Here is a 47,121-nt window from a genome sequence, read left to right as displayed (position 1 = left end):
TTTGCTTGGCGACCATAGCGTTGTGGACCCACCTGATTCCATGCCGAACTCAGAAGTGAAACACAATAGCGCCGATGGTAGTGTGGGGCTTCCCCATGTGAGAGTAGGACATCGCCAGGCTTTAAATTATGAACGACTTGTCCATAGTGACAAGTAGTCCACTGCGGAGTGGTAGTTCAGTTGGTTAGAATACCGGCCTGTCACGCCGGGGGTCGCGGGTTCGAGTCCCGTCCACTCCGCCACTTATTAAAAAAGCCCGATACGTGAGTATCGGGCTTTTTTACGTTTCTAGCTTATTACTTTAACCGCTTAGTTGTTGCGAGCCTTTCAGCTACCTTTGAGAGAGCTCCTCTCCTATTCAATCGCTTTTCATTATTATTTTTCCTGACTTCTTCTCGAAAATATACTCTGAGCTATCAATCATACAAAGCCAAACTTACTATTAGCTTTCTTTATCTTTTAGTGATTTGTACTCCAAAAGGCGTGGGCAGATTGAGAAGACTTTCATGCCGCTAGACGAGCTTACCCCCCTATACATAATTAAAGTGTGATGACGACGCAGGTGAGTGGTGGCGTTATGACAACAGTTATGTATCTAATAAGATAATTTTGTATCTGACTTTAATGCATTTACGAGAGAACTTCGTTGGATTACTGTTGTGACTTTCTGGTTATCGTCAATAGATCTACTCTATAAGATACCGATGAATGTAGTTCAATATTACAAATAAGGTTTTTGATGAAGTGAGTAGGGCTCGGGAAGAAGTCTACTGTAAGTATTTTTTATGGGGTTGATTAACTTTGATGTATGAAAGCAAACAGTTCCACATTGTAAGAGAAATTAAGTCTAGTTAATTAGGTCGGTAGGCCTCTATCTTTTGGAGTTGTGCGCACGCTTTTAATCGCTCGACTAATTGTTTGTCATAATAGGATATAGGTTGGGCTATCAGTTTGGTTAGAGGCAGTTTCGGATAGACTATTAAAGTGATCCTCCTAATACGTTAAGAACTCTTTGTGTTAGCTAGTAAGAGGGGCGTGTTTTACCCTAAGGGTGCTCTCCTGTGACTTTATTACAAATACTAAGTATCAGTTGCTAAAGCCTAGTGAGCTTATCAGAATCAAAAAATCATTCGGTATTGATAACGTTTGAGTATTGCTTGATCTCTGGTGTTGCAGACGGATGAATGGCAGTAACAAACAAGGCATTTGTTACTGCGTTAGTAGAGTACTTTATTCAGCTATTTAACCTCTGCTTCGTTCGTGCTTTCTAACTCTTTTTCGGCTAGCTTTGCTTTTTCAATCATTGGTGTAATTGTTGAGCCTTGCACCAAAATAGAGAACACGACAACAGCGTAGGTCATGACCAAGATGATCTCTTTTACGTCGATTAGCTTTTCTGGAATAACAAGTATGCCTGATGGTATTGACAGTGCCATTGCCAGTGCTAACCCCCCACGTAAACCACCCCAAGTTAGGATCTTAATTGCCCAAGGGTTGTAGGTACGGTAGCGTTTGAATCCAATATAAGAAATGAAAACACTTAAGTAACGAGCCGCAAGTACTAAAGGAATAGCAAACGCCATTAGTATCCAGTCTTCCTGATGGAATTTGAAGAGTAGCATCGACATACCAATTAACAGAAATAGCACGCCATTTAAAAACTCATCCACTAACTCCCAGAAGTGGTCTAAGTGCTCTTCACTCTCTTTTGAGAATCCGATAAAGCGTGTCCAATTACCTATCATTATCCCTGACACAACCATAGCTAGTGGTCCAGATACGTGAATAACGTCAGCGAATACATAGCCAGCGGTTGGCACACCAATAGTAAGCAGAAGCTCCATTGAATGATCATTGGTTGAGCTGATTAGGTAGTGAAACAGTAGCCCTAAAGCGAACCCGTAAGCGATTCCACCAATTGCTTCTTGGAAAAATAGAAAGCCGACACTTGATACCGTTGGTGTCTCTGTACCAAATGCAATTGTGAACAGAGTGACAAAAATAACCAAGCCAAACCCATCATTAAATAGGGATTCTCCTTCGATTTGAGTGGAGATTCTTCTTGGTGCATCGAGCTTCTTCACTATTGCCAGTACCGCGATTGGATCCGTTGGAGATATTAAAGAGCCAAACAGTAAGCAGTAAACAAAGTCGAATTGAATTCCAATGAGCTGACAGAACCAGTAAAGCACGCCACCGATAAAGAAAGTTGAAAACAGGGTGGCACCTAATGCCAGTATGGTAATTTCCCACTTCTGATCTTTTAGGTTAGGCAGTTTAATACCTAAGCCGCCTGCAAACAGTAGAAAACCGAGGATCCCCTTGAGAAGGAAGTCTTCAAAGTTAATGCTGGTCATGGTCTCAGTGGCAATTTCAGTTAATTGAAACCAATCATTTTGACCTGCGATTAATATCAATAGAGAAAGCATCATAGCGCCAGCAGTAATGGCGATAGTCGTTTGCATTTTCCCTATTTTGCTGTTGACGAAGGCGATAAGCATTGCTGCCGCGGATAGAAAGCAAAGCGTATAGTAGACGGACATAGTTGACTCATGAATGTAACTAAATATTTCACTGGATTTTCATGGCTCAGCGCTTAAATAGCAACCATTTTCTGTCATGCTTATGTAAGTCTTTATTCTTGGTGTTTTGTCTAGATTAGCCATTTTAGACGTCTAGATTTCTACAATTTATATGGTAGGATGTTTAGATAATTAAAGGAATGAGGCTGTACTGTGGGAAGTAATGTAAAGCAACAGATTGAAGCTCAATTAAAAGAACGTATCTTGCTGATTGATGGTGGCATGGGCACCATGATCCAAGATTATAAGCTTGAAGAAAATGATTACCGCGGTGAGCGTTTCTCTGATTGGCATTGTGACCTTAAGGGTAATAACGACTTACTTGTTTTATCTCAGCCTCAACTGATCAAAGAGATCCATAACCAGTACCTAGAAGCTGGCGCGGATATTCTAGAGACTAATACTTTTAACGCCACGACCATTGCGATGGCGGATTACGATATGGAGAGTCTCAGTGAAGAAATTAACTTCGCTGCGGCGAAACTTGCACGTGAAGCGGCTGACGAATGGACAGCGAAAACGCCAGATCGCCCTCGTTATGTAGCTGGTGTATTAGGCCCTACCAACAGAACTTGCTCGATTTCTCCTGATGTAAATGATCCAGGCTACCGTAACGTGAGTTTTGATGAGCTAGTTGAAGCTTATTCTGAATCGACTAAAGCGCTTATCAAAGGCGGATCTGACCTAATTCTTATCGAAACTATTTTTGATACGCTGAATGCCAAAGCGTGTGCTTTTGCTGTGGACACGGTATTTGAAGAGCTGGGTATCACGTTACCAGTCATGATCTCCGGTACCATTACCGATGCTTCAGGTCGTACGTTGTCAGGCCAAACTACGGAAGCATTCTACAATGCATTGCGCCATGTAAAACCGATTTCTTTTGGTCTGAACTGTGCTCTTGGCCCAGATGAGTTGCGTCCTTATGTCGAAGAGCTCTCTCGAATTTCAGAAAGCAACGTATCTGCGCACCCGAATGCGGGCTTGCCTAATGCTTTTGGTGAGTATGACCTATCCCCTGAAGATATGGCTGAACATGTCCAAGAGTGGGCTCAAAGTGGTTTCCTCAATCTCATTGGTGGTTGTTGTGGTACAACACCAGAGCATATTCGTCAGATGGCTCAAGTAGTAGAAGGTGTTAAACCTCGTCCATTACCTGAGATTAAAGTTGCTTGTCGCTTATCTGGACTAGAGCCGCTTACAATTGAGAAAGATACTCTATTTGTTAATGTCGGTGAACGGACTAACGTTACCGGTTCAGCTCGCTTTAAACGATTGATCAAAGAAGAGTTGTATGACGAAGCGCTAGAAGTGGCTCGTCAGCAGGTCGAAAGTGGCGCGCAAATCATCGATATTAATATGGATGAAGGGATGCTAGATGCTGAAGCTTGTATGACTCGCTTCTTGAACTTATGTGCGTCTGAGCCTGAAATCTCCAAAGTGCCGATCATGGTCGATTCTTCTAAATGGGAGGTTATCGAAGCCGGTCTTAAGTGTGTTCAAGGCAAAGGTATCGTTAACTCTATTTCTTTGAAAGAAGGCAAAGAGAAGTTCGTCGAACAAGCGAAGCTGATCCGTCGTTATGGTGCCGCGGTTATCGTGATGGCATTCGATGAAGTGGGGCAAGCGGAAACGCGTGAGCGTAAATTGGAAATCTGTACTAATGCTTACCGAATTTTGGTTGATGAAGTCGGCTTCCCACCAGAAGATATTATCTTCGACCCGAACATCTTTGCTGTTGCGACGGGTATCGATGAGCACAATAACTATGCGGTTGATTTCATTGACGCCGTTGCCGATATCAAACGTGATTTACCACATGCGATGATTTCGGGTGGGGTATCTAACGTATCTTTCTCTTTCCGCGGTAATAACTACGTACGTGAAGCAATTCATGCGGTATTCCTATATCACTGTTTTAGAAATGGTATGGATATGGGGATTGTGAATGCTGGCCAACTAGAAATTTACGATAACGTCCCAGAAAAGCTTCGTGAAGCTGTTGAAGATGTGGTTCTAAACCGCCGCGATGATGGTACGGAAAGGCTACTCGACATCGCTCAGGAATATCTAGATAAAGCAGTGGGCAAAGAAGATGATGCCTCTGCCTTAGAGTGGCGTACTTGGCCAGTAGAAAAGCGTTTAGAGCACTCTTTGGTAAAAGGTATTACAGAGTTTATCGTTGAAGACACCGAGGAAGCCCGTGTTAATGCGGATAAGCCTATCGAGGTGATTGAAGGGCCATTGATGGATGGCATGAACGTCGTTGGCGACTTATTTGGTGAGGGCAAAATGTTCCTCCCACAAGTTGTGAAATCGGCTCGCGTAATGAAGCAGGCGGTGGCTCATTTGGAACCGTTCATCAACGCCTCAAAAGCGGCTGGGACGTCTAATGGTAAGATCTTGCTTGCAACCGTAAAAGGTGACGTACACGATATCGGTAAAAATATCGTTGGGGTTGTACTTCAATGTAATAACTACGAGATCATTGATTTAGGTGTCATGGTTCCGTGTGAAAAGATCCTACAGGTAGCCAAAGAAGAGAACGTTGATATTATCGGTTTATCCGGTTTGATCACTCCATCATTAGATGAAATGGTACACGTTGCCAAAGAAATGGAACGTCAAGGGTTCACTCTTCCTTTATTAATTGGCGGTGCGACCACTTCTAAAGCACATACCGCGGTAAAAATTGAGCAAAACTATTCAGAGCCGGTTGTGTATGTAAACAATGCTTCTCGAGCTGTAGGTGTGTGTACTTCACTGCTCTCTGAAGAATTGAAACCGACATTTGTCGAGAAGTTAGATTTAGATTATGACCGCGTTCGCGATCAACATAATCGCAAAACACCTCGAACTAAGCCAATCTCATTACAGAAAGCGCGTGATAACAAAGTCGCTATTGATTGGAAAAACTATACCCCTCCAGCGCCAGCGAAACCTGGAGTGCATATCTTTGATGACTTCGATGTCTCGACTTTACGTCAATACATTGATTGGACCCCATTCTTTATGACTTGGTCTTTAGTGGGTAAGTACCCAGCAATTTTAGACCATGAAGAGGTAGGTGAAGAAGCGCAGCGCCTGTTTAAAGATGCGAACGATTTGTTGGATCGTGTTGAGCAAGAGAAGCTGCTAGAAGCTCGTGGTATGTGTGCAATGTTCCCTGCTAATAGTGTGGGTGATGATATCGAAGTGTACACTGACGAATCTCGCACAGAGGTTCTAAAGGTCTTACATAATCTTCGTCAGCAAACTGAGAAACCGAAAGGGTATAACTACTGTTTATCAGACTATATTGCTCCGAAATCGAGTGGCAAAGCTGATTGGATTGGTGGTTTTGCGGTGACTGGCGGTATTGGTGAGCGTGAGTTAGCGGATGAATATAAAGCGCAAGGTGATGACTATAATGCGATCATGATTCAAGCAGTAGCCGACCGTTTAGCGGAAGCATTTGCTGAATATCTGCACCAAGTCGTACGTAAAGATATTTGGGGTTATGCTCCAGATGAAGACCTAACAAATGATGATTTGATTCGAGAGAAGTATCAAGGTATTCGCCCTGCTCCTGGTTACCCAGCATGTCCAGAACACACCGAAAAAGGTACTCTGTGGGAGTTAATGAAAGTAGAAGAATCGATAGATATGTCGTTAACCACAAGCTATGCAATGTGGCCGGGTGCATCTGTATCCGGGATGTATTTCTCACACCCTGATTCTCGCTATTTTGCGATTGCCCAAATTCAGAAAGATCAAGTGGAAAGCTACGCTCAGCGTAAAGGCTGGGATATGCTAGAAGCGGAGAAATGGTTAGGACCAAATATTAATTAGTGCTTCTAAGCTGTGCATTGAACACAAAAAAGGGTTGCTGTTGAGCAACCCTTTTTTAATGTTGTTTAATTTTCAAAAAGTTCTTTATGAAGTTTTTGAATAGCCGCTCTGGATTCCGATTCATGAAGCAAGAAACACAGGTTATGTGGGCTAGCACCGTAGCAGATCATTCTTAGGTTAAAATCTTCAAGGGTGCCAAAGACATGCTTAGCATAGCCTTTGCTTTCACTCATGTTGTTACCAATCAACGCAACTAAGCATAGATTGTGTTCTACCTCTACGGTACATAACTCTTCAAGTTCGACTCTTACTGCTTCAGGTAATTCAGGAGCACCGCCAGCGGTATCGGTTTGATCAAGAGTCAATGACACACTGATCTCGGATGTCGTGATGAGATCGACTGAGATCTTGTGCTTAGCAAGGATCTCAAACACTTTCGCTAAGAAGCCATAAGCATGGAACATGTTAGCGCTACGAAGGGTAACCATGGTTTGATTGCAACGTAGGGCAAGGGCTCTGAATAGAGGAGAGCTTTCCACTTGCTGGCGAATCCAAGTCCCGCCTTTTTCTGGCTCTTTTGATGAACCAACGAACACTGGGATTTGGTGACGAAGAGCGGGCACTAGCGTCGAAGGGTGTAAAATTTTCGCGCCAAAGTTAGCCATTTCAGAAGCTTCACTAAAACTGATCTCTGGAATAGGAGAGGCTTTAGGCGCAATGCGTGGGTCTGTGGTGTATATACCTGGAACGTCAGTCCAGATCTCTAATCCCGCCGCTTGTACTGATTCTGCAATCAGTGCCGCCGAATAATCACTGCCACCACGGCCTAAGGTAGTGGTGTTGCCTTCGTTGTCTGAGCCGATGAAACCTTGTGTTATCACCACATACTCTTGGCATAGAGGGATAAGCTTCTCTTGGGCTAGGCGCGCAATTTCTTCAAGCTGCGGTTCTGCCTTACCGAATACACTGTTGGTACGAAGTACTTCTCGGATATCAAAACGAACCGCCGCAATGCCTCGCTCACGCATAAGTTGGGTGAGGAGGTGCGTTGACATTAGTTCTCCACAAGCAACTAGGTGGTCGGTGAGCTTTTTGCTTGATTGGAATGAAGCGGCTTCTGCAGCGCTCCCAATATTGTCCAAGATTAGGTGAACTTCTTTTTCTGCTTGTGTTGGATCGGCTAATTGATCCAATACCGCGTGATGAATTTCTGCGATTTGATTCAGTAGAGCTTGGCGGCGCTCTTTTTCTTGTACGCCATTGGCTAGTTCAACCAATAAATTGGTTACGCCAGAGCAGGCACTGCTGACTACGAGTTTAGTGCTAGGATTATTTTCAATAATGGCAGCACAACGGCTCATCGCCTCAAAATTGGCAACACTTGTTCCGCCAAATTTAGCGACATTAAAAGAACCAGCTACATTAAATGTGCTCACGACATTTCTCCCACGACTTCCTAAGATAAATTACAGTTGGTAATCCAACATCCAATGTTTGAAGAGAGTTTTAGAGCAAAAAGAGAGGAATTATTTGAATAGTCACCTCAGAAGCTCTTCACCATATAGAAATGGCGACAGTTGATAGGATTCAGCCTAAACAACCGATAGTTAGAACCCACATGTTCTAATTACCTCGGCATTGCTCCCCCTGAATGTTTTGTATTGGAAATGAGGTTCCACAAAACATCTACCTGGGCAATGCTCCTCTTCTGCTAGATAGCTATTTCATTGAACGTTTTTGTGACCTGAATGTCAATTGGTAAAGTGACAGAAAAGTAAAATTATTTTAGCAACAATGTGATGGTGGTTTGACCTGTATACCTTGGGCTAATTGCTGCAAGTGGAAAATTGCTTTAATGTATTTGTTCACATCATTGTATGCAGGGAGCTCCCATGTCGATTACCAGTTTTATTCCACCTCATCGTACGCTTATGGGGCCAGGACCATCAGATATTTCACCACAGGTGCTTCAAGCATTAAGTCGCCCAACTATCGGTCACTTAGATCCACTGTTTATAGGCATGATGGATGAGTTAAAGCAGCTACTCAAATACGCTTTTCAAACTGAAAATGAGTTCACGATAGCGGTATCAGCTCCTGGCAGCGCAGGTATGGAAACATGTTTTGTTAACCTGATTGAACCTGGAGAAAAAGTATTAGTTTGTCGTAACGGTGTTTTTGGTGAACGAATGCGCGAAAATGTCATTCGTTGCGGTGGAGAAGCCATTGTTATCGATGATGAATGGGGTGCTCCGGTTTCGATTGAGAAAGTAGAGCAAGCTCTTAAAGACAACCCTGACGTAGCCGTTGTGGCCTTTGTTCACGCCGAAACATCTACAGGTGCCCTATCTGATGCCAAAGCGATTTCAGAGTTAGCGAGACAATATGACGCGTTGACGATTGTCGATGCGGTAACTTCACTAGGAGGTGTGCCACTACTGGTCGATGAATGGCAATTGGATGCCGTGTATTCGGGGAGCCAAAAGTGCCTATCTTGTGTACCTGGGCTCTCACCTGTCACTTTTTCACCAAAGGCTGTGGAAAAGATTCAGGCACGTAAAGCACCAATCCAAAGCTGGTTCTTGGATCAAAGTTTAGTGCTTGGTTATTGGAGTGGGGAAGGTAAACGTAGTTATCACCACACGGCGCCAGTGAATAGTTTGTATGCTTTACATGAGTCATTGGTTCTTCTAAAAAATGAAGGCTTAGAAAACTCATGGGCACGACATAAGGCGATGCACAATAAACTGAAAGTTGGCTTAGAAAAGCTTGGCTTCAGTTTTGTCGTAGAGGAAGCGAGTCGCTTACCTCAGTTGAACGCTATTTACATCCCAGATGGGATAGATGAAGTAAAAGTTCGTAGTCATTTATTGGAAGAATATAATCTTGAAATTGGTGCCGGCTTAGGGGCTCTGGCAGGAAAAGCTTGGCGTATCGGTTTAATGGGCTATGGAGCTCGTAGTGAAAATGTCTCTCTATGTTTGAGAGCTTTAGAAGAAGCGCTGCAATAACAGAAAGGAGGCTAAAGCCTCCTTTTTATTATTCACTTTTTGTCGCTGACTGAGCCACAGAAGGCTTTTTATATTGAACTTTTGAGAAGTCTTTGTTTGGAAATAAAAACATTGCTTCAGTTCGAATTTGCTCTGCTCGACTAGTGTCTCCTAACCCCTGATAAGCAAGAATTAAGTTACTGTAAAAGGCTGGCCGGGGTTTACTTTTGATTATCTCTAGTGACCAATCAACATATGGCTGAATTAATGTTGGGTCTGCAGTATACAAACCGATATTGAGATAGGTGCTGTATACATCCCAGTCGAAACGGTCTTTCCAAACGACGGGATTGGTGACTTCATTAAGTAAATCAGGGTTCTTAGGTTTAGATTGTTCGAACTTAGTGAGAACGTAGTTGGTATGCAAAGCGCTGACCATATAAAAGGTCACGACAATTGGTAGCACTAAACTAAGCACTCTGAAAAGCGTTTTACTGATAATGCTGAAGCTTTGTTCTGAATAGCTAGAAACTCTTTGATCCACCCAATACAGTAAAATAATAAAAGTGATCCAATGAATTGCCGAGTGATAAAACGGGTATTCCAATTGAGAATGTAAGGTAATTGGGATAAACAACGCGAACATTGCTAATCGCGTGCCCTTATTCGCACTTATTATCCGAGTTAGTACCATCAATGCTGCAAGAAGAATACCTATGATAGGGACTATGCCTCCCTCAACACCCCAATACAGTAATTCATTATGCGGGTGATCCATTGATGGTAACCCTGGCGTGTAGCTGCTGTTGAGTTGATGCTGTCGTGCGGTGTAAAGAATATATTCTGATTCGAACTTTCCATAGCCATACCCAGTGAAAGGCTTCTCGATCATCATATCCAGAGATTGTGCATACATATAATCTCTTGGGCTATCTAAATCTGCTTTCTTAGCTGCTAAGCTGCCACCTTCTCCTGCATTGTAGCTTGAAAGTATGATACCAGTGATAACTCCGAGCACGACGGAGACACACCATCCAATAAATCGTTTTGGAGTGGAATACTTATAAAGATAAGGGAGCACAAAAGCTCCAGCTAAAGTGGCCGATAGCCAACCTGTTCGTGATGCCAGTGTCACCAATAATGGAATCGTTAGTAATGGTAAAACATACAACAGACTAACTTTACTGAGTCGTTGGTTGTATTTGTGAGGTTGCCGTGCAAGCAAGTAGGCAGAAATGACGAGCCCTGTAGCTAGAAAACTCGCCATAACATTGGGTTGTTGGAAAATGCCATATGGGCGATTGGCTATGGTGTTATAACCAAAAAAATTACCAGGCTCTAGAGCGAGAAATTGTATGTAACCAAACGCAGCTTGAATGGTGACAGCTAAAGCGATAAACCACAGTAACCGTTGCTTTTGACTATTGGTAAAATGAAATTGCTGTAATAGTAAAAACAGAGAAAAGCCAGCCCATAAGCCAATCAGTCTTGATGATGCGTTTGATAAGTCTGAGTCGGGGTACAAAACGGGAAGTGTTAAGATGATGCAGCTGATCAGCAAACCGATTGTCAGTTTTGAGTAGCGGAAGAACCGGTTACTCGCCAACTGATAAAACCCGATGGCTAGAGTAAAGCTTAATACTAACCATGTTGTTGTATTAAATGAGAGAGCTAAGCCTGCTCCTCCTGGGTTCGGCATAAAGAAATGCATGGCGAGTAAGAAGACTATGCCAAGAGTGACTAAAAATGGTTTGTTTAACGGTAAGCGCTTGAGCTGAGGCTCTAGCTGTGTACCGCTAGTATGTATCGTTGCCATAAAAAGTGGTTCCTGAAAGAAGAAGAGCTTGCCTTTATGTTGGGCAAGCTCTATTACTTTAGCGTTTTTTATTACTTTAACATAGGCTTAAGGAACCTGGCGGTATGAGAACCTTCGACTAATGCCACATCTTCAGGTGTACCAGCAGCGATAATTTCGCCTCCTCCTTGGCCGCCTTCTGGACCCAAATCAATAATCCAGTCAGCGGTTTTAATCACATCCAAATTGTGTTCAATCACGACAACAGTATTGCCATGATCCCTCAATCGGTGAAGTACCGTTAAGAGCTGTTGAATATCATGGAAGTGCAGGCCGGTAGTTGGCTCGTCTAAGATATAGAGCGTTTTTCCTGTATCACGTTTGGAAAGTTCACGTGCAAGTTTGACGCGTTGAGCTTCACCTCCAGACAGGGTCGTGGCGGCTTGGCCTAAACGAATGTAAGACAAACCCACGTCCATCAAGGTTTGTAATTTACGGGCAATAACCGGAACAGGATCGAAAAATACGCGAGCATCTTCTACTGTCATTTCGAGTACTTCATCTATGGTTTTGCCTTTGTAATGAACTTCGAGTGTTTCTCGGTTATATCTTTTTCCTTTACACACATCACAAGGTACGTACACATCGGGTAAGAAATGCATCTCGACTTTTATAACGCCGTCACCCTGACAAGCTTCACAGCGCCCACCGCGAACGTTAAAGCTGAAGCGTCCCGGTTTATAACCGCGAGAGCGTGCCTCTTGTGTACCAGAGAACAACTCTCGAATTGGCGTGAAAATACCAGTGTAAGTCGCAGGGTTGGAACGAGGTGTGCGTCCGATTGGGCTTTGGTCAATGTCGATAACTTTATCGAAATGTTCTAATCCTTTGATTTTCTGGTACGGAGCTGGCAGTGCTGTTGTAGCACCGTTAAGTTGGGTATGAGCAATTTTAAAGAAAGTGTCATTGATGAGAGTTGATTTACCTGAACCTGACACCCCTGTAATACAACTGAACAGGCCAACGGGAATGGTTGCAGTGACTTCCTTTAAGTTGTTACCAGTTGCCCCAATGAGTTCGACCACTTTCTTTTTATCGATAGGTGTTCTTTGCTCAGGAATTGCGATTTCCTTTTTTCCACTCAGGTACTGGCCCGTAAGTGAATTAGGATTAGCTAGAATGTCATCTATTGTACCTTCAGCTACAACTTGTCCACCGTGAACTCCCGCACCTGGGCCGATATCAATCACATGATCGGCGCAGCGAATCGCATCTTCGTCATGCTCAACTACGAGTACTGTATTACCTAAATCTCTTAGATGAACCAGAGTTTTTAGTAGACGTTCATTATCGCGCTGGTGTAAACCTATTGAAGGTTCATCCAATACATACATTACGCCAACAAGACCGGCTCCGATTTGACTTGCGAGGCGGATACGCTGCGCTTCTCCACCTGATAAGGTTTCAGCACTGCGTGATAAATTGAGGTAATTTAGGCCTACGTTAACTAAGAAGTGCAGACGATCATTGATCTCTTTCATGACCTTTTCTGCAATTTGCGCGCGCTGACCTTCTAATTGTAGCGATTGGAAAAATTGCAGCGCATCCGCGATGCTGAGTTCAACTATTTTTGGGAGAGCCGTATCGCCGATAAAGACATTTCTCGCTTCAACTCTTAATCGAGTGCCATCACAGCTAGAGCAAGACTTAGTAGAGATGTACTTGGCTAGATCTTCTCGAACAGCATTGGATTCAGTGTCGCGGTAGCGGCGCTCTAATGTATTGAGTATCCCTTCAAAAGGGTGGCGTTTTACGCGTATGTCGCCACGGTCGTTGATGTATTTGAACTCAACTTCAGTGCGGCCAGAACCCTTTAAAATAATGTCTTTGGTTTTCTTTGGCAGACCTTTGAATGGTGCGTATAAATCAAATCCATAATGCTCCGATAAAGAGGTCAGCATTTGGAAATAATAATAGTTCTTTTGGTCCCAGCCTTTGATTGCGCCTTCGGCAATACTTAAATTTTCGTCCAAAATGACTCGACTAGGGTCGAAGTATTGCTGAACGCCTAATCCATCACAGGTACCACAAGCGCCTGCTGGATTATTAAAAGAGAATAGGCGGGGCTCTAATTCTTGCATGCTGTAGCCACAGTGGCTGCAGGCAAAATTAGCTGAGAAGATGATTTCTTCTTTGTCAGAATCATCCATCCAGCTAACCACGGCAATACCACCTGAGAGCTCTAATGTTGTTTCAAAGGATTCAGCAAGACGTTGTTGAAGATCGGGGCGTACTTTGAAACGATCGACGACCACTTCGATAGTGTGCTTCTTATGTAGTTCCAGTGCTGGTGGATCGGAGAGATCGCAAGTTTCACCATCGATGCGTGCACGAATAAAACCTTGGGCAGCTAAGTTTTCTAGCGTCTTAACATGTTCACCTTTACGTTCTTTAATGATTGGTGCGAGTAGCATCATTTTAGAGCCTTCTGGTAGCTCAAGAACTTTATCAACCATCTGACTAATGGTTTGGGCGGCCAAAGGTGTGTGGTGATCTGGACATCGAGGCTCACCAACTCGCGCATACAATAAGCGCAAGTAATCATACACTTCAGTAATGGTTCCAACGGTAGAGCGAGGGTTATGCGAAGTGGACTTTTGCTCGATAGATATTGCTGGCGACAGACCCTCAATATGGTCGACGTCAGGCTTCTCCATTAGAGACAAAAATTGACGAGCATAAGCAGAAAGAGACTCAACGTAGCGGCGTTGACCTTCGGCGTATAAGGTGTCAAAGGCGAGTGAAGATTTCCCTGAACCAGAAAGTCCCGTAATAACGATAAGCTTATCGCGGGGAATGGTGAGGTTAATATCTTTTAGGTTGTGAGTTCTAGCGCCTCTGACTTCTATTTTATCCATCTCTGCTGACCATGTAATTTTCAGTCCAACAAGTATTACATAGTGTGAGATTTGTGCAAAGAATTACTGGATAAAAAAACAGTAATAAAAAAGGCGCTCTGTATGAGCGCCTTTAAACAAGAGTAAAGCGAGCTTATGCTTCTTTCTTCGTCGAATGCTTATCTAGCTCAACTTTCTGCTCGTCTTTTTTATATAGGTTTTCAAAGCAGTAGTTTGTCGCTTCAATATAGCCTTCAACACTACCGCAATCGAAGCGTTGCCCTTTGAATTTATAAGCCAGCACACAACCTGCTTTAGCCTGTTTCAATAGCGCGTCGGTAATTTGGATTTCTCCACCTTTACCTGGCTCCGTTTGTTCGATCAGTTCAAAAATGTCTGGCGTTAAGATGTATCGGCCAATGATTGCTAGATTACTCGGAGCGGTTCCTGCTTCTGGTTTTTCGACCATATCATCGACACGGTAAAGATCATCTTTGATCATTTCACCCGAGATTACGCCATATTTATGGGTTTCATCTTCTGGTACTTCTTGAACTGCTACTATTGAACAACGGAACTGTTTATATAAAGCCACCATTTGTGCGAGTACACCTTGTTGCTCGTTCACACAAAGATCATCTGCCAGTACCACAGCAAAAGGTTCGTCGCCGACGAGCTCACGACCGGTAAGGATAGCATGACCTAACCCTTTCATTTCGCGTTGACGAATATAGGTAAAGTTCGCCGAATCAATGATTTCACGAATATCGTCCAGTAGCTCTTCTTTGTTAGTGCCGTTAATTTGGTGCTCGAGTTCATAGTTCTTATCAAAGTGATCCATGATGGAGTGTTTGCCACGTCCAGTCACAATGCACATACCATCCATACCAGCTTGTATTGCTTCTTCGACACCGTATTCGATTAGCGGTTTATTAACCACCGGCATCATTTCCTTTGGCATTGATTTAGTGGCAGGTAAAAAACGTGTACCGTAACCAGCTGCCGGGAAAAGGCATTTTTTGATCATGATAAGACCTATTTATTTTTTAAGTTATGTATATGGGCGTAACTTTATCATGCTCAATGTGAAAAAATCATTATCGAATGAGAGGAAACCCCAATTGATTCTCAAATTGTGGATGAAGTTTAAGAAAGCAAATTTTGATTGGCCCACGCAATTGCTTGAACTCTGTTTTTCACAGCCAGCTTTTTGAAAATTTGATAGAGATGGGATTTGATGGTGAATTCACTGATGAACAAATCGTCAGCCATTTGTGTGTTTGAAGAACCCGACTGTAAGCATCTTAGAACTTCTAGCTCTCTAATCGTGAGGTCTACATTGGTTGGCGTAGTGTTGGTATCCACGATGTTTCGATAATAATAGAGTAGTTGGGCCGATACAGTTCTCGGTAGCCAATTCTGTCCGTCAATCACCGCCTCAATACCGGCAATCACTTTGTCGTGTTTTTCATCACGATAAAATAGTCCTTTTAATATTCCAAAGTTGATCAGTTCATCAGTGGTGAGGCGCTGTGTGACATTGAATAAAATAACTTCATAATTTTTCCAAGCAACGGGTAGATTCGGGTGGTGCTCAATTAGAGTTGGGTATTGGCGGTGGTCGATAAGCAAAATTCGGTTACGATGCTTTTTATTGATACACAGTAATTCTTCGGGCGTGATGTAGTGGATATTGATAGCCGTATGTTGTTGTAATTTATCCACGTGTAAATACTTTAGGCTTGGATCTAAGCAAAGAAAGTGAAGCGTTCTTTTATAGCTGGATGTTTTCATAAGCTCACCGATTAGTTGAAATGAAACCTCACTCTGTCATTGAATACACACCATCACTATATGCAACCTGATGGGTTGCGTTGGATATCAATTCTTAACGTAAATATGTGGTTTGTAAGTTGCGAAAAAAGTATTACTGCTCTGAAAGTCATGAATTGTTACGCTTTTATTCTTTAGCCATAATGAAGAGTAGGATTGCAATTTGTCACAGCAGCAAAGCGTGCTATTCTTATGCGCTAAATTTTTAAGACACCTATGTATTTAGACGGAGCAAATCATGGCGAGCCGTGGAATAAACAAAGTTATATTAGTGGGTAACCTAGGTAACGACCCTGAAATTCGTTACATGCCTAACGGTGGTGCGGTAGCGAACATTACGATTGCAACGTCAGAATCATGGCGTGACAAAGCGACTGGCGAACAGCGTGAAAAAACGGAATGGCACCGTGTTGCACTATTTGGCAAACTAGCGGAAGTGGCTGGAGAATACCTGCGTAAAGGTTCTCAAGTATACATTGAAGGTCAATTGCAAACTCGTAAGTGGCAAGACCAAAGCGGTCAAGACCGTTACACAACAGAAGTGGTTGTTCAGGGCTTCAATGGCGTAATGCAGATGCTAGGTGGCCGTGCTCAGGGCGGCGCTCCTGCTCAAGGCGGTATGAACCAGCAACAAGGCGGTTGGGGCCAACCTCAACAGCCAGCAGTGCAACAGGCACCGCAACAGCAAGCGCAGCAGTACAACGCTCCCGCTCAGCAGCAGGCTCCGCAACAAGCTCAGCCTCAATACAATGAGCCACCAATGGATTTCGATGACGATATTCCATTCTAAAGTGATTCAAGAAGGCCGCGTTTAACGCGGCTTTTTTATTAAAACAGAAACAGTTAACGCTTTGTTTACAATTGCATTATATAGTATAAGTAGTGATACGGTATAAAGTGAGTTGAAAAGGATTTCGTTATTCATGAGATATACCCCTACTTTAAAACTTAGCACTCGTTTGGTTGCGTTTGTCACAGTGATCGTTATTAGTGCGATGTTCATTCTCTTTATAGGTGGCACCTTGTCCTTTAAACGCATTGGGCAAGAATACTTAAACCATTATTTGGTCGGTATTGTGGAGGTGGTCGATAAAGAAATGGAAGATCCTGACGCCGCTTATTCGATGCAGCGTTGGATGCCGAAAATGTTGCAAGCCTCCAATATTGTTGAAATGCAGTTATCTAATTCTGCAGGTGTGGTTTACCGCTTTAAAGATACTTCTCCTCAGATTGATCCCAGTCGTCTATATGAACAAACTTTTGTTTTAGAACGAAATGACGGCTATAAAATCGAGTTTAAAGCACTCCCTCCATACATAGGTTATAACTATTCCCTTGAAGCATTATGGTCAATTACATTGGCTGTTGCTTTGGTCATATTTTGTTTAGTTCGGGGCGTTCGCTGGCTGAAAGAACAACTTATGGGCTCTGAGCTGTTAGAAGAGCGCGGCAGGATGATCTTAGCTGGGCAAGTTGAGCAATATGCCAAGGGCGATCACAGTGAATGGCCATACACCGCTAGTGAAGCTTTGGATGTTTTGATTGAGGAGCTTCAAGACGCTCGCCAAGAAAGAAGCCGTTTTGATACATTTATTCGAACCCAGACCTTTTTAGATAAGCTAACCGGAACAGCTAACCGTGTTCTATTTGATAATAAGCTTGAGTCGGCGCTTCATGAAAGCGGGGCTCGTGGCGGTATCTTGCTTGTGCGTATTGAAGAATGGGAACAGGTTGTTGAAAGTAATGATAAACAGGTATGCGACAACTTTATAATTGAAGTGGGTGGCGTGCTGTCGAATATAGTGCAGCGTTACCCTGATGTAATCTTCTCTCGTTACTACGATGCTGACTTCGCTGTATTTATTCCTCATCAAGGAGTGAAAGATATATCGACGGTTGCTTCGCAATGTATTAGACAAATCGAAAAGATCACGCCTCCCGAACCACTCAATATTGATAACTGGTGCCACATAGGTGTCACTATGTATGGGGAAGGCGATCGACACAGTCAAATTATGGATGAAGTCGAAACGGCTCTGAAAAGCGCTCAGTTACAGCACGCAAATAACTGGAGTCGTTTTCCTAAACAAACTCGTAATGAAATGGAACGAGGCAGCGTTCGGTGGAGAACACTTTTAGATAAAGCCCTTCTTCCAGAAAACCTCTTAATTTTTGCTCAGCCTTGCTACTTTCTCAAAAATGAGACAGATAAAGCACTTCTACATCAAGAGGTTTTCGTTAGAATTACTGACCCTGAAAAAGGGGTTATTAAAGCTTCTCGTTTTATGTCGGCGATAGAGCAAGTGGGTTATGAATCGCAAATGGATAAATCCATGCTGACGGTTTTAATGCAATCTATCAAAGAACAGCGACAGCCAATATGCTACTCTATTAACTTGAATGTTGTACCATTTTCCAATAAACAGTATTTTAAATGGTTTAGGGATGAGTTATTACAGATCCCAATAAAAGCGCGTCAAAATTTGAGCTTTGAGTTTTCAGAGGGACGCTTGGTGACTCACCTAGATTATATGAGACCTGTTATCCGCATGATCTCTGGCCTTGGATGTAAGGTCATTGTTGGTCAAGCGGGTAGAACAATAGTCAGCACTCATTATATTAAAGATCTGAAAGTTGATTTCATTAAGTTACATCGAAGCTTGATAAAACGTATCGATCGCCGACATGAAAATCAGCTGTTTGTGAGCAGTATCATTGGAGCATGTGGCGACTCTAATGCTCAAGTTATTGCCGTAGGTGTGGAGACGAAGCAAGAAAAAAACACTTTACTTGAACTTGGTGTTCAAGGCTATCAAGGCCGATACTTTGCTTCAGAGACTCAAATTATTCCGGCGCCTAAAACTGAATCTGTCGTCAAACTTGGCCGCAGAAATCGATGGCGAAAAAGTAGTAATTAGCGAATGAATTTAAAAGCGATATTAGACAAATTAAAACCTGCGAAAGCGCAAAGCGATTCGCAAACGGTCATGCTTCAGCAAAATGCCCTGTATTTGTCTTTAACTGAAACGTCTTCCTTGCCGAGTGTTACTGCTATAAATGGTGGTGATTGGGAAGGCGCGCTTAAAACAATATTAAAAAACGATGAGTTGAGCGGTCAAAATCTGACTCTTGTACTCGACTCAAGCTTTTATCAAACCTATCAAATTGAAAAACCAGACATTCCTGAAAACGAATGGCCTGTCGCGCTCCCATTTTTGCTCAAAGACCTCATTACTGAGCGAGTAACAGAAATCGTAGCTGACGCGGTGATTCTGCCTACAGGTAATAAACTACAAGTTTATGTTTTTCCTAAGAAGACATTGGATAAGCTGCTTTTAATCGCAGCATCTTGCCAAGTGTCAATTGGGCAAATTGTACCTGAAGATGAAGTATGGGGGCATGCCGCTGGGGAACTAAGTAACTTTATGTTGCTGCAGCGCAGTAGCCATGGCAGCTTCAAAGTTGGTGCTTTTGTCGAGAATACTGTTTGCTTTCAAAGAACAATCCGTAGTGTTGTTCCCCCTTTAACTGGTGTCGCCTCGAGCGCACTTCAGCTCGATGGGTTAGCGTTAGAACTCCAACGCTCAGTTGACTACCTTTCTTCTCAATTAAAAGGTACACAGCTTCATCAACTAAAAGTGTGCTGTGACGATGAAGATGAAAATGAATTGGCAGAGGCGCTTAATGAACGGTTAAGTTCTAAGGTCTCTCGATTAGTTGAAGGCGACAGAGCAGAATCGGGTCGATTGTTGGCAGATGTTGCAGCTTCAGTTTCGACGTTTAGTGTCAATCTTTATCCTGAACACTTAAGGCCAAAGAAAGAATACTTTACGCTCACAAACATCGTTGCGAGCTGGCTCGTCTTATCCGCTGTTTTACTTGGCTTGTATGGATACACCTCATATCAGCAAGGTGTCGTGAATGCTGAATTATCTGTGGTCCAAATTGAAGCTCGTCAGCTTAACCAGCAAGTTGGTCAATTGAAAAATAAGCTAGCGAAACATAAACCTTCACCGGAAAAGGTTGCAGCGGTGGCTCGTTTACAGAGAGAAATTAAAGCGAAACGTGATGCATTACAGGCGGTAGGCCAGTACGACCAATCACAGCAAGTGGGCTACTCTGGAGTGATGACGGCATTAGCGAAATTAGGACGCAATGATATTTCATTGTCTAATATTTATATGAATCACGATACTTTGGACTTGAACGGTTATGCACGTAGTGCTGGAGTAGTGCCGAATTGGGTCAATCAATTTAAGAATGAGCTCAACTTGGTTGGTCGCGCGTTTGAAAAGCTAAAAATTGGTCGTAATGAACAAGACATCATTACTTTCGAACTACGTACTCGTCGGGAGAAAAAGTAATGAACCAACAATGGGCGTTGTTAAACGATAAGTTTGCGGCATTATCACAACGAGAAAAATGGCTGGTGGCGTTATGTGGCACTGTTGGCTTGTTCATGTTGTTATTCACTTTGCTACTAGAGCCTAGCTATAAGTCGTTGGCCGCGAGTGAATCCAAGCTAAGAGCCACTAAGCAGAGTAATCAAGTGGCTCAAGGTGAGCTGTTGGTTCTACAAGCTAAACTGAATAAAGATCCCGATAAAGACATTGATGTTCAATACAAAAAGCTACTGATTCAAAGCCAAGACTTGTCGATGGAATTGTCAGAAGTGGTTGATAGTCTTATATCTCCAACTCAAATGACAGAGTTGTTAGAAGGTGTGCTGACCTCTGCAAAAGGTTTGAAACTCGTCTCTTTAGAGTCAATGAAGCCAGAGCCTATTTCTAAAAAACAGACCACGAGCGAATACTCAGGTTATTTTGTCCATCCAGTACGGATGGAGCTGACAGGCAGCTACTTTGATATCGCTAGCTATTTGAAGACGTTAGAGGAACTTCCCGTGAGATATTACTGGCGCAGTTTTCAGTACAAAGTGGAAGAGTACCCTCAAGCTCGACTGATTTTTGAAGTATATACCTTAGGTACAAGACAGGAGTTCATTGGTGGTTAGAGCATTTTTATTTGCAACGCTAATGATTGCGTCTAATGCTTATGCGGAGCAAGACCCAACTGCGCCACTAGGCTGGATGGTGCCGAAAGAGCAAGCCGCACAGCCCGCTGAGAAAAAAGCGGTGCATTATCGATTACCTACATTGCAAAGTATTGTGTGTAAAAGCGACTTACCTTGCTATGCAATTTTGAATGATCAGATTCTCGCACAAGGAGAGTCGATTCGAGGCTATCGAATTAAAACCATAGATCCAGAATATGTCTCTCTGCAGAGAGGTGGTAAGCAGTGGAAACTAGAACTGTTCTCTCTAGATATAAAGAATAATTAAGGTTTGAGTGAAGACATGCGTAAACTCGTAGTGGCAATTATCGTTTCATCATTAGTCGGCTGTTCAATGGGGCATCGTGATCCCGTTGAGATTAAAGAGACTTTGAATGAGTCTATTAATGAGGCTAATAGCCGTAGCCTGCATGAACTGCCGTCTTCTGTGCAGGATGACTTGATGCCTGAGCTTGAAAATTCTCAATTAGCTCCCGTAGAAGCCGTTAAGCGCTTTAGAATTCAGGCGAATGGTGTCGATGCGCGTGCCTTCTTTGCAAGCTTGGTAAAAGGAACCGAGTACAGTGCAGCAATTCACCCTAGCGTGTCGGGCAAGGTGACCGTTAACCTAACGGATGTTACTTTGGACGAAGTGCTCAATGTTGTACAAGATATGTATGGCTACGATATTGAGAAGCGAGGCAAGGTCATTCAAATCTATCCTGCCGGCCTGCGCACTGTAACAATTCCTGTAGACTATTTGCAGGTGAAGCGTATCGGTCGCTCTTTGACAACAATTACGACGAGCACCATCAGTAATAGCGACACAGGATCATCTTCATCTTCGTCGAGCTCTTCTAGTTCTTCTTCATCTAACTCTTCCTCGAATTCCAGTACGAGCACTAATGGTGGTACTGAAATTGAAACGACATCTGAAAGTGATTTTTGGCCTCAGTTAGAAAAAGCGGTCGCCCAATTAATTGGCTCAGGTGATGGCCAAAGTGTGGTAGTGACTCCTCAAGCGAGCGTGATCACAGTACGAGCTTTCCCTGATGAAATTAGAGAGGTGCGTCAGTTCTTGGGAATATCTCAGCAGCGCCTCCAGCGCCAAGTGATTTTAGAAGCCAAGATTTTGGAAGTGACGCTAAGTGATGGTTACCAACAAGGGATCAGTTGGAGTAACTTATCAAAGTCAATAGGTAGTGGTGGCGTCGTTATCGATCGTCCTGCGAATACACTTCCGCCACTTGATGCTATTAGTTCATTACTTGGCGGTCAGACAAACGTCACGATTTCAGACGGTAGCTTTGAAGCTGTTTTAAGCTTTATGGATACGCAAGGAGATTTGAATGTCCTTTCTAGCCCAAGAGTAACAGCATCGAACAATCAGAAAGCTGTGATTAAAGTGGGCACTGATGAATACTATGTGACTGATTTATCGAGTGTCGTTGGCAGTGGTGATAATGCGAATGTTTCTCCTGAAGTTGAATTAACGCCATTCTTTTCCGGTATTTCATTAGATGTCACGCCGCAAATTGATGACAAAGGCAATGTGTTCTTGCACGTTCACCCTGCTGTTATTGAAGTGGAAGAAGAAACGAAAGAACTTAATTTAGGTGACTCTACTGGCTTGGTGTCATTACCTTTGGCAAAAAGCTCTATTCGTGAATCTGACTCTGTGATCCGAGCTAGAGATGGAGATGTGGTCGTGATTGGTGGCTTAATGAAGTCTAATACGTCGGAGCTTGTGTCTAAAGTTCCGTTTTTTGGAGATATCCCTGCATTAGGTCATTTATTCCGAAATACATCAGAGTTAACGCAAAAAACTGAGTTGGTTATCTTGCTGAAGCCGACAATTGTTGGGGTTAACACTTGGCAAAAAGAGCTTGAGCGCTCACGTGACCTTCTTCAACAATGGTTCCCTAATGAAGAATAAACTGGCTGGAGAATAGATGTATCAAGCTCATTTTGGATTTGAACAGCAGCCTTTTTCACTGACGCCGAACACTGAGCTTTTTTACGGATTAGCCCCTCATTTTGAAGCGATTCAAACGGTTTTATCAGCATTGTCGATGGGTGAAGGTGTCATCAAAGTCACTGGTGAAGTTGGCACTGGCAAGACCATGGTTTGCCGAATGTTAGTCAATCAGCTGCAATCTGAGTGTGCTCTGATTTATTTACCTAACCCAGTCTTAAGTGGGATGGATCTACGTTATGCCGTAGCAAAAGAGCTAGGCATACAAGTTGAAAATGAAGCGTCAATCGTTGATGAGATACAGCATAAGCTGATAGAGCTTCATACTCAGAATCAAACTGTGGTTGCGGTGTTAGATGAAGCTCAAGCTTTGAGCGATGAAGCTTTAGAAGCCTTACGACTATTTGGCAACCTGGAAACAGAAGATAAAAAGTTACTGCAGTTAGTGCTATTTGGTCAGCCTGAATTAGACACACGACTAGAAGCGTACCATTTACGCCAATTTAGGCAGAGGATCAGCTTTAGCTCTCGATTGCGTCCTTTGAAACTGGATGAAACGGTTGCTTATATTGATAGTCGATTGACTAAAGTGGGCGGTGATACTCAGCTGTTTTCCCTCGCTCATAAGAAAGCGATTTGGCATTCATCGTTGGGTATTCCTCGTTTAATTAATCAGATATGCCATAAAGCGCTGTTACTTTGTTTTACTCAACAAACAGGCAAAATAGAAAATCATCACGTTTTTTCTGCGATGCATGATACTTACGATGTACGTAAACCGATATTTAAAACCCCTTACATCTGGGGATGGAGTCAACCATGAGTGCCATCAATAGCGCACTATCCGAACTTGCTAAAAAGCAGTCCAACACAACAATTGAAGCGGCAGTGGTTCCAACTGTTAAAACGCGCTCCCCTTGGGTTTGGTTAATTGCTGGCTTTGCCTTGAGCTTAACAGTGGGCGGTTGGGCAATCACTCAGTCGGCTCCTGAAGTTGCAGAGGCAAGTTCGAACGTTGTGTCTAATTCTCAACATAGTGTGGTGCCATCGCCAACTAACAAAGTTGCACCTCAAGTCTCGGTAACTGTGGAAGACGCTCTACCATCAAATACAACAGTTGAGAAAGCTGTGCCTAACTCTATTTCTGAGGTAGCGACAGAACCGCCACGTCCAACTTTAGGGCAAAGCCAAGTAGAGCCGGAGACTAAACCAGTTCTTGTTGCGAAAAATACCAATGGACCTGAAGTGAGCACTACTTCAGCAGCACTAAAGAAGACAAGTGCAGAGCCTGCAGTGCCTGCGAATCAAATGGTGATCAAACAGGTAGAACTTAGCGCAGAACAGTTAGCGGCGAATGCCCGAGGTCGAGCTCAGAAAGCGTTAGATAGTAATGATTTATTAGGTGCGTTAACAGGGTTCACAGAGGCGTTGCGTTACACACCCCGTGACGAAGATATTCGAAAAAAACTTGCTGTTTTATATTTTGGCAAAGGCGATACGCGTAAAGCGTATGAGTTGTTACAAACGGGCATTCAATTGAATGATGACAGTGAAGCGCTTCGGCTCAGCTTATCTAAGCTGTTAATAAAGGCAAACCAATCTGAAGCGGCTTTGAGCCCCTTAGTACACCTTCCGCCTTCGCCGAGTAAAGATTATTTGGCAATGCGAGCGGTACTAAGTCAGAAATCTCAGCATGAAGAGATCGCTTTAGAGAGCTACCAAAAACTCGTGGAACTTGATGGTAGTAATGCACGCTGGTGGCTAGGCCTTGGAATTCAGCAAGAGCGTCAGTTGGACTTTTCGTCAGCGAAGCATTCTTATCAACAGGCGTTAACGCGTGTCGGGATTTCTTCCCAGTCTCAGACCTTCGTACGTGACCGATTAAAAATACTTAAAGATTTAGAGGAAGCCGAGAGTGCAAATTAAGTTAAGAAAGCGACTTGGTGATTTACTTGTAGAAGAAGGGATCATTACTGAAACTCAGGTTGAGCAAGCTCTGGCAGCTCAAAAAAGTACTGGGCGAAAGTTAGGCGATACCTTAATTGAACTTGGCTTTCTATCTGAACAACAAATGCTCACCTTCTTATCTCAGCAGCTGGATTTACCACTGATTGACTTAAGTCGCGCGAATGTGGATGTGGATGCAGTTCAGGTTTTACCTGAGGTCCATGCTCGCCGATTACGTGCGTTAGTGATAGGACGTCAAGGTGACACCTTACGTGTCGCAATGAGTGATCCTGCTGACCTTTTCGCTCAAGAGTCACTATTGGGGCAGCTAGGGCAATATGGGCTTGAGTTCGTAATTGCACCAGAAAGGCAGCTAGTCGAAGGCTTTGACCGTTACTATCGTCGAACCAAAGAAATCGCCTCTTTTGCTGAGCAATTGCAGGCAGAGCACCAAGTAACCGAAGCGTTTGATTTTGATATCGCGGATGAAGATAGTGATGAGGTTACGGTTGTAAAACTTATCAATTCTTTGTTTGAAGATGCGATTCAGGTTGGAGCGTCGGATATCCACATTGAACCGGATGCAAATCTACTGCGTTTGCGACAACGTATTGATGGCGTATTGCACGAAACAATTTTAAACGAGGTTAATATCGCTTCCGCTTTAGTACTACGTTTAAAACTGATGGCCAACTTGGATATTTCTGAAAAACGCTTGCCTCAGGATGGTCGCTTTAATATTCGTGCAAAAGGGCAATCTGTCGATATTCGTATGTCGACAATGCCAGTGCAGCATGGTGAGTCGGTTGTAATGCGTTTGCTTAACCAGTCCGCTGGTTTACGTAAATTAGAAGAATCGGGGTTACCCGCTGATCTACTGGTCCGTTTACGAAAGCAACTACGACGCCCACATGGAATGATCTTAGTTACCGGCCCAACCGGTTCTGGTAAAACAACGACCTTGTACGGTGCATTGACTGAACTAAATGAACCGGGGAAGAAAATCATTACTGCGGAAGATCCTGTGGAATACCGCCTTCCTCGTGTTAACCAAGTGCAAGTTAATCCAAAGATCAATTTGGACTTTTCGACAATTTTAAGAACCTTCTTACGTCAGGATCCCGATATTATCCTTGTCGGTGAGATGCGTGATCATGAAACGGTAGAGATTGGCTTGCGAGCGGCATTAACCGGTCACTTAGTATTAAGTACTTTGCATACCAATGATGCTGTTGATAGTGCATTACGGATGATGGACATGGGCGCCCCTGGCTATTTAGTTGCAAGTGCTGTTCGAGCGGTCGTCGCTCAGCGATTAGTTCGGAAAGTGTGTACCGACTGTAAAGTGGACGATGAATTAGATGATGCTAGAAAACAGTGGTTGAGCGTACGTTTTCCTAACCAAGTTGCGTCTTCGTTTATTAAAGGGCGAGGCTGCCAGAACTGTAATTTAACTGGTTATCGAGGCCGTATTGGCGTGTTCGAAATGCTCGAGTTAGAACAAAATATGATGGATGCATTGCGCTCTAATGATGCTGTTGGCTTTTCGCAGGCAGCAAGACAGTCTGAAAATTATAAGCCTTTACTTGCTTCAGCTATGGAGCTTGCTCTTAAAGGTGTAGTGAGCCTAGATGAAGTGATGAACCTTGGCGAAGGGGATGCGTCAGGTAGTACTGATGCAATTTTGCTCTAGAGGGCTATAGAAGATGCCAACTTTTCGATATCAAGGGCGAAATGCAGATGGAAGCAAAGCCAGCGGACAACTAGAAGCTGCGAGCGAGGATGTCGCAGCGGAAAGCTTAATGGGGAAAGGGATCATTCCGACTTCTATTACTGCTGGAAAAAGTACATCTGCGTTGAATATGGATGTTTCGAGCCTGTTTACGCCTGCAGTCCCTTTAGAGGTCTTGGTTTTATTCTGTCGTCAGTTATACAGCTTAACGAAAGCGGGTGTACCTTTGCTGCGTTCAATGAAGGGGTTAACCCAAAATTGCGAAAATAAGCAGTTAAAGGAAGCGTTAGAAGAAGTGGTCGCTGAATTGACGAATGGCCGAGGGTTATCGGCGTCTATGCAGCTACACCCAAAAGTATTTAGTCCATTATTCGTTTCAATGATCAGTGTCGGTGAAAATACAGGTCGATTAGACCAGGCACTTTTGCAGTTGGCAGGCTATTACGAACAAGAGGTAGAAACGCGTAAACGCATTAAAACCGCGATGCGTTATCCGACGTTTGTGATCAGCTTTATCATGATTGCGATGTTTATATTAAATGTAAAAGTGATCCCACAGTTTTCGAGTATGTTTAGCCGCTTTGGGGTCGATTTACCGTTACCAACCAGAATTTTGATTGGTATGTCTGAGTTCTTTGTCAATTATTGGGGGCTCATGCTTGGCGTTATTGTTGGTGCGTTGTTTGCTTTTAAAGCTTGGATAGGCACAGCTGATGGGCGGGAAAAATGGGATAAATTCCGATTAAAAATGCCTGTAGTGGGTGGAGTGATCAACAGAGCTCAGTTATCCCGTTTTTCCAGAACGTTTGCCCTGATGCTAAAAGCCGGTGTTCCCTTGAATCAATCGTTAGCATTATCGGCTGAGGCATTAGGAAATCGCTATTTAGAACTAAGAATTCAAGAGATGAAAGCGGCTATCGAAGCTGGTAGTACGGTTTCTTCAACGGCGATTAACTCAGGGATTTTTACTCCTTTGGTTATACAGATGATTTCGGTAGGTGAAGAAACGGGCCGAATAGATGAGCTATTATTGGAAGTAGCAGACTTCTATGATCGCGAAGTGGACTATGATTTAAAAACACTTACTGCTCGTATAGAACCGATTTTATTGGTGATAGTAGCTGGCATGGTATTGATTCTTGCATTAGGTATTTTCTTACCGATGTGGGGAATGTTAGACGCAATTAAAGGATAACTTGTGGCTGATAATATCCGCCGTTCTAGAACAGCAATTTGGGCTGTGGTTATCTTAGTGCTTATCTTCGCGTTTATGGGAGCATGGCGCTCCGTTGAAGAAGAAGCGACAAATACGGCAGTTGTAGTAGCAAGCAAACGTATTCTCGAACGTGCTAACTATTATAAGCAGCAAAGGTTGTTAAATGGCTCTGCTGGTATTGATGAATTTGGTCAGCCACTTAGTTACAGCAAATCGGGCTGGTTGTTACCTTTGAGTCATGCCAAGAGAGATTGTTCATTTTGGTTGTCTTACTTGTATCCAGAGCGTCGAGTGTTAGGTATTGGGCAACCAGAAGTGATTGATATGAGCGATAAAGATGGGATTTACTGTCGATATCAATATACTGAGAAGTATCAAATAGATGTATTGCTTTCTCAGGGACGGTTTAGTGTAAAAGCCAATATATTGGCTTTGTGATTATTTTGACACTTCTCTAATGTTCTTGTCGATTGAACCATGTATAATACGTCATACTAATTGTGGAAGTAGGTAGAAAATGCTTAAAAATCAAAAAGGTTTCTCCTTGGTGGAATTAGTCGTGGTCATTGTTGTGGTTGGTTTATTAGCCGTAGCAGCACTGCCTCGTTTCTTGGATGTAACTGATGAAGCGAAAAAAGCGAGTATTGAAGGAGTAGCTGGTGGCTTTGCAACTGGGGTCTTATCTGCAAGAGCACAATGGGAAGCTGAAGCTAGGCCGTCAGAAAACATTGGCGGTGAAACATACAATACTGTAAATTATGATGGTGTTGATTTTTGGTTAACTCGATCTAAAGACAGTACTGGCACTGATACTGACTTTCGTGATGGTTACCCTTGGGCTCTTAATGAAGATTCAACTTCAATACCTACTGATGTCACAGATTCAGCTTGTGTGGATATGATGGAAAATCTTCTACAAAACCCACCGAAAGTTGGAACATTAGATGATGTCGCAAATGGCTCTAATTACAAATATTCAGCGCAAGCGGATAACACCAATGCTTTTTGTACCTATATTCAATTAGAAGGAGGTACAGAGCATCAATTCGTTTACGAGATTAAGACTGGTCGTGTGACCGTAACACTGCAGTAATCCTGCTTTAAATTTACACATAGAGAGAAAGACTATGAAAAAACAAGGCGGTTTCACCCTTATCGAACTAGTGGTGGTAATTGTTATTCTAGGTATTCTTGCAGTAACTGCAGCACCTCGTTTCCTTAACTTGCAAGATGATGCAAGAGAATCTGCTGCGCAAGGCTTGAAAGGCGCGATGGCAGGTGCTGCTGGCATAGTATATGGTAAATCTGCTATTTCTGGAGTTGAATCTCAGTCTTCAGCAACAGTAACTATCGGTAGTGAATCTATTGCAGTTGTTTTTGGTTATCCTGATGAAACATCTGCTGCTTTACATTCTGCAGTTTCTGGACTAGAAGCAGACTGGACTATTGTAAGCGGAGCTACTGCGAACAGTGCAATTGGCTTTGGTTTCACAGATAGTAACACAGACTGTTATGTTGAGTATCAAGCTGCAGCGTCTAGTGCGGCTGAGCCGATTATAACGCTTCAAAACTGTAACTAATGTTTAAAGGCCAGCATTTGCTGGCCTTTTTTCTAGCTACAGTTTGGTAAGAGAGCTAAATTAGAACATTTTACATTCTCACGTCGAGGTTCTGAAAAATTTCATATAATATGAAATACTTATTGATGATTTAGTTGGTGTAATAGTGAAACTTATTCGCGAAACAGGTTTTACCTTAGTAGAACTTATCATTGTAATAATTTTGTTAGGTATCGTTTCTGTTTATGCCTCTAGTCGCTATATCGGTATTTCTAGCTTTTCTTCTTTTGCTGCTCAAGAACAAGTCATTTCTATTATTCGCCAAATTCAAGTGAACCGGATGCAATCCAATCTTGATCCTTTGGAAACAAATTTAAATTTTCAACTTACCATTTCTAATAGCTGTCTAGGTTCGACTTCGGCTTGTGATGAGGCAGAAAGTAATGATGAAATTCGTAGCGATATTATACGTAGTGATAACTTAACCTTTTCGACAGAACCTTCAGTGACAAGTATTGATTTTGATCTGCTGGGAAACCCGTTGGGTAATGCTAGTGGTGGTGTAGATATCACTCTTACTTCTGAAGGTCAGCAAGCATCAATTTGCATCAATTCTCAAGGCTATGTGGGAGGGTGCTAATGAAATTGCGCTATGGCTTTACATTAATTGAGAGTGTGGTCGTTATGGTGATTATTGGCGTTGCTATGATCACCATAACGAGTTTTATTGCACCTCAAATAGCCCGCTCGGGCGACCCTCATTATCAAACAAGAGCAATTGCGCTTGGCCAAAGTTTAATGAGTCAGATCTTATCTCGAGGCTTTGATCATAATGGAGATTTTACCGGAACTGGAATACGTTGTGGTGAAGGAGAAACCGGGACGACAGAAGAATTTTGTTCAGGTATATCGGGGGCGGCAAACACTTTAGGCGCGGATGAAGCCATAAGCTTGTTTAACGATGTTGATGATTATATAGGCTGTTGGGAACCAAATGGTGCCAATGGTTGCAATGATTTAAGCGAGCTTATTGGTGATGACGCTGATACATATCAAAACTTTCGTATTGAGATAGCGGTGGACTACGATGCAAGTTATCACGCGGTAGCGCCTATCAATGAGTACTCTTTTAAGCGTATTGATATGACAATATCGGCCAGTAACCAAAGTTCTTATACTTTAACTGCCTTTCGAGGAAATTACTGATGAAATTAAACGGTTTCACTTTAATTGAAATGGTGGTCACTATGATAATCAGTGGGATTATTGTATTGGGTATTGCTGGCTTTGTTGAATTTGGCACTAAAGGTTATGCGGACTCTATCGATAGGCAGCGATTGCAAACTCAAGCGAAGTTCATATTAGAAAAAATGTCTCGAGAAATCCGTCATGCCGTGCCGAACAGTTTTGATGATGGCGTAATTTCTGGAGCCAATAGTTGTATTTCTTTTTATCCGATTAGCTATTCTGGGTTCTATGCTGTATCTGGTGCGAATATCGATTTCATCGTTGGTAATAATGATGTCGATTCTAACGATGTCATCAACGGTGGCCATCAACTGATTATCAACCCGACTAGGTTTGAAGAGTTTGCATCTGCTCTTTCGGTAACAAACCTGAATACCTCGGTGTCGGGCGGTGTATATACAGTAAGCGGTGGAGCTGCGAGTATTTCGAGCGATTCAGTTGGTAATCGTCAGTATATTTTCTCAGATTTAGTTGCGTATTGTTTGATCCCAACTGGAGATTCGCTCTCATTGTTCCGAAACTCAGTAACGGTTGCGGATAGCATTAATACAGGAAGTTTTGACTACGCTTCCGCGAATGCTCAGCGTGGTGGCACGGTACTGCTAAACTTAGAGTTTGAACAGTCTGAGGAAACGACGAATTTTCAGCAAGAAGTGCAGGTGTTGAATGTCCCATAATTCTTTGTATCAGAGTCGGCGCTTTCAAAAAGGCAGCCTATACATTGTGGCTATTTTTGTCTTAGTTGTTATGGGAATGCTGAGTATGAGTCTCACTCGAGTTGAGTGGTCGAATAATGATGCAAACACTCGTGATGTCTTAGGAACTCAAGCGTGGCTAGCGGCTCATTCTGCTAATGAATGGGCATTAACGCAAATATATCCACTAGATGATGATAGTGATGTAGCTGCGTGTACCGGAACTGTAAACGGTACTTCATTAGATTTTGGTTTGGCTCAATGCCAAGATGCAGTGCTGACATGTGAAGAGTTACCAGAATTGGATGGCGTGCGTTCATTTAGAGTCGAAGCGACAGTTGAATGTGGAAGTGGTATCAATCAAGTTCAACGAGTTCAAGAAGTGTGGGTAAGGGAGTGATTTTGTGAAAGACCTTCTAGTTAAATATGCTTTGTTAATTTCTATTGTAATGCCAACGAGGGTATTTGCGGATGCATACTGGCCTCTTCCGGATCCAATAAGACCGGTTACTGCTGCACAAACATGGCAAGAGGGTAAGAACAAAGTTGATTTGAACAATAGTGCCAGCTTTATTAATGTTCCGAGTGATTCTTTAGGTGGTTATAAGGAAATTGACAATAATCACAATGGGTCTTGTGGCAGCGCTCGTTGTGGAATTGAAGATGATTTTACTTTATCAGATGAGCCTGACTTTGATGTTCCATCGGATCAAACTGTGATCTCATTTGGATCTGGGGATATTAGTAGCGGTATTGGGCCTGGGATTTATGAATACACTGGCTCTGAGCTTAAGCTCGATGGTACAACGCTAGAAGTTACCGGTCCTGTTACACTGTACGTGGAAAAAATTACCGTTACTTCGGGTGGTTCAATTGATGTTAAAAGTAAGAACCCTGATGACTTTATACTTGTATCTGGATCGGGAAAATCTGAAGTTGCCACTTTTGAAGATGCTGGGACAATCTACGGACACATCTTTAATAATAAAGAACTAAAGATTATTAATACGACTATTGTAGGAACCTTAGTTTCTAAAGATCTTACCATGGATAGTAGTGCTACTGTCGAAACTGAGCTACCTGAAGCTGTTGAGCCCCCCGATGCTCCTATTTTACCTGATGTTTGTGAAGTTTTTTCTGGGCCGGCTCAGCGCTGGAGTGGAGATTTTGATGACAAAGATATTAAGTTCCATACCAAAGACGATGCACTAATTCAGAACTTAACTTTACCCGGCCAAGTTGGCTTCTCTGAATCTGATAACTTAAATGCAAAAGATGGTAGTTGTGATGGGCTGAACTGTAGCGGCAATTCTACGTTATTGGTCTCACCTCCAACATTTACTGATTTTGATAATGAATTCTACCCTGATGTACCAGCTGGATCCGTCACTGAATTAAGTGCGGGTTATTATGGAAAGGTAACAATTGAAGACGGTAGCGTCACCTTTACTGGTGGTGATTACGTTATAGATGAACTAGAGGTTAAGGGAAAAGATAAAGACGGTGAAGAAGGTACACTTATCATAGCCGCACCTACTAACCTGCATGTTAATAGTATTAAGGTTAAGGAGTCAGGCAGTATTTCTCATACAGGTAATCCAGAAGATTTTTGGATTATCGTACATGATGATGAAGATGCAAAGTTTGAATCTGATATCGCTTTTGAATTCAATGGACTTATCCTAGCTAATACCGAAGTGAAATTACATGATGATGTGACACTTAACGGTGGCGTAACGTCGTTAAAAATTGATTTACATGACGATGCGAAAATTGTTGGTAGTGTGCCTGAAAGTTGTTTACCGCCACCAACATATGTTGAAGATGCTCAATATGAATTTGGTATCGCTCAATGTTCTGGTGGTGAGTGTACGATCCCATTAACTAAAGATTACACGAATACCCCTCTTGTTTTTGTTATGCCAACTATTGATCCAAGTAGTCCAGATGCGGATGCTCCGGCTACGATGGCTGTAACAAATGTGACGAAAACCGAAGCGACGCTAGAGCAAATCAAAGCCCCTAAGAATGGGGGCGGCCCAGATCTCACTAGTCAAACAATGACAGAAATAAGCTACCTCGCTATTGAACCTGGGATCGCTGACTTTAATGGGCATCAAGTTCTTGCGGGTTATTTAGAAACGGATGCGGCGAGCGCTAAGTCTGGTTCTAACAATAATGAGCGCGTGCTTTATAACGATTTCGGCATTACTTCATTTTCATCAAATCCCGTTGTTTTACACCAGATACAAACAAGAAATAACGCTGATAAATGGATGACTTCAGGAAAAGTCAGGAGAACGGATGAGCGCTCATATGTTGATTTATTTTTAGAGTTGAGCGCATCTCACAACAGCAATTTAGATTACGAAGATGAGAAAATTGCATTTTTAGCAGCTCTGTCGACCAGCTCGGTGCTAGAAGTTGATGGCTATAAGGTGCAGTTTGCGAGAGGGTACGATACTCCTAGCCAAAATGGCAGTGACCCAATGCTTGATGGCTGTGAAGACAAATACGCCACAACCGCGTTGAGTAGTGTTGATGGGATCATTGCGAATAAACAAGAACGAGCTGGTGGGCATGGTGGTTGGCTGCGTAGGTGTAACATCAACAATAGCCAAGTTAGCTTTGTCGTTGATGAAGACTTCCGTGTGAGAACGCATATCCCAGAAGAAGTGGGCTATTTTGCCTTTGAAGAGGTATCGTTTGATCTTTGTGAAATATTCCCTGCTCCAGCAAGTTCTTGGAAATCTGGTTCACAAATAACATTTAATAATGCGCCTAGCTTCCCTGATGGCGAATCTTTGAAATATTTCATTGGCGGTTGGAGTGCGGAACACTGCTCACCTAGTGAGGCGGATTGTCAGAACATTGAAATGGGGTTTGATAACCTAACTGACTACTCTAGCTATCAGTATACTTGCCAATCAGGAACTTGTACGACTGGAGGAACAAAAGTAGATGCCGATAAACTTCCTCCTATAAACTTCCCCGCATTAACTGGTGATGTGGCTTTTTATAGCTCAAGACCTGACGAAGATAACGGTAGTGGCACTTGTGATGCTGCGCTTGTCGGTGACGTATGTCATCCTGCAGGTCAAGGTGATGGCATCATCAACATTAATGTAGATCTGAACTCGTTAACCTTGAGCTATGGCGGTAGTGATTACCCTGTCGAATATCGTTTCCCGGATAATAAAAAGGTCTATATCGGCACTTTTACATCGAACAGTGAAAATGTCACTTTAGCTGTGGGGGCTAACACCTACCATTATTTCAAATCCTTAACCTTTAGCAGTACGAATAATAATATTAAGGTGAGTTCTAAGTCCGCAATTTTGATCAAAGATCAGTTGACGTTTAATAACCCTGCAGATGTAAATAATGATCATGTGAGCGATGATTTGATCTTTTATGGCCCAGAAGCTAATGCGGTATTTAATATTGCATCAGGAGCCGTGGTCAATGCTCACCTCTTGTTTGATTCCATTCAGTTTAATAATGGAGGGACAATTGGCGGCTCTGTTGTTACCAATGATCTCACCATACATGACGCTAATACTGTGATTCTTGGGCAGAATAGTTGTTATAGTCCTCCGACAGATTACCAATTGGTGCTTACCCCAAGTAAAGACTTCTCGTTACTATGTGAAACTCCTGAAGTTACCGTGACAGTGACCGATACTTCGGGGAATGCGATAACCCAGTCAGTTGACGTGTATGTGACTTTACCGAGTGGTTTATCCGTCTCCAGTGTCATTGAAGGCTCAAGTAATGGTGGAAATTCTTATGCCACAAATTCATCTGGTGTTTTGACGCTTGCACTTAATGCATCATCCATTGGAACATATACTATTGACGCTGAATTGGCTTCGGATTCTAGCCAAAATGATTCAGGTGATTTCCTAGTCTCTTTATACAAATTTGAAGCTAGCAACGTTTACGCGATCGCCGCACAAGATGCGAGCTTTGATCTAGAAGTTTTAGCCTGTAAAAATGACTCAGTCACGCCGGTCTCTGGTTATAGCGGCGATAAAGTGCTGACTATTTCTGATTTCACGTTAGTTCAACCAACATCAGCGCAAGGTGCTATTGATGGTAACTTGCAAGTATCGGGAGATGGCGGAACTTCGTGGAGTAACAGCTCAGCTACTTTTACTTTTGACAATTCTGCGCAGTCTAGCGGTAGCGTAAATTATGTCGAATCTGGAGAGGTAAGCTTCGTTCTATCTGATCCTGATTTCGAGTGCCCGGCTGGTTATGACTGTGAAGATGACAGTGGTGGTGACTGGGATGCGTTAGAGGGTGTCGTGAATGTATTTGTTAGACCATGGACATTTGCCATTTGTGAAGAAAGCGGTGCGGATATTTCAGGGACTTCAACAAACGGTAATGGTTACGTGGCTGCCGGGGATACCTTTGAGCTGCGCCTAAGGCCTGTGGTGTGGCAGTCAAATTGGGATGGGTCTTCACCGGTAAATACGCTTAATGGTGGTCTAAGCCTTTGCGATGCTGATATTACTCAAAACTTTTTCTTAACAGGGGCCACTTCCGCGTCAATGACATTGTCTGATGGCACTTTTACACCTGACGGTGGCGTGCAATTACAGTTGTCTGGAACCTTAACAAGAACCAATACTGATGGCGAAGGAACGGGTACTGAGCAGCATATTCCTTATCCAGGATTGGCCGTGAATGAGGTGGGAAGCTTAGCTGTGATTGCAACCTCGAATAATACCTATCTCTCTCAAACGATTGATAGTGGTACTCGCTCTGTTGGCCGATTTTTTCCTGGTTTTTTTAGACTTTCGGATCAAACTTGGACTGAACCAGACAATCAAAGCTACATCTACATGGGACAGAATTTTCAAATGGTAGAATTTGAAGTAGAAGCATTAGACGCTAATGAAGATCCTATTTTAAATTATGCCCATGATAACTATGCGAATGCTTTGCGTGCTAGTTTCAATTTATCAGAGTTAGGTGATTTTACAGATCGGTTCATCTCACCTGAATTTGGTGACGGTGATTGGAATATCGCGGCAGGCAGTATAGGTGAATTCAGCTTTACTCCAAGTGGTGATTGCGGGGATGTCACAAGTATTTGTTGGGAAAAGCTAGACGCGGCAATTGACTATGAAGATGGTCCATACAATTTAAATGGCAGTACGGCAGATACTGCTTTAACTACGCCGTCAGACATTTCTCTTGTCGTTGCTGCAGGGAATGTAGACCCAGTTGTATTCACCGCTGATGGGCAAAGGTTGACGGAGCAACCAGATGTTCGCTTTGGGAGAATTGATCTTGACGATGTAGGAGGGAATGCCGGGTCAACTTTGAATATTCCACTAAGAGCGGAATATTGGAGTGGGAATGGTTTTGTCACTAATACTGATGATACAGCAACTGAGGTCACTGGCGCTCATAGTCAACGTGATATTTTGTGGTCACCAGATAGTACGACAACAACCGTGACATTTGGTGGAACTGCTACGGTTAATGATGGTGAGTCTACCGCACTGACGGCTGCGCAAGCTGCTGGCGTTGAAATCAGAGAGCAGATTCAGTTATGGCAAGACATGAGTAGCACTCCTTGGCTGCGTTACTTTTGGGATACTGATGTTGCTAACGAGCAAGATCCTTCTTCAGTCGTCACTTTTGGCATTTATCGCGGAAATGATCGTGTGATTTATCGAGGGGAAAGTCGCCTTACGGGTCAGTGATAATTTAAATAACGAGTCTTAAGTTAGGAATCTGTAAGAAAATGCGGGTTTCAGTCCATGTTTATACTTCAATGCCTTGCCGTTACAGCAAGGCATTGGTACATTTAGTGCAATTTTTGTCTTCTAATTCTTGCAGGATGAGCGAAGAATATGTTTAAAAAACTTCGTGGCATGTTTTCAAACGACCTATCGATTGATTTAGGTACTGCCAATACCCTTATTTATGTTAAAGGCCAAGGCATCGTTCTTGATGAGCCTTCTGTTGTCGCTATTCGTCAAGATCGTGTAGGTTCCGCTAAAAGCGTAGCTGCTGTCGGTCATGCTGCTAAACAAATGCTAGGTCGTACACCTGGTAATATTTCAGCAATCCGTCCAATGAAAGACGGCGTTATTGCAGATTTCTACGTAACTGAAAAAATGCTTCAGCACTTCATTAAGCAAGTGCATGACAACAGCGTTTTAAAACCAAGCCCGCGTGTTTTGGTTTGTGTTCCTTGTGGCTCAACACAAGTAGAACGCCGTGCAATTCGTGAGTCTGCACTAGGTGCGGGTGCTCGTGAGGTTTACCTAATTGATGAACCAATGGCTGCGGCAATTGGTGCAGGCTTACGCGTTTCAGAGCCAACAGGTTCTATGGTTGTTGATATCGGTGGTGGTACAACGGAAGTGGCGGTTATCTCACTCAATGGTGTGGTTTACTCATCTTCAGTACGTATCGGTGGTGACCGTTTTGATGAAGCGATCATTAACTATGTACGTCGTAATTACGGTAGCTTGATTGGTGAAGCGACAGCTGAGAAGATCAAACACGAAATTGGTTCTGCTTACCCTGGTGATGAAGTAGAAGAAATTGAAGTACGTGGTCGTAACCTTGCTGAAGGTGTTCCTCGTAGCTTTAGCTTGAACTCAAATGAAATTCTTGAAGCATTGCAAGAACCTTTATCTGGCATTGTTTCTGCTGTAATGGTCGCGCTTGAACAGTGTCCGCCAGAGCTGGCTTCTGATATTTCAGAAAACGGTATGGTGCTGACTGGTGGTGGCGCATTACTGAAAGATCTTGATCGCCTGCTTACGGAAGAAACAGGTATCCCTGTTGTCGTAGCCGAAGAGCCTCTAACGTGTGTAGCTCTGGGTGGTGGTAAAGCTCTTGAAATGATCGACATGCACGGTGGCGATCTATTTAGCGAAGAATAATAATCCAGGGTTAGGTTCTAGATACAATCTAGGGCCTAGGACCTAGTTTCTAGGACCAAATATAGAATGAAGCCAATTTTTGGTAGAGGCCCTTCTCTACAATTGCGCCTATTTTTTGCAGTAACATTATCAGCCAGCCTTATGCTGGCTGATAGTCGTTTAGATGCTTTCTCTAGTGTGCGTTACTTACTCAACAGTATGGTTGCGCCTATTCAATATGCTGCCAATTTGCCTCGTAGCATGTTTGATGGGGTGTATGACCGCTTTAACACTCGTAAAGGTCTTATTGATTCTAACTATGTATTGAAGCGCGAAGTGTTGCGTCTTAAAAGCGACATGATTTTGTTGGATCAGTATCGTGAAGAAAACCAACGCTTACGTAAATTACTAGGCTCTCCATTTATCCGAGATGAGAAGAAGGTCGTAACTGAAGTAATGGCCGTTGATACGTCGCCTTATCGCCATCAGGTGGTTATTGATAAAGGTCAGATTGATGGAGTGTATGAAGGACAACCTGTCATCAATGAGAAGGGTATAGTTGGTCAAGTGACTTTTGTTGCTGCGCATAACAGCCGAGTATTGCTACTGACCGATGCCAATAATGCCATTCCAGTTCAAGTGATCCGTAATGATATTCGAGTTATAGCTTCAGGTAACGGTAAAGTTGACGAAATTCAGCTAGAGCACATCCCGACCAGTACTGATATCCAAGAAGAAGATTTACTGGTGACCTCTGGTTTAGGGGGCATTTATCCTGAAGGCTACCCAGTTGCTTACGTCAAGTCGGTGAATTACGACCCTCAACGTGAATTTGCGGCAATCAAAGCGACACCAGTTGTGGAGTTTGATCGCCTACGTTATTTACTGCTGATCTGGCCAAATGAAGACCGCCAGAAGCAAGCAGATGAAGCAAACGTAAATCAAGTATTAATCGAGGGTAATGATGGCCAATAGTGTTTTGAGAAGTAAGTTAGCCATTGGTTGCTCATTCCTAATTGCTTTGATTCTGCAAACTATTCCATGGCCTGGCAGCTTAGATTTACTGCGCCCATCATGGTTGTTACTCGTCACCTGTTATTGGGTGTTAGCACTACCGCATCGAGTGAACGTGGGGTCTGCATTGATTTTAGGTTTGTTGTGGGATCTGTTGATCGGCTCAACGCTTGGCATCCGTGGCATGATGATGTCGATCGTTATTTATATTATCGCTTTGAATTTCCTTGTGATTCGAAATATGGCGTTATGGCAGCAAGCGATGATCATTGCCGCTCTCACTATATTGTTTGAAGTGTTGATATTCTTTGGTGAATATTTGATCCAGGACGTTGTATTCAATCCATTATCTCTTTGGAGTGCTTTGATTAACTGTATACTTTGGCCGTGGATGTTTTTGTTAATGAGACGAGTTCGTCGACATTGGCATGTTAGGTAACAAAAATGACTGACAAAAAATTGGTATTGGCCTCTGGTTCTCCGCGTCGTAAAGAGTTGCTTGAGCAACTTGGCTACTCGTTTTCCGTGATCGTTACGGATGTGGAAGAGGTAAAACAAGAACAAGAACCTGCTCAAGAGTATGTTCAACGACTAGCTCTGGATAAAGCAAATGCGGGGTTGGCATTGGCTGAAAAAGGTTCGATTGTAATTGGCTCTGATACCGTGGTGGTCATTGATGATCAAGTCATGGAAAAACCAAGAGATTACCAAGACTGTAGAAGAATGCTGAATCAATTATCTGATGCACAGCATCAAGTGATGACCGCAGTGTCGGTAGTCTCTGAACAAAATCAGCGAACAGTCGTAGTAACGACTGATGTATGGTTTAAGCCCCTAAGTGAAAAAGAAATAGAACAATATTGGTTATCAGGGGAACCATGCGACAAGGCTGGTAGTTATGGCATTCAAGGGTTAGGGGGACGTTTCGTCACCCGAATCGAAGGTAGTTTTCACTCTGTAGTAGGTTTGCCTTTATTTGAAACTGACCAGCTCTTGCACGAATTCTTATAGATTAATTTTTGAGGTGCGCTAATGAGTGCAGAGTTGCTGTTGAACGTGACCCCGAGTGAAACTCGTGTGGCCATGATTGAAGGTGGAGTCCTTCAAGAAATACACATAGAGCGTGATGCTCGACGTGGTCTAGTTGGAAATATATATAAAGGTCGAGTCAGTCGAGTGCTTCCAGGAATGCAGGCGGCATTTGTCGACATTGGCTTAGAAAAAGCGGCTTTTTTACACGCGTCAGATATTGTTCCTCATACTGAATGTGTTGCCGAAAACGAAAAGAAACAATTCCAAGTTCGCGATATTTCAGAGTTGGTGCGTCAAGGCCAAGATATCGTTGTCCAGGTGGTGAAAGATCCGCTTGGTACTAAAGGTGCACGTCTAACGACTGATATTACCCTCCCTTCTCGTTATCTAGTCTTTATGCCTGGTGCAAGTCATGTCGGCGTATCACAGCGAATCGAAAGTGAATCGGAACGTAATCGTCTAAAGAAAGTAGTGTCTCACTACTGTGATGAGCATGGTGGCTTCATTATTCGAACTGCCGCGGAAGGGGCTGACGAGCACGAACTTTCTCAAGATGCTGCATTTTTGAAGCGCTTATGGTTAAAAGTATTAGAGCGCCGCGGTAAGCACAAAGCACGTTCTCGCTTGTATGGAGAGCTAGGGTTAGCGCAGCGCATTCTTCGTGACTTTGTTGGTACCGAACTTAGCAAGATTCAAGTCGACTCACGCCAAGAATTTGAGAATTTAAAAGAATTTACGTCGGAATATGTACCAGAGCTAACCAGCAAGTTAGAGCTGTATGAAGGCGATAAACCTATTTTCGATATGTACGACACCGAGAACGAGATTCAGCGTTCTCTTGATCGTAAAGTTGAGCTCAAATCGGGTGGCTATCTCATTATCGATCAGACAGAAGCGATGACAACGGTCGATATCAACACCGGGGCGTTTGTTGGCCGTCGTAATCTCGAAGAGACGATTTTCAATACCAACGTCGAAGCGACTCAGGCGATTGCCCGCCAGCTTCGTCTGCGCAATCTTGGTGGGATCATCATTATCGATTTTATCGATATGATTTCAGAAGAACATCGTAAGCGTGTACTCACTTCATTAGAAGCTGCGTTAGATAAAGATCGCGTAAAAACCAATATTAACGGCTTTACTCAGCTAGGCTTAGTAGAGATGACCCGTAAGCGTACCCGTGAAAGTATTGAACATATTTTGTGTTCAAGCTGTCCTACGTGTGAAGGTCGCGGTAGCGTCAAAACGGTGGAAACCGTCTGTTATGAAATACTTCGTGAGATCACACGAGTAAATCGTGCGTATGACGCTGATAAATTTGTTGTTTACGCGTCGCCTGCCGTTGCTGAAACTTTAGAAGGTGATGAGTCTCACGCATTAGCAGAGCTAGAAGTCTTCATTGGTAAGCAAGTGAAGATTCAAGCTGAGCCTCTTTATATTCAGGAACAGTTTGACGTTGTCATGATGTAATGGATGTTTTGTGAGCCCTAGTGTTATTCGCTTACTGCGAGCGTGTTTATGGTTAGTCGTTACAGCTTTGGTGATCTTAGCTGTAGCGGTAACAACCTTACGCGTTGCTTTACCTAATCTAAATAAATACCAATCGGAAATTGAAACTTGGGTTAATGACCGTTCAGGTCTCGAGTTTACGATCAATGATGTGAGTGGCTTCTGGCGTAACACTCATCCTTCAATAGCACTTCAAGGTGTTAAAGCTAACTTTCCTCGTAACCAAGATGTTCATTTTGCTGTCGAGCGCTTAGAGGTTGAATTTGATTTGATTCAATCAATACTCACGCTGCGCCCTGTCGTCACTGATCTCACTATGAATCAGTTACATCTCGATGTGCGCTCTGTGGATATTTTAGGCGCCAACCCTAAACCAGCTTCGGAATCTGAAGAAAAAACCGCTTCTAACATAGTCACTGAGCTCGACAATTTGCTACTTAGAACTCTTATTGATTTCACTCTTAAAGACTCGCAGATCATATATACCGCGATCTCTGGAGAAGAGCGGGAATTGGATATTGAGCATTTAAAGTGGCGTAATTCAGGCCGCCATCATTTAGCTGAAGGGGTGTTGAGCGTTGCGGATGCCGACCTTAACTCTTTGTCAGTAAGTGCTAACTTTGTCGATAATGGTTCATTAGCGGATGTGACAGGAGAGTTCTACATCAGCGCCGAACAAGTGTCCGTCAAGCCTTGGTTAACCCGTTATATACAAACAGAGTCGGGAATTGAAACCGGAAATGTAAGCTTAAATAGCTGGATTACGTTACAAAATAGTAAGCCGGTTGACGCGTATGTAGAACTATTACCATCAGAGTTATCCTGGATAGAAGGTACGCAGCACGATCTGATTGTTGAGTCGGGAGTGTTTAGGCTTTCTCCTGTCGATAATGGATGGCAAGTGAATGGTCACTCACTTAACTTGCGCACTGACGATATTGAATGGCCAGAACTAGACATCGCTTTCAACTGGCAATCTGATTTTTGGCAACTCAATGTCTCTCAGCTTGATATTAACGCACTGACTCCGTTAGTGAAGTTACTGCCAGAATCGGCAAGTTCAAGCGATATGCTGACTACTTTGAATCCTGGCGGTTTGATTGAAGATATTAGAGTATCGATGGGGGAAGGGATTGAAAGCCTGAGATATTCCGCAGATATTTCGCAAGCTTCGATGCAGCAATGGGATTTACTGCCTGGTTTCCATCATGTTTCTGGCTCGGTTTCTGGCACCGTCAACGAAGCAAAAGCGACGGTGTCTGTCATTGACGATGTCTTCCCTTATGGTGAAGTGTTTCAAGCGCCGCTGAACATCAAACAAGGTCTAGTTGACATCGTTTGGCAAAGTGACGAAAACGGCTGGCGTTTATGGTCAGACAAAGTCACCGCGGCAACACCGGATTTGCAAGTGCTAGGTGCCTTTAGGTTAGATTTTCCTAAAGAGGGAAATGCGTTCTTGTCTTTCTATGGCGAAGCGGACGCCTACAATGCTGGTGAAACATGGCGCTACCTACCCACATTAGCATTAGGGCAAGACTTAACCGACTACCTTTCAACGGCGATTCAAGCAGGTCGTGCCGAAACGGTAAAATTACTGTGGCATGGTGAACTTGCGCAATTCCCATATAAGAATAATGACGGTATTTTCCAAGTGTGGGTTGGTTTAGAAGACGCGAAGTTCAGTTTTGATACAGCTTGGCCACCAATAACCGATTTGCAGCTTGATTTACTCTTTGAAAATGAAGCCATGCATCTCGACTCTCGCTCGGCACAGTTGATGGATGTGACTGGTAAACGTATTACTGGTCGCATTCCTGATCTTGCGTCTGATGGTCATATCGAAATTGAAGCGACTGCGGTTGCTTCTGGTAATGCAGTACGTGATTACATGACTTCGACGCCGCTGGTAGATTCTGTCGGTGCAGCACTAACTGCGCTGCAGGTGAGCGGCACTGTGAATTCTCAATTTCAATTGAATATACCATTTAATCCAGACATTGAACCAAGAGCGTGGGGCTATGCTGATTTACTTGGGAATCATGTGGAAATTGAAGCGCCGCCGATGACGCTGGAGAACGTTACGGGTCGCATTGAATTTGATAACGATGTAGTGACAGCGAATGGTCTAGCCGCAGAGTTATTAGAGCAAGCCATTTCCGTTGATTTCAAAGGGGAAAACGACGGCTTAGGCTATGCTGTTGGAATCGATGTACTTGGAGATTGGGATGTTGAGCCTTTGGTTCCGTACATCGGTGAACGCTGGCTCGATCCGGTTTCAGGCCATGCACCTTGGCAAGCTGGCATTGACATACAGTTGAATGACATAGGCTTTACCTATCAACTGGATCTACAGTCGGATCTGAAATTTATCGCGAGTGAGTATCCTTACCCTTTAACGAAGCAGAGCCAAGAAAAAGGTTCCGCTAGGCTACAAGCGTCAGGGAACCAAGAGTCAATTACCGCACGAGTTCAACTGCCTAATACGAAATACCAAGCCGAAATTGATATTACAGGTGATACGCCTGTATTAACGGCAACTAACTTAGTACTGGGAAGAGGCGGTTTTAAAATCAGTCCTGTCGCAGGGCACCATGCTTTAGTTAGAACCGATACTTTTAATGTGGATGAATGGGCTAAATTTTTTAAGGCGCCAGCAGACACGTCGGATGCTGTGTTAAGCCAAATGAATACGCCTGAAATTCCAATGCCAAGTCGAGTGACGCTGCAAAGTAAAGAAGTTACTTTGGCAGGAATCAAATGGAATGATGTCGACCTGAGTGCGCGTAAAAAGAACCTTGCGTGGCAAATGGAGGTTTCTAGCCAAGAGGTGGAAGGGGACATCAATTATCTTGCCCCTTATGACTTAACCGTATCTTTAGAAAGGCTGCACATCTTTGTCCCTGAATGGAGTGAACAGAAAGATCCAGAGCCACTGTTAAAGGTTAAAGATCAGAGTGCACCTTTGATTTCGGATTTTGATCGTTCTATCCATGAAGGGTTACCAAACATTACTTTGTTGATCGATGACTTTTGGCTACAAGGTTATAAAGTGGGTAAAGTGAACGTTGACCTTCAGCGTCAAGGTGATCGTTTAGAATGGAAAAATATTCAAGTTCGTAGTGGTAGTACCGAGCTGGATATGAGCGGCTGGTGGAAGCTGGATGGTGACGTTAGCCAATCCAAACTCGATATCGATGTGAAGGGCGACAATAACACTGATTTGATGGAGCGCTTTGGGGTGACATCGGGGATTCAAAAAGCGCCGTTTGAGCTTCAAGCTCAGGCGACATGGGATGGTTCTCCTTGGGGAATTGATACCACAACGCTAGATGGTTCTGCAAAAACCAAATTCGGCAAAGGAATCATTTCCGATGTAAGCGGTGCTGCGCGTCTACTTGGCTTATTCAGTTTAGATTCCATCATTCGTAAGATGCAGCTCGATTTCTCAGATGTTTTCGATAAAGGTATGGCTTTTAATTCGATAACGGGCAGCGGTGAAATTGCAGATGGCGTCTTTGTCACCAATGATATTTATATGGACGCCGTAGCGGGTGAAATGAAAATCAGCGGCTTAGCTGATTTGAATACGCGATTAGTGGATGCGGAAGTTAACTTTACTCCAGATATTACCTCGGGAATTCCGGTACTCACAGCGTTTGCGGTTACCCCTCAAACTGCTTTGTATGTTCTGGCCATTACGACGGTGATTTCACCTGTGGTTGAAGTCTTTACTCAAGTTAATTATGAGGTGAAAGGCCCACTGGATTCGCCGACGGTGAAAGAACTTTCTCGTAGCCGAGGAGAGTTTAAGTTACCTGAGAAGCTAAGGAAAGAAGCTCAGTAAACAACGTAAGGGAAGCAACGCACATGGGACGTGTTGGCATAATACAGATGACATCTGGGCCTGATCCGAAAATCAATCTGGCCTGGATAGCACAAAGAGCAGAAGAGCTAGCTACTCAAGGCGTGCAATGGGTGGTTACCCCAGAAAACGCGCTCGTGTTTGGTAGCCGAGCTGATTATCATCAATATGCTGAAGCGCTTGGTAATGGTGAGATCCAGAAACAGCTGGCAGCTATCGCCAAAAATCACCGAATATGGCTCATCATTGGTAGTATGCCTATTCAAACGGAACGGGGAGTTACGACTACAAGTTTAGTGTTTGATGATTATGGTTCTCTTGTGGCGCATTACGATAAGCTGCATATGTTTGATGTCGACGTCGCGGATGGTCATAAACGCTACCGAGAATCGGACACTTTTACGCCAGGCAATAAAGTCGTGACTGTTGAAACGCCTTTTGCTCATCTTGGACTGAGTATTTGTTATGATGTGCGTTTTCCGCATTTATATTCTCAATTGGTGCGAGATGGCGCACAAGTGATGCTCGTCCCGGCTGCATTTACTGCGGTGACAGGTGCAGCACATTGGGAGACCTTATTACGAAGCCGAGCCATTGAAACTCAATCTTGGGTGGTGGCCGTAGGACAAGCCGGAGTACATCCGTGTGGTCGAGAAACATGGGGCCACTCTATGGTGGTTGATCCATGGGGAAGAATTATTACTCAGCTAGATCAACAAGCAGGCACTTTGGTTGCGGATGTTGATCTGGCTGTAAACGAACAAGTTAGGCAAAACATGCCAATCGAACGACACACTCGCTTCGATAATCACTTTCAAATTAATTATAAGAGCTAGATATGAGCATTAATCAGATTGAAGATGCATTACTAAAACCGACAGGGTTAACTGAGCAAGATATTGCTGATACTTTAGCGAGTATTGCTACGCGTCAAATTGATTACGCTGATATCTATTTCCAATCTAGTTGGCATGAATCGCTAGTGCTAGAAGACAGCATAATCAAAGACGGTTCATTTAACATCGATTGTGGTGTGGGCGTTCGCGCAGTAACGGGTGAGAAAACCGGTTTTGCATACTCAGACCAAATTCAGTTAGAAGGTTTGAAGCAAAGTGCGATTGCTGCTCGTGGTATCGCTCAGCAAGGTAAGAACGGTAAAGTACAAGCGTTTAAACGCAATCAAAATCAAGCTTATTATGATGCGGTTAACCCACTTGCAAGTTGGGAAAAACAGCAGAAAACTGAATTGCTTAAAGCGTTGGATGCCTATATTCGCACTAAAGAACCAATGGTTCAGGAAGTGTCAGTTAGCCTCAGCGGTGTGCATGAACAGATGTTAGTTGCTGCGACAGATGGCACTTATGCTGGCGATATTCGCCCGCTGGTTCGTTTGTCGATCAGTGTTCTAGCACAAAAAGGTGATCGTCGTGAGCGCGGCAGCGCTGGTGGTGGTGG

General features: G+C 43.3%; 34 protein-coding genes, 1 tRNA gene, 1 rRNA gene and 1 riboswitch (1 of these 37 running past the window's edge). Of the genes, 30 read left to right on the top strand and 6 right to left on the bottom strand.

Going from position 1 to position 47,121, the window contains the following annotated elements:
• Positions 1-4: 4 nt before the first annotated feature.
• Both rrf and ELZ11_RS16295 read left to right on the top strand, forming a co-directional pair.
• Positions 5-120 (top strand): 5S ribosomal RNA (rrf, locus tag ELZ11_RS16300).
• A gap of 45 nt (positions 121-165) precedes the next feature.
• A tRNA-Asp gene (locus ELZ11_RS16295) sits at positions 166-242 on the top strand.
• Positions 243-1,238: 996 nt separating this feature from the next.
• Here the strand turns inward: ELZ11_RS16295 and ELZ11_RS16290 are convergent.
• On the bottom strand, positions 1,239-2,543 hold the full coding sequence (locus tag ELZ11_RS16290; RefSeq protein ID WP_137358471.1) for a cation:proton antiporter: 1,305 nt from the start codon (positions 2,541-2,543) through the stop codon (positions 1,239-1,241).
• Between the two features lie 192 nt (positions 2,544-2,735).
• Here ELZ11_RS16290 and metH point away from each other — a divergent pair, with 192 nt between their 5' ends.
• Complete coding sequence (gene metH / locus ELZ11_RS16285) at positions 2,736-6,413, top strand: methionine synthase (RefSeq protein WP_137358470.1); 3,678 nt, start codon at positions 2,736-2,738, stop codon at positions 6,411-6,413.
• Positions 6,414-6,478: 65 nt separating this feature from the next.
• On the opposite strand, the gene lysC is transcribed toward metH, so the two are convergent.
• Positions 6,479-7,849, bottom strand: coding sequence for a lysine-sensitive aspartokinase 3 (lysC, locus tag ELZ11_RS16280; RefSeq protein ID WP_137358469.1), 1,371 nt, complete (start codon positions 7,847-7,849; stop codon positions 6,479-6,481).
• A gap of 103 nt (positions 7,850-7,952) precedes the next feature.
• Positions 7,953-8,129: riboswitch (Lysine riboswitch) on the bottom strand.
• A gap of 176 nt (positions 8,130-8,305) precedes the next feature.
• On the opposite strand from lysC, the gene ELZ11_RS16275 reads away from it, so the two are divergent.
• Positions 8,306-9,424 carry a pyridoxal-phosphate-dependent aminotransferase family protein gene (locus tag ELZ11_RS16275; protein WP_137358468.1) on the top strand — a complete coding sequence of 373 codons (1,119 nt, stop codon included), beginning with the start codon at positions 8,306-8,308 and terminating at the stop codon, positions 9,422-9,424.
• Positions 9,425-9,452: 28 nt separating this feature from the next.
• On the opposite strand, the gene ELZ11_RS16270 is transcribed toward ELZ11_RS16275, so the two are convergent.
• From ELZ11_RS16270 to ELZ11_RS16255, 4 genes are all read right to left on the bottom strand, one after another.
• The gene (locus ELZ11_RS16270) at positions 9,453-11,219 is read right to left on the bottom strand and encodes a PglL family O-oligosaccharyltransferase (RefSeq protein WP_137358467.1); all 1,767 of its coding nucleotides are present in this window, start codon (positions 11,217-11,219) and stop codon (positions 9,453-9,455) included.
• A gap of 71 nt (positions 11,220-11,290) precedes the next feature.
• Positions 11,291-14,116 carry an excinuclease ABC subunit UvrA gene (gene uvrA / locus ELZ11_RS16265; protein WP_137358466.1) on the bottom strand — a complete coding sequence of 942 codons (2,826 nt, stop codon included), beginning with the start codon at positions 14,114-14,116 and terminating at the stop codon, positions 11,291-11,293.
• Positions 14,117-14,249: 133 nt separating this feature from the next.
• A complete protein-coding gene (gene galU / locus ELZ11_RS16260; RefSeq protein WP_137358465.1) occupies positions 14,250-15,122 on the bottom strand; it encodes a UTP--glucose-1-phosphate uridylyltransferase GalU in 873 nt (290 codons plus the stop codon).
• 119 nt (positions 15,123-15,241) lie between these two features.
• On the bottom strand, positions 15,242-15,889 hold the full coding sequence (locus ELZ11_RS16255) for a LuxR C-terminal-related transcriptional regulator (RefSeq protein WP_137358464.1): 648 nt from the start codon (positions 15,887-15,889) through the stop codon (positions 15,242-15,244).
• A 277-nt stretch (positions 15,890-16,166) separates the two neighbouring features.
• Here ELZ11_RS16255 and ELZ11_RS16250 point away from each other — a divergent pair, with 277 nt between their 5' ends.
• The 26 genes from ELZ11_RS16250 to tldD form a co-directional block, all read left to right on the top strand.
• The gene (locus ELZ11_RS16250) at positions 16,167-16,718 is read left to right on the top strand and encodes a single-stranded DNA-binding protein (RefSeq protein ID WP_137358463.1); all 552 of its coding nucleotides are present in this window, start codon (positions 16,167-16,169) and stop codon (positions 16,716-16,718) included.
• Between the two features lie 133 nt (positions 16,719-16,851).
• Positions 16,852-18,846 (top strand): RNase E specificity factor CsrD, encoded by a 1,995-nt coding sequence (csrD, locus tag ELZ11_RS16245; RefSeq protein ID WP_137358462.1) that lies wholly within the window; start codon positions 16,852-16,854, stop codon positions 18,844-18,846.
• A 3-nt stretch (positions 18,847-18,849) separates the two neighbouring features.
• Positions 18,850-20,292, top strand: coding sequence for an MSHA biogenesis protein MshI (locus ELZ11_RS16240; RefSeq protein WP_137358461.1), 1,443 nt, complete (start codon positions 18,850-18,852; stop codon positions 20,290-20,292).
• Positions 20,292-20,942 carry a type 4a pilus biogenesis protein PilO gene (pilO, locus tag ELZ11_RS16235; RefSeq protein WP_137358460.1) on the top strand — a complete coding sequence of 217 codons (651 nt, stop codon included), beginning with the start codon at positions 20,292-20,294 and terminating at the stop codon, positions 20,940-20,942. The genes ELZ11_RS16240 and pilO overlap by 1 nt, the downstream gene beginning before the upstream one ends.
• 22 nt (positions 20,943-20,964) lie before the next feature.
• Positions 20,965-21,270 carry an MSHA biogenesis protein MshK gene (locus ELZ11_RS16230; protein WP_257619140.1) on the top strand — a complete coding sequence of 102 codons (306 nt, stop codon included), beginning with the start codon at positions 20,965-20,967 and terminating at the stop codon, positions 21,268-21,270.
• 15 nt (positions 21,271-21,285) lie between these two features.
• Positions 21,286-22,917 carry a pilus (MSHA type) biogenesis protein MshL gene (gene mshL / locus ELZ11_RS16225; protein ID WP_137358458.1) on the top strand — a complete coding sequence of 544 codons (1,632 nt, stop codon included), beginning with the start codon at positions 21,286-21,288 and terminating at the stop codon, positions 22,915-22,917.
• 16 nt (positions 22,918-22,933) lie between these two features.
• The gene (locus ELZ11_RS16220) at positions 22,934-23,779 is read left to right on the top strand and encodes an ExeA family protein (protein WP_137358457.1); all 846 of its coding nucleotides are present in this window, start codon (positions 22,934-22,936) and stop codon (positions 23,777-23,779) included.
• A complete protein-coding gene (locus ELZ11_RS16215) occupies positions 23,776-24,882 on the top strand; it encodes an MSHA biogenesis protein MshN (RefSeq protein WP_374939831.1) in 1,107 nt (368 codons plus the stop codon). The genes ELZ11_RS16220 and ELZ11_RS16215 overlap by 4 nt, the downstream gene beginning before the upstream one ends.
• Entirely contained in the window at positions 24,872-26,596 is a 1,725-nt protein-coding gene (gene mshE / locus ELZ11_RS16210; RefSeq protein ID WP_137358455.1) for an MSHA fimbrial ATPase MshE, read from the top strand. The genes ELZ11_RS16215 and mshE overlap by 11 nt, the downstream gene beginning before the upstream one ends.
• A gap of 13 nt (positions 26,597-26,609) precedes the next feature.
• Positions 26,610-27,830 (top strand): type II secretion system F family protein, encoded by a 1,221-nt coding sequence (locus tag ELZ11_RS16205; RefSeq protein ID WP_137358454.1) that lies wholly within the window; start codon positions 26,610-26,612, stop codon positions 27,828-27,830.
• Between the two features lie 3 nt (positions 27,831-27,833).
• A complete protein-coding gene (locus ELZ11_RS16200; protein ID WP_137358453.1) occupies positions 27,834-28,289 on the top strand; it encodes an MSHA biogenesis protein MshF in 456 nt (151 codons plus the stop codon).
• Between the two features lie 79 nt (positions 28,290-28,368).
• Complete coding sequence (locus ELZ11_RS16195; RefSeq protein WP_137358452.1) at positions 28,369-28,944, top strand: prepilin-type N-terminal cleavage/methylation domain-containing protein; 576 nt, start codon at positions 28,369-28,371, stop codon at positions 28,942-28,944.
• Between the two features lie 34 nt (positions 28,945-28,978).
• A complete protein-coding gene (locus tag ELZ11_RS16190; RefSeq protein ID WP_137358451.1) occupies positions 28,979-29,431 on the top strand; it encodes a type II secretion system protein in 453 nt (150 codons plus the stop codon).
• Between the two features lie 145 nt (positions 29,432-29,576).
• A complete protein-coding gene (locus ELZ11_RS16185; RefSeq protein ID WP_244291673.1) occupies positions 29,577-30,050 on the top strand; it encodes a prepilin-type N-terminal cleavage/methylation domain-containing protein in 474 nt (157 codons plus the stop codon).
• Positions 30,050-30,616 (top strand): type IV pilus modification PilV family protein, encoded by a 567-nt coding sequence (locus ELZ11_RS16180; RefSeq protein ID WP_137358449.1) that lies wholly within the window; start codon positions 30,050-30,052, stop codon positions 30,614-30,616. Before ELZ11_RS16185 ends, ELZ11_RS16180 begins: the two co-directional genes overlap by 1 nt.
• Positions 30,616-31,335: a PulJ/GspJ family protein gene (locus ELZ11_RS16175; RefSeq protein WP_137358448.1), complete on the top strand. Its 720-nt coding sequence runs from the start codon at positions 30,616-30,618 to the stop codon at positions 31,333-31,335. The genes ELZ11_RS16180 and ELZ11_RS16175 overlap by 1 nt, the downstream gene beginning before the upstream one ends.
• Positions 31,336-31,339: 4 nt before the next feature.
• Entirely contained in the window at positions 31,340-31,753 is a 414-nt protein-coding gene (locus ELZ11_RS16170) for an MSHA biogenesis protein MshP (protein ID WP_137358481.1), read from the top strand.
• A gap of 4 nt (positions 31,754-31,757) precedes the next feature.
• Positions 31,758-37,076 (top strand): DUF6701 domain-containing protein, encoded by a 5,319-nt coding sequence (locus ELZ11_RS23960; RefSeq protein WP_137358447.1) that lies wholly within the window; start codon positions 31,758-31,760, stop codon positions 37,074-37,076.
• 150 nt (positions 37,077-37,226) lie between these two features.
• Positions 37,227-38,270: a rod shape-determining protein gene (locus ELZ11_RS16160; RefSeq protein WP_004740843.1), complete on the top strand. Its 1,044-nt coding sequence runs from the start codon at positions 37,227-37,229 to the stop codon at positions 38,268-38,270.
• A gap of 66 nt (positions 38,271-38,336) precedes the next feature.
• On the top strand, positions 38,337-39,224 hold the full coding sequence (gene mreC / locus ELZ11_RS16155) for a rod shape-determining protein MreC (RefSeq protein WP_137358446.1): 888 nt from the start codon (positions 38,337-38,339) through the stop codon (positions 39,222-39,224).
• Positions 39,214-39,702 carry a rod shape-determining protein MreD gene (gene mreD, locus ELZ11_RS16150; protein WP_137358445.1) on the top strand — a complete coding sequence of 163 codons (489 nt, stop codon included), beginning with the start codon at positions 39,214-39,216 and terminating at the stop codon, positions 39,700-39,702. The genes mreC and mreD overlap by 11 nt, the downstream gene beginning before the upstream one ends.
• A gap of 5 nt (positions 39,703-39,707) precedes the next feature.
• A complete protein-coding gene (locus ELZ11_RS16145; protein ID WP_137358444.1) occupies positions 39,708-40,274 on the top strand; it encodes a Maf family protein in 567 nt (188 codons plus the stop codon).
• Between the two features lie 21 nt (positions 40,275-40,295).
• A complete protein-coding gene (rng, locus tag ELZ11_RS16140) occupies positions 40,296-41,765 on the top strand; it encodes a ribonuclease G (protein ID WP_137358443.1) in 1,470 nt (489 codons plus the stop codon).
• A gap of 10 nt (positions 41,766-41,775) precedes the next feature.
• Complete coding sequence (locus ELZ11_RS16135) at positions 41,776-45,648, top strand: YhdP family protein (RefSeq protein WP_137358442.1); 3,873 nt, start codon at positions 41,776-41,778, stop codon at positions 45,646-45,648.
• A 23-nt stretch (positions 45,649-45,671) separates the two neighbouring features.
• Positions 45,672-46,502 carry a carbon-nitrogen hydrolase family protein gene (locus tag ELZ11_RS16130; protein ID WP_137358441.1) on the top strand — a complete coding sequence of 277 codons (831 nt, stop codon included), beginning with the start codon at positions 45,672-45,674 and terminating at the stop codon, positions 46,500-46,502.
• 2 nt (positions 46,503-46,504) lie between these two features.
• On the top strand, positions 46,505-47,121 hold the start of the coding sequence (gene tldD, locus ELZ11_RS16125) for a metalloprotease TldD (RefSeq protein ID WP_137358440.1). 829 nt of this gene lie beyond the right edge of the window; the window shows 617 of its 1,446 coding nt (coding positions 1-617); its start codon is at positions 46,505-46,507; the stop codon falls past the right edge of the window.

It is taken from the genome of Vibrio profundi (genome assembly GCF_005281835.1).
Classification (GTDB): domain Bacteria; phylum Pseudomonadota; class Gammaproteobacteria; order Enterobacterales; family Vibrionaceae; genus Vibrio; species Vibrio profundi.
The sequence above is the reverse complement of the archived record's forward strand: the minus strand, read 5'-3'. Positions and strand labels throughout refer to the sequence as shown.

Bases quoted from the DNA above. Each gene is read 5' to 3' on its own strand.
- ELZ11_RS16230 (WP_257619140.1), top strand. From the start codon at position 20,965: ATGATTGCGTCTAATGCTTATGCGGAGCAAGACCCAACTGCGCCACTA.
- ELZ11_RS16130 (WP_137358441.1), top strand. From the start codon at position 45,672: ATGGGACGTGTTGGCATAATACAGATGACATCTGGGCCTGATCCGAAA.
- ELZ11_RS16290 (WP_137358471.1), bottom strand. From the start codon at position 2,543: ATGTCCGTCTACTATACGCTTTGCTTTCTATCCGCGGCAGCAATGCTT.
- ELZ11_RS16250 (WP_137358463.1), top strand. From the start codon at position 16,167: ATGGCGAGCCGTGGAATAAACAAAGTTATATTAGTGGGTAACCTAGGT.
- mshL (WP_137358458.1), top strand. From the start codon at position 21,286: ATGCGTAAACTCGTAGTGGCAATTATCGTTTCATCATTAGTCGGCTGT.
- rng (WP_137358443.1), top strand. From the start codon at position 40,296: ATGAGTGCAGAGTTGCTGTTGAACGTGACCCCGAGTGAAACTCGTGTG.
- ELZ11_RS16190 (WP_137358451.1), top strand. From the start codon at position 28,979: ATGAAAAAACAAGGCGGTTTCACCCTTATCGAACTAGTGGTGGTAATT.
- pilO (WP_137358460.1), top strand. From the start codon at position 20,292: ATGAACCAACAATGGGCGTTGTTAAACGATAAGTTTGCGGCATTATCA.
- mreD (WP_137358445.1), top strand. From the start codon at position 39,214: ATGGCCAATAGTGTTTTGAGAAGTAAGTTAGCCATTGGTTGCTCATTC.
- csrD (WP_137358462.1), top strand. From the start codon at position 16,852: ATGAGATATACCCCTACTTTAAAACTTAGCACTCGTTTGGTTGCGTTT.
- ELZ11_RS16255 (WP_137358464.1), bottom strand. From the start codon at position 15,889: ATGAAAACATCCAGCTATAAAAGAACGCTTCACTTTCTTTGCTTAGAT.
- ELZ11_RS16215 (WP_374939831.1), top strand. From the start codon at position 23,776: ATGAGTGCCATCAATAGCGCACTATCCGAACTTGCTAAAAAGCAGTCC.
- mreC (WP_137358446.1), top strand. From the start codon at position 38,337: ATGAAGCCAATTTTTGGTAGAGGCCCTTCTCTACAATTGCGCCTATTT.
- ELZ11_RS16240 (WP_137358461.1), top strand. From the start codon at position 18,850: ATGAATTTAAAAGCGATATTAGACAAATTAAAACCTGCGAAAGCGCAA.
- galU (WP_137358465.1), bottom strand. From the start codon at position 15,122: ATGATCAAAAAATGCCTTTTCCCGGCAGCTGGTTACGGTACACGTTTT.
- ELZ11_RS16270 (WP_137358467.1), bottom strand. From the start codon at position 11,219: ATGGCAACGATACATACTAGCGGTACACAGCTAGAGCCTCAGCTCAAG.
- ELZ11_RS16205 (WP_137358454.1), top strand. From the start codon at position 26,610: ATGCCAACTTTTCGATATCAAGGGCGAAATGCAGATGGAAGCAAAGCC.
- ELZ11_RS16195 (WP_137358452.1), top strand. From the start codon at position 28,369: ATGCTTAAAAATCAAAAAGGTTTCTCCTTGGTGGAATTAGTCGTGGTC.
- ELZ11_RS16175 (WP_137358448.1), top strand. From the start codon at position 30,616: ATGAAATTAAACGGTTTCACTTTAATTGAAATGGTGGTCACTATGATA.
- ELZ11_RS16275 (WP_137358468.1), top strand. From the start codon at position 8,306: ATGTCGATTACCAGTTTTATTCCACCTCATCGTACGCTTATGGGGCCA.
- uvrA (WP_137358466.1), bottom strand. From the start codon at position 14,116: ATGGATAAAATAGAAGTCAGAGGCGCTAGAACTCACAACCTAAAAGAT.
- ELZ11_RS16160 (WP_004740843.1), top strand. From the start codon at position 37,227: ATGTTTAAAAAACTTCGTGGCATGTTTTCAAACGACCTATCGATTGAT.
- ELZ11_RS16220 (WP_137358457.1), top strand. From the start codon at position 22,934: ATGTATCAAGCTCATTTTGGATTTGAACAGCAGCCTTTTTCACTGACG.
- ELZ11_RS16145 (WP_137358444.1), top strand. From the start codon at position 39,708: ATGACTGACAAAAAATTGGTATTGGCCTCTGGTTCTCCGCGTCGTAAA.
- ELZ11_RS16180 (WP_137358449.1), top strand. From the start codon at position 30,050: ATGAAATTGCGCTATGGCTTTACATTAATTGAGAGTGTGGTCGTTATG.